This window comes from Microvirga pakistanensis, from assembly GCF_004458765.1.
GTDB lineage: Bacteria > Pseudomonadota > Alphaproteobacteria > Rhizobiales > Beijerinckiaceae > Microvirga > Microvirga pakistanensis.
The window spans coordinates 1-56,037 of sequence record NZ_SPJX01000167.1; the positions used below are offsets into that span (position 1 = coordinate 1).

The 56,037-nt window shown below is 61.1% G+C and carries 57 protein-coding genes and 1 riboswitch (1 of these 58 only partly in view); of the genes, 28 read left to right on the plus strand and 29 right to left on the minus strand.

Annotated elements, in window-relative coordinates:
- On the minus strand, positions 1–185 hold a 185-nt coding region (locus E4K09_RS05960), incomplete at its 3' end, for a hypothetical protein (protein WP_134495843.1).
- Between the two features lie 530 nt (positions 186–715).
- Positions 716–1,105 carry a hypothetical protein gene (locus E4K09_RS05965; protein ID WP_134495844.1) on the minus strand — a complete coding sequence of 130 codons (390 nt, stop codon included), beginning with the start codon at positions 1,103–1,105 and terminating at the stop codon, positions 716–718.
- Positions 1,106–1,457: 352 nt separating this feature from the next.
- Here E4K09_RS05965 and E4K09_RS28890 point away from each other — a divergent pair, with 352 nt between their 5' ends.
- Positions 1,458–1,631 carry a hypothetical protein gene (locus tag E4K09_RS28890; RefSeq protein ID WP_166802183.1) on the plus strand — a complete coding sequence of 58 codons (174 nt, stop codon included), beginning with the start codon at positions 1,458–1,460 and terminating at the stop codon, positions 1,629–1,631.
- A gap of 383 nt (positions 1,632–2,014) precedes the next feature.
- Complete coding sequence (locus E4K09_RS05970; protein ID WP_204985693.1) at positions 2,015–2,662, plus strand: hypothetical protein; 648 nt, start codon at positions 2,015–2,017, stop codon at positions 2,660–2,662.
- A 464-nt stretch (positions 2,663–3,126) separates the two neighbouring features.
- On the opposite strand, the gene E4K09_RS05975 is transcribed toward E4K09_RS05970, so the two are convergent.
- The gene (locus tag E4K09_RS05975; protein ID WP_134495846.1) at positions 3,127–4,098 is read right to left on the minus strand and encodes a Bug family tripartite tricarboxylate transporter substrate binding protein; all 972 of its coding nucleotides are present in this window, start codon (positions 4,096–4,098) and stop codon (positions 3,127–3,129) included.
- Between the two features lie 311 nt (positions 4,099–4,409).
- On the opposite strand from E4K09_RS05975, the gene E4K09_RS05980 reads away from it, so the two are divergent.
- The 3 genes from E4K09_RS05980 to E4K09_RS05990 all read left to right on the plus strand — a co-directional run bounded on the left by E4K09_RS05980 (position 4,410) and on the right by E4K09_RS05990 (position 7,565).
- Positions 4,410–5,087 carry a response regulator transcription factor gene (locus E4K09_RS05980; protein WP_134495847.1) on the plus strand — a complete coding sequence of 226 codons (678 nt, stop codon included), beginning with the start codon at positions 4,410–4,412 and terminating at the stop codon, positions 5,085–5,087.
- Positions 5,074–6,456, plus strand: a complete 1,383-nt coding sequence (locus tag E4K09_RS05985) for a sensor histidine kinase (protein WP_134495848.1) — start codon at positions 5,074–5,076, stop codon at positions 6,454–6,456. The genes E4K09_RS05980 and E4K09_RS05985 overlap by 14 nt, the downstream gene beginning before the upstream one ends.
- A gap of 116 nt (positions 6,457–6,572) precedes the next feature.
- Positions 6,573–7,565 carry an ABC transporter substrate-binding protein gene (locus E4K09_RS05990; RefSeq protein WP_244610385.1) on the plus strand — a complete coding sequence of 331 codons (993 nt, stop codon included), beginning with the start codon at positions 6,573–6,575 and terminating at the stop codon, positions 7,563–7,565.
- A 63-nt stretch (positions 7,566–7,628) separates the two neighbouring features.
- Here E4K09_RS05990 and E4K09_RS05995 read toward each other — a convergent pair whose 3' ends face one another.
- On the minus strand, positions 7,629–8,111 hold the full coding sequence (locus E4K09_RS05995; RefSeq protein ID WP_134495850.1) for a nuclear transport factor 2 family protein: 483 nt from the start codon (positions 8,109–8,111) through the stop codon (positions 7,629–7,631).
- 357 nt (positions 8,112–8,468) lie between these two features.
- Positions 8,469–9,560 carry a 2'-deoxycytidine 5'-triphosphate deaminase gene (locus tag E4K09_RS06005; RefSeq protein WP_134495851.1) on the minus strand — a complete coding sequence of 364 codons (1,092 nt, stop codon included), beginning with the start codon at positions 9,558–9,560 and terminating at the stop codon, positions 8,469–8,471.
- 356 nt (positions 9,561–9,916) lie between these two features.
- Between E4K09_RS06005 and apaG the strand changes: the two genes are divergently transcribed.
- Both apaG and argE read left to right on the plus strand, forming a co-directional pair.
- Positions 9,917–10,309 carry a Co2+/Mg2+ efflux protein ApaG gene (apaG, locus tag E4K09_RS06010; RefSeq protein WP_134495852.1) on the plus strand — a complete coding sequence of 131 codons (393 nt, stop codon included), beginning with the start codon at positions 9,917–9,919 and terminating at the stop codon, positions 10,307–10,309.
- 7 nt (positions 10,310–10,316) lie between these two features.
- Positions 10,317–11,489, plus strand: a complete 1,173-nt coding sequence (gene argE, locus E4K09_RS06015) for an acetylornithine deacetylase (protein WP_134495853.1) — start codon at positions 10,317–10,319, stop codon at positions 11,487–11,489.
- Positions 11,490–11,563: 74 nt separating this feature from the next.
- On the opposite strand, the gene E4K09_RS06020 is transcribed toward argE, so the two are convergent.
- Genes E4K09_RS06020 through E4K09_RS06030 form a run of 3 tightly spaced genes read right to left on the minus strand, consistent with a single transcriptional unit; the run spans position 11,564 to position 14,681 of the window.
- Complete coding sequence (locus E4K09_RS06020; RefSeq protein WP_134495854.1) at positions 11,564–12,553, minus strand: Hsp33 family molecular chaperone; 990 nt, start codon at positions 12,551–12,553, stop codon at positions 11,564–11,566.
- Positions 12,550–13,476, minus strand: a complete 927-nt coding sequence (gene argF, locus E4K09_RS06025) for an ornithine carbamoyltransferase (protein WP_134495855.1) — start codon at positions 13,474–13,476, stop codon at positions 12,550–12,552. Before argF ends, E4K09_RS06020 begins: the two co-directional genes overlap by 4 nt.
- Positions 13,473–14,681, minus strand: a complete 1,209-nt coding sequence (locus tag E4K09_RS06030) for an aspartate aminotransferase family protein (RefSeq protein ID WP_134495856.1) — start codon at positions 14,679–14,681, stop codon at positions 13,473–13,475. Before E4K09_RS06030 ends, argF begins: the two co-directional genes overlap by 4 nt.
- Positions 14,682–15,190: 509 nt before the next feature.
- Between E4K09_RS06030 and E4K09_RS06035 the strand changes: the two genes are divergently transcribed.
- A complete protein-coding gene (locus tag E4K09_RS06035) occupies positions 15,191–15,724 on the plus strand; it encodes a GcrA family cell cycle regulator (protein WP_134495857.1) in 534 nt (177 codons plus the stop codon).
- Positions 15,725–15,799: 75 nt separating this feature from the next.
- Here E4K09_RS06035 and phoB read toward each other — a convergent pair whose 3' ends face one another.
- The 8 genes from phoB to E4K09_RS06075 all read right to left on the minus strand — a co-directional run bounded on the left by phoB (position 15,800) and on the right by E4K09_RS06075 (position 23,621).
- Positions 15,800–16,522, minus strand: a complete 723-nt coding sequence (gene phoB / locus E4K09_RS06040) for a phosphate regulon transcriptional regulator PhoB (RefSeq protein ID WP_134495858.1) — start codon at positions 16,520–16,522, stop codon at positions 15,800–15,802.
- Positions 16,523–16,524: 2 nt separating this feature from the next.
- Complete coding sequence (gene phoU / locus E4K09_RS06045; RefSeq protein WP_134495859.1) at positions 16,525–17,238, minus strand: phosphate signaling complex protein PhoU; 714 nt, start codon at positions 17,236–17,238, stop codon at positions 16,525–16,527.
- 26 nt (positions 17,239–17,264) lie between these two features.
- Positions 17,265–18,083, minus strand: a complete 819-nt coding sequence (gene pstB, locus E4K09_RS06050) for a phosphate ABC transporter ATP-binding protein PstB (RefSeq protein WP_134495860.1) — start codon at positions 18,081–18,083, stop codon at positions 17,265–17,267.
- Positions 18,080–18,973, minus strand: coding sequence for a phosphate ABC transporter permease PstA (gene pstA / locus E4K09_RS06055; protein WP_134495861.1), 894 nt, complete (start codon positions 18,971–18,973; stop codon positions 18,080–18,082). Before pstA ends, pstB begins: the two co-directional genes overlap by 4 nt.
- A 9-nt stretch (positions 18,974–18,982) precedes the next feature.
- Positions 18,983–19,957 (minus strand): phosphate ABC transporter permease subunit PstC, encoded by a 975-nt coding sequence (pstC, locus tag E4K09_RS06060; RefSeq protein WP_134495862.1) that lies wholly within the window; start codon positions 19,955–19,957, stop codon positions 18,983–18,985.
- Between the two features lie 33 nt (positions 19,958–19,990).
- The gene (pstS, locus tag E4K09_RS06065; RefSeq protein WP_134495863.1) at positions 19,991–21,034 is read right to left on the minus strand and encodes a phosphate ABC transporter substrate-binding protein PstS; all 1,044 of its coding nucleotides are present in this window, start codon (positions 21,032–21,034) and stop codon (positions 19,991–19,993) included.
- Positions 21,035–21,194: 160 nt separating this feature from the next.
- Entirely contained in the window at positions 21,195–22,502 is a 1,308-nt protein-coding gene (locus E4K09_RS06070) for an ATP-binding protein (protein WP_134495864.1), read from the minus strand.
- Positions 22,503–22,574: 72 nt separating this feature from the next.
- Positions 22,575–23,621, minus strand: a complete 1,047-nt coding sequence (locus tag E4K09_RS06075) for a lysylphosphatidylglycerol synthase domain-containing protein (RefSeq protein ID WP_134495865.1) — start codon at positions 23,619–23,621, stop codon at positions 22,575–22,577.
- Between the two features lie 251 nt (positions 23,622–23,872).
- Here E4K09_RS06075 and E4K09_RS06080 point away from each other — a divergent pair, with 251 nt between their 5' ends.
- The gene (locus E4K09_RS06080; protein ID WP_166802184.1) at positions 23,873–25,261 is read left to right on the plus strand and encodes a sensor histidine kinase; all 1,389 of its coding nucleotides are present in this window, start codon (positions 23,873–23,875) and stop codon (positions 25,259–25,261) included.
- A gap of 37 nt (positions 25,262–25,298) precedes the next feature.
- Entirely contained in the window at positions 25,299–25,844 is a 546-nt protein-coding gene (cobU, locus tag E4K09_RS06085; protein WP_134495867.1) for a bifunctional adenosylcobinamide kinase/adenosylcobinamide-phosphate guanylyltransferase, read from the plus strand.
- A gap of 4 nt (positions 25,845–25,848) precedes the next feature.
- On the opposite strand, the gene E4K09_RS06090 is transcribed toward cobU, so the two are convergent.
- Positions 25,849–26,667, minus strand: a complete 819-nt coding sequence (locus E4K09_RS06090) for an ABC transporter substrate-binding protein (RefSeq protein ID WP_166802185.1) — start codon at positions 26,665–26,667, stop codon at positions 25,849–25,851.
- Positions 26,668–26,718: 51 nt separating this feature from the next.
- A riboswitch (cobalamin riboswitch) is annotated at positions 26,719–26,938 on the plus strand.
- Between the two features lie 36 nt (positions 26,939–26,974).
- On the opposite strand from E4K09_RS06090, the gene E4K09_RS06095 reads away from it, so the two are divergent.
- Positions 26,975–28,945, plus strand: a complete 1,971-nt coding sequence (locus tag E4K09_RS06095; protein ID WP_134495869.1) for a TonB-dependent receptor plug domain-containing protein — start codon at positions 26,975–26,977, stop codon at positions 28,943–28,945.
- 723 nt (positions 28,946–29,668) lie between these two features.
- Positions 29,669–30,454: a transglycosylase SLT domain-containing protein gene (locus tag E4K09_RS06100; RefSeq protein ID WP_166802186.1), complete on the plus strand. Its 786-nt coding sequence runs from the start codon at positions 29,669–29,671 to the stop codon at positions 30,452–30,454.
- Here E4K09_RS06100 and E4K09_RS06105 read toward each other — a convergent pair.
- Positions 30,409–31,710 (minus strand): MFS transporter, encoded by a 1,302-nt coding sequence (locus E4K09_RS06105; RefSeq protein ID WP_134495871.1) that lies wholly within the window; start codon positions 31,708–31,710, stop codon positions 30,409–30,411. The two genes, E4K09_RS06100 and E4K09_RS06105, sit on opposite strands and share 46 nt — an antisense overlap.
- Before the next feature lie 131 nt (positions 31,711–31,841).
- Complete coding sequence (locus E4K09_RS06110; protein WP_134495872.1) at positions 31,842–32,072, minus strand: hypothetical protein; 231 nt, start codon at positions 32,070–32,072, stop codon at positions 31,842–31,844.
- 187 nt (positions 32,073–32,259) lie between these two features.
- Here E4K09_RS06110 and rfbD point away from each other — a divergent pair, with 187 nt between their 5' ends.
- The 5 genes from rfbD to E4K09_RS06135 all read left to right on the plus strand — a co-directional run bounded on the left by rfbD (position 32,260) and on the right by E4K09_RS06135 (position 37,812).
- Positions 32,260–33,165 carry a dTDP-4-dehydrorhamnose reductase gene (gene rfbD / locus E4K09_RS06115; RefSeq protein WP_134495873.1) on the plus strand — a complete coding sequence of 302 codons (906 nt, stop codon included), beginning with the start codon at positions 32,260–32,262 and terminating at the stop codon, positions 33,163–33,165.
- Positions 33,166–33,233: 68 nt separating this feature from the next.
- Positions 33,234–34,424, plus strand: a complete 1,191-nt coding sequence (locus tag E4K09_RS06120) for an O-succinylhomoserine sulfhydrylase (protein ID WP_134495874.1) — start codon at positions 33,234–33,236, stop codon at positions 34,422–34,424.
- 240 nt (positions 34,425–34,664) lie between these two features.
- Positions 34,665–35,801 carry a TRAP transporter substrate-binding protein gene (locus E4K09_RS06125; RefSeq protein WP_134495875.1) on the plus strand — a complete coding sequence of 379 codons (1,137 nt, stop codon included), beginning with the start codon at positions 34,665–34,667 and terminating at the stop codon, positions 35,799–35,801.
- A gap of 41 nt (positions 35,802–35,842) precedes the next feature.
- Complete coding sequence (locus E4K09_RS06130) at positions 35,843–36,475, plus strand: TRAP transporter small permease subunit (protein WP_342211338.1); 633 nt, start codon at positions 35,843–35,845, stop codon at positions 36,473–36,475.
- Positions 36,475–37,812: a TRAP transporter large permease gene (locus E4K09_RS06135; protein ID WP_134495877.1), complete on the plus strand. Its 1,338-nt coding sequence runs from the start codon at positions 36,475–36,477 to the stop codon at positions 37,810–37,812. The genes E4K09_RS06130 and E4K09_RS06135 overlap by 1 nt, the downstream gene beginning before the upstream one ends.
- A 56-nt stretch (positions 37,813–37,868) precedes the next feature.
- On the opposite strand, the gene E4K09_RS06140 is transcribed toward E4K09_RS06135, so the two are convergent.
- On the minus strand, positions 37,869–38,144 hold the full coding sequence (locus E4K09_RS06140) for a hypothetical protein (protein ID WP_134495878.1): 276 nt from the start codon (positions 38,142–38,144) through the stop codon (positions 37,869–37,871).
- 458 nt (positions 38,145–38,602) lie between these two features.
- Here E4K09_RS06140 and E4K09_RS06145 point away from each other — a divergent pair, with 458 nt between their 5' ends.
- Positions 38,603–39,013 (plus strand): hypothetical protein, encoded by a 411-nt coding sequence (locus tag E4K09_RS06145; RefSeq protein WP_134495879.1) that lies wholly within the window; start codon positions 38,603–38,605, stop codon positions 39,011–39,013.
- 763 nt (positions 39,014–39,776) lie between these two features.
- Here E4K09_RS06145 and E4K09_RS06150 read toward each other — a convergent pair.
- A complete protein-coding gene (locus E4K09_RS06150; RefSeq protein ID WP_166802187.1) occupies positions 39,777–42,038 on the minus strand; it encodes a putative bifunctional diguanylate cyclase/phosphodiesterase in 2,262 nt (753 codons plus the stop codon).
- Positions 42,039–43,212: 1,174 nt separating this feature from the next.
- Positions 43,213–44,190, minus strand: coding sequence for a toll/interleukin-1 receptor domain-containing protein (locus E4K09_RS06155; protein ID WP_134495881.1), 978 nt, complete (start codon positions 44,188–44,190; stop codon positions 43,213–43,215).
- 209 nt (positions 44,191–44,399) lie between these two features.
- Between E4K09_RS06155 and E4K09_RS06160 the strand changes: the two genes are divergently transcribed.
- Positions 44,400–45,107, plus strand: a complete 708-nt coding sequence (locus tag E4K09_RS06160) for a peptidoglycan recognition protein family protein (protein WP_166802188.1) — start codon at positions 44,400–44,402, stop codon at positions 45,105–45,107.
- Positions 45,108–45,257: 150 nt separating this feature from the next.
- On the opposite strand, the gene E4K09_RS06165 is transcribed toward E4K09_RS06160, so the two are convergent.
- Positions 45,258–46,031, minus strand: coding sequence for a class I SAM-dependent methyltransferase (locus E4K09_RS06165; protein ID WP_134495883.1), 774 nt, complete (start codon positions 46,029–46,031; stop codon positions 45,258–45,260).
- Positions 46,032–46,299: 268 nt separating this feature from the next.
- Between E4K09_RS06165 and E4K09_RS06170 the strand changes: the two genes are divergently transcribed.
- From E4K09_RS06170 to E4K09_RS06180, 3 genes are read left to right on the plus strand one after another with little or no spacing between them, the layout of a single operon-like run.
- Positions 46,300–47,379, plus strand: coding sequence for an ABC transporter substrate-binding protein (locus E4K09_RS06170; protein WP_244610398.1), 1,080 nt, complete (start codon positions 46,300–46,302; stop codon positions 47,377–47,379).
- A 4-nt stretch (positions 47,380–47,383) separates the two neighbouring features.
- Entirely contained in the window at positions 47,384–48,448 is a 1,065-nt protein-coding gene (locus tag E4K09_RS06175; RefSeq protein ID WP_134495885.1) for a FecCD family ABC transporter permease, read from the plus strand.
- Positions 48,442–49,221 (plus strand): ABC transporter ATP-binding protein, encoded by a 780-nt coding sequence (locus E4K09_RS06180; RefSeq protein ID WP_134495886.1) that lies wholly within the window; start codon positions 48,442–48,444, stop codon positions 49,219–49,221. The genes E4K09_RS06175 and E4K09_RS06180 overlap by 7 nt, the downstream gene beginning before the upstream one ends.
- An 820-nt stretch (positions 49,222–50,041) precedes the next feature.
- On the opposite strand, the gene E4K09_RS06185 is transcribed toward E4K09_RS06180, so the two are convergent.
- Positions 50,042–50,665, minus strand: coding sequence for a hypothetical protein (locus E4K09_RS06185; RefSeq protein ID WP_134495887.1), 624 nt, complete (start codon positions 50,663–50,665; stop codon positions 50,042–50,044).
- Between the two features lie 43 nt (positions 50,666–50,708).
- Entirely contained in the window at positions 50,709–51,020 is a 312-nt protein-coding gene (locus tag E4K09_RS06190; RefSeq protein ID WP_134495888.1) for a hypothetical protein, read from the minus strand.
- A 242-nt stretch (positions 51,021–51,262) separates the two neighbouring features.
- Here E4K09_RS06190 and E4K09_RS06195 point away from each other — a divergent pair, with 242 nt between their 5' ends.
- The 3 genes from E4K09_RS06195 to E4K09_RS06205 all read left to right on the plus strand — a co-directional run bounded on the left by E4K09_RS06195 (position 51,263) and on the right by E4K09_RS06205 (position 53,398).
- Positions 51,263–51,859: a LexA family transcriptional regulator gene (locus E4K09_RS06195; RefSeq protein ID WP_134495889.1), complete on the plus strand. Its 597-nt coding sequence runs from the start codon at positions 51,263–51,265 to the stop codon at positions 51,857–51,859.
- Between the two features lie 252 nt (positions 51,860–52,111).
- Entirely contained in the window at positions 52,112–52,744 is a 633-nt protein-coding gene (locus E4K09_RS06200; protein ID WP_134495890.1) for a Uma2 family endonuclease, read from the plus strand.
- Positions 52,745–53,050: 306 nt separating this feature from the next.
- Positions 53,051–53,398, plus strand: a complete 348-nt coding sequence (locus tag E4K09_RS06205; protein WP_134495891.1) for a hypothetical protein — start codon at positions 53,051–53,053, stop codon at positions 53,396–53,398.
- Between the two features lie 38 nt (positions 53,399–53,436).
- On the opposite strand, the gene E4K09_RS28895 is transcribed toward E4K09_RS06205, so the two are convergent.
- Positions 53,437–53,607 (minus strand): hypothetical protein, encoded by a 171-nt coding sequence (locus tag E4K09_RS28895; protein WP_166802189.1) that lies wholly within the window; start codon positions 53,605–53,607, stop codon positions 53,437–53,439.
- Here E4K09_RS28895 and E4K09_RS06210 point away from each other — a divergent pair.
- Positions 53,606–53,836: a hypothetical protein gene (locus E4K09_RS06210; protein ID WP_134495892.1), complete on the plus strand. Its 231-nt coding sequence runs from the start codon at positions 53,606–53,608 to the stop codon at positions 53,834–53,836. The two genes, E4K09_RS28895 and E4K09_RS06210, sit on opposite strands and share 2 nt — an antisense overlap.
- A gap of 196 nt (positions 53,837–54,032) precedes the next feature.
- Here the strand turns inward: E4K09_RS06210 and E4K09_RS06215 are convergent, their stop codons facing one another.
- The gene (locus E4K09_RS06215) at positions 54,033–54,251 is read right to left on the minus strand and encodes a hypothetical protein (protein ID WP_134495893.1); all 219 of its coding nucleotides are present in this window, start codon (positions 54,249–54,251) and stop codon (positions 54,033–54,035) included.
- On the opposite strand from E4K09_RS06215, the gene E4K09_RS06220 reads away from it, so the two are divergent.
- A complete protein-coding gene (locus tag E4K09_RS06220) occupies positions 54,250–54,618 on the plus strand; it encodes a hypothetical protein (protein ID WP_134495894.1) in 369 nt (122 codons plus the stop codon). The two genes, E4K09_RS06215 and E4K09_RS06220, sit on opposite strands and share 2 nt — an antisense overlap.
- 198 nt (positions 54,619–54,816) lie before the next feature.
- On the opposite strand, the gene E4K09_RS06225 is transcribed toward E4K09_RS06220, so the two are convergent.
- The gene (locus E4K09_RS06225) at positions 54,817–55,581 is read right to left on the minus strand and encodes a potassium channel family protein (RefSeq protein WP_204985694.1); all 765 of its coding nucleotides are present in this window, start codon (positions 55,579–55,581) and stop codon (positions 54,817–54,819) included.
- A 104-nt stretch (positions 55,582–55,685) separates the two neighbouring features.
- Here E4K09_RS06225 and E4K09_RS28900 point away from each other — a divergent pair, with 104 nt between their 5' ends.
- Positions 55,686–55,841: a hypothetical protein gene (locus E4K09_RS28900; RefSeq protein ID WP_166802190.1), complete on the plus strand. Its 156-nt coding sequence runs from the start codon at positions 55,686–55,688 to the stop codon at positions 55,839–55,841.
- A gap of 16 nt (positions 55,842–55,857) precedes the next feature.
- On the opposite strand, the gene E4K09_RS06230 is transcribed toward E4K09_RS28900, so the two are convergent.
- A protein-coding gene (locus tag E4K09_RS06230; RefSeq protein WP_204985695.1) for a TrkA C-terminal domain-containing protein crosses the window boundary here: on the minus strand, positions 55,858–56,037 show its 3' portion. Its footprint extends 693 nt past the window's final position; the window shows 180 of its 873 coding nt (coding positions 694–873); its start codon lies off the right edge, out of view — the gene reads right to left on this strand; the stop codon is at positions 55,858–55,860.

Sequence of the window (56,037 nt, forward strand, 5' to 3'; positions counted from 1 at the left end):
AAGATCTCGGCGCGGTCGTAGTAATTGGCTTCGTCCCAGGCAGAGCCTTCCAGGCTCCAGTGCTGGGCAGCGTATTTCACGAAATTGGATTCGTAAGTGCTGTACACACCGTCCATCGCCGACACGGTGCCGACGGCAATTTTGGGCGCAAGAAGAGATGCAAGCGAAATCGAAGATGTCGCCATAGGGTATGCTCCACTAGTAAGGGGTTGTTTCTGGTACTTGAAGGGTCTTTTGTTGCAGAATGCTGCGTTGGCTTGCGGGAAATGAGTTTTACGCCTGCTCCGACAATGGTGAGGCTGCCATTCAATCATACGCAGACGAGCGCAATGACTGCCCTGCAAAGACAGAGCAAGACAGGTGTTGTCAGCCCATCTGATGAAGCAACAGTTTCAAGGGAGTTCTCCTGTTTGAGAAATCGAAAGCTACAAGGCGCTCCCATCTCGGGATCGCCTTCGTCAAACTCTCACTACTCAAGCGGGATTAGTTACAATGCGGGACATTCACTTAGCGGATACGGAACCTTGTCAATTGACCGCCCGACGTTTCACAGGAAATGCGTCAAGCTTAAGACGGAATATAGGAATTTGACGTCTTATTTGAGCATTGAGAGCGAGCTGGTTGTGTCGCAAGAGTCCTAGAACGATCTCACCGTCGCCGGGCATGTGCGTGCCCTAAACATTTGATGCTCTTTACACTATCCATCGTCTGCAGCTCAATGACTCCCCGGTGATTGTGTCGGCTGAAGGATGAATCGCTCTGTCAGGAACTTTGTGATCGTGGCAATCTGATCGCTTGGCAGCGTGAAGCCGACTGGCCCGAACTTGAGATGATAGAATGCAAGTAAAGCACCTGCGGGAGGGTGCGCCTCAATATACCACTTCGTGTTAGCCGACGTGCTGATGGTGACGCCCGCTCCCTCAAAATCAGGGATTGGCTGCCCCTCAAACAGCCTGCTCCGCGCATCTCCAAGTGTGCCGATCAGCTTATCGAGTTCGTCGAGGGAAAGCAGAAACCGCTGTGGTGATTGTCCAACAGGTGCAATCTCTAGAGCGACCGCGTTGCGATCTTTATCTACTTGGATTGTCATTTGCACATCAGGCATTGCCGTGGCCCCTCGATCGTGCTGCCGCTGCCAGGAATGTGCCCTGCGAGCAGGTGACCATTATCTGAGCTTCGTCAGCCTAGAGCCAGCCGTCCAGCATCCTGGAGATTTACCGCTTTGGAGGTAGAAACAAACCCTTGCGTCGGAGGCCGCTTCGACCGGCCCTCATAAACTCATTGTACAAGCCGCTCGATGCAGGTTGTCCGTGAGTTCACTTGGGGCAATGATCGAACTGCCATGTCGGATACCGGATCGTCGGTTGTTGCGCTGTGTCCGAGCTGCGGCCGCTGTCGCAGGCGTGACGAGATCGAACTTCCTCGCCGTTCAGCCTCCAAGGAACAGCTGACCGAACATGGTTCTGATCCTTGACACTCCTTTCGATGGCTTCGTGCCCGGCACGGCTGACGACGCCCCGATCTCCCGCGGAGGCGGTAGCCGCACCCTGAGGGGCTTGGGTGGCAATCACGCCATGCACTGGGAGTGCGGCAGCGATCTTCTGCATGGCGGGGTGGCGACCACAGCTTAAACCGCCGATTTGGCCTCGACACTCTTGATGGCGGGCCATGAACCTGTTGTCCAAGCTGTCCGTGTGATCACATGCTTCATTTCATTCTGTCATTACGCTGGATTATCCTTCTCGCAGCCGCTGGCGCTGCCATTGGAGCGCTCCAGATCGCCGGGGCTGGCCGGGCAATCTGGCCACGCGCCGTGGGGCTTGCCCTTCCTCCAGGTGTAACCACGAGCAGATCGAAGCGACCATGGAGCGCCTTCAGGAGTGCCGCTCCCACACACCAGTAACTTCACAAGCATGCCCGCCTGTCCGTTTGACACATATGGGAATGGCAGGCATAGGACTTTTTAGCTCTTACAAGGGAATTAGCATTGTTGGGAAACTGCTACGCGGGCTGTGTGCGTTTTTTGTTGGCTACCGGCGTGGGGATTGTGGGCACCGGCTGTTCCGATGCTGTTGCGGACGTTCTCGGTACACGCGATCGTACCTGGTTCCTTACGGTTGTTGGAGCACAGTGGTCCGAGACACGCCTGCCAACTTTCCCTTACAACCTCGTTACGGGAAGATTGAGGGCGGATGGTACATACTTCGTGTCCGGAGCTGTCAGCCGGGCAATCATCCCCCAGTTTGACATTCCTGTTCCGGCCACAGGTTGGACGCTGCCTGGCAATTCCCTCGAGGCTGAAGTTCAACTCGTAAAGCACTGGGGTTTTCAGGACCATATCGAAGGAACAGCGGCCCTTGTGCTGCGCAGCGGCGAAATCCCTGTGTTTGAAGGCCTTTCTTTCAACGTCGCGTGGGGAAACGGCCTCTCATACGCCTTCTCTAATCCGGCGTATGAGTTTGGACCTGACGGACTTCGTGGCATCGGCTCTCGGCGGCTACAGTACTACATGGGATTCGAAACGGAATGGACCCATACTTCGCTTCCTAAGATCCATCTTGTCACAAAGCTACACCACCGATCAGGCATTTATGGGATTATCAGTCCTCAGAGGACAGGATCGAACTATCTCGGCGCGGGCATCCGAGTTGATATCGACTAAGACCAGCGGATCCAAACTTGAATAGCAGCTTGGCGGACGGGACGGCGAGAATGGGAAAACCGTCGACCGCAGCATCGGCATTCGGGGGATCAAGGCCGCCGAGGAGATCAAAGCGACTATGGAGCGGCTTCAGGAAGCTCGTGCTAACCACGGCTAAGTACGAGGTCTCGCTGACGTAAAGCCAATGGCCTAGACCTGAAGCGGATGATCAACATCCTGGGCTCCTGGACCCAGCTGAGGGCTCTGGCAGCCTGAACCTTCTTACCGCCGCGGATCACGTCCAACAGCCGCCATCGCACGTCGGTCGAAATCGGGTTTTCACACGACCTCGGTCAAACGCTCACATTCCGGCCGCTCATCGGACGTCAGCTCTTGCGCCGAAGCGGACCACACTCTCTGGTTCCGGTTTTGGCAGGAGCACCTGCAATTCGAGCGCTCCTGCCGCTGTGCCATCGGCCGGCCATTTAGCCGAGCCCGAGTTCTTTAAGGATGGAGGAGATACGGCTCTGCTCCTCCTTGATGAACGTCGTGAACTGAGCGGACGGCATATAGAGGTCGACCCATTCCCGTTCTTGAAGGATCTTCTTCCAAGGCGCGCTCTGCACCAGCTTGGCGACTGCATCATCAAGAGCTTGCTTGTCCTCGGCACTGATGCCGGGAGGTGCCATCAATCCGCGCCAGTTGACGAGCGTTGCATCCACACCCTGCTCCCGGAAGGTCGGAATGTCGACGCCGGGCAAGCGTTCCGGCGACGAGATGCCAATCGGCCTGAGCTTGCCGGCCTTGAACTGGCCCGCGACCTCGTTGAGGCCACCCGTTGCAACGGTGATCTTGCCATTCATGACCAGCGGCAGCATCTCGCCACCGGTCCCGACGGGAATGTAGTTCATCTTCTTCACGTCACCGCCGGCAGCCTTCACGACCAAGCCGCACAGGACGTGGTCCGGGGAGCCGTGTGCGAAGCCGCCCCAGGTGACGGATCCCGGATCCTGCTTGAACTTGTTGACCAAGTCCGTAACAGACTTGATGGGCGATTCGGCGGCAACGAACAGCGGCTGGTACTCGCCCTGGAGACGGGCGAGCGGCGTGGTCTGCTCCAGCGTCACCGGTGACTTGTTGATGACCGGCGCACCGACAAGGCCGAAACCGGCCACCATCAGCGACGGGTCTCGATCCTTGGCGTTAATGAACTGGGCCAGTCCGATGGTGCCGCCGGCGCCCGGTACATTCTGGACCTGCACGCTGGCGGCGATCTTTTCGCTCATCAACACATCCTGCACCGCACGGGCGAGCTGATCGTATCCGCCTCCGGGACCGGCGGGAGCGATGATCTTGAGGCTTTTGAAGTGTTGCGCCCAGGCTGGCAGCGCCGGCAGAAGACCGGCTGAGGCGGCTGCAAGGAGAGCTTTGTTGAAGCTGCGACGATCTAAGGGCATTTCCTGTCTCCCACGTACGTTCTCCTCAACACGAGGAGAGTGAATCATTGTATCTCTAGAGTCGTATAATCTGCTGAATGGCTCCAATCGTGTGCCGCATTGAACCGGCAGGATTGGGTCTGACGCTGAGAGGAAGGGGCCGCAACGCCGATCCGAGCACCGGTCGCGTCACATGCAGGAACCTGCAGGAGGAGAGCCCTCATCGTTTCCACCCATTATGAAGTTGGTCTTACGCTCGAAGTGGCCCGAGCTTATCGGGTACGCTAGAGTCAAAACCTGTCATTCACCTGTCATCCGGGGTGGCGGAACGCATGCGCATCTTTCTGGTTGAGGACACCCACGATGTGGGCGAGGCGATCGTCGAGCACTTCGCCCGGATCGGCCATGCCGTGGACTGGGCGACTGACGGGGAAGCGGCGGCCGCCATACTTGATGGAACATCCTACGATCTGATCATTCTCGACGTGATGCTGCCGGGCCGGAGCGGGTTCTCAATCCTGCAACATCTTCGGTCTGCCGGCAGTACGACCCCGGTTCTGATGCTCACTGCCCGGTCCGAGGTCGAGGACCGAGTAAGCGCTCTCGATATCGGTGCCGACGACTACCTGGTGAAGCCGTTCGACTTTCGCGAACTCGAAGCCCGGGCTCGGGCCCTGCTGCGCCGCCGCCATGGCGAGGCCACGAACCTGCTTGAATGCGGCGACATCTGCATCGACAGGTCGGCCCGTGCGGTGCGGGTGGGCCAGCGCGAGGTGCACCTGACCCGCCGAGAGGTGACCCTGCTGGAAATCCTGGCGTCACGCCCTGGCCGGGTCTTCAGCAAGGAGGATTTGCTGGATCAGGTCTTCGGCTTCGACGAGGAAGCTCCCTCCTTCAACGCTGTCGAGCTTTACATCGGCCGCTTGCGCAAGAAGCTCCATGGCGCGCGCGCCGAGATCGTGACGGTCCGAGGCTTCGGTTATCAGATGGTTCCCCATGGCTCATCGTGAACCATCCCTGTTCACCCGCCTGATCGTCCTCATCTCGCTGGTGCTGATGGCAGGGGCTGCCGCCCTGACAACGGCAGCTTGGTATTACGCCCGGGAGGCTGCAAACGATGCCTATGACCGTCTGCTGGTCGGCGCAGCCTACCAGATGGCGGAGGCCCTCAACGTGCAGGGCGGAACACTGACCGTCGAACTGCCGGTATCCGCCTTCGAGCTTCTGGCCAACTCGGAGCGTGACCGGATCTTCTACAAGATCGTCGAGCCGGGTGGACGCACGTTGACCGGTTATGCCGATCTGGTGACGCCTGAGAACGATGCTCCCGCTATGGGAAGCCCGGATGTCCGAGACGGTCGGTTTAAGGGAGTGGACGTTCGCGTGACAAAGGTCGGCCGTTCCTTTTCTGACCCTTCGGTCCAGGGGCGTGTCGATGTGGTCGTGGCCCAGACCACCGAGGCGCGCACGGCTTTGGCCCGGGAGCTGACCTTGCGTGCGGTGGCACTGATCATCGTCATGAGCGCCCTGGCCCTCGGTGGAGCTGTGTTTGCGATCCGGTATGCCCTCAGACCTATTGGACGCGTTGGGGCCGTGCTTCGGGACCGGGATCCCCACGACGTGACGCTGATCACGGTCAGCACCCCTCGCGAACTGCGTCCGTTCGTTTCCGCCGCCAACGCGTTCATCGCCCGCCTGAAGAACCGAATGGATCTGATGCAGCAGTTCATCGCCGATGCCGCTCACCAGATCCGCACACCCCTGACGGCCTTGAAGGCTCAGCTTCAGCTTCTGTCACGGCAGCCCATGGACCCGCAGGCGCTGCAATATCTCACACGGGTACAGGAGCGTGTCGACCAGCTGTCCCACCTCGCAGGCCAGTTGCTCAGCCACGCCATGGTCAATCATCGCGCGGGAGCCGTTCCGCTTGAGCCGGTCGATGTGGCTGAAGTCGTTCGGCGTGCGATTCGCGAGGCGGTGCCGGAAACGCTTGACCGCGATGTCCTGATCTCCCTGGAGCTACCTCCTGTTCCGGTGACAATCGCGGGAGATGCCATCAGTCTCAAGGAAGCGGTCAAGAACGTGATCGACAATGCGGTTCGCCATGGCGCCCCATCGCAGCTCACACTTCGCGTGTGCCAGAAGCTCCATACGGTCGACATCGAAGTGAAGGATGATGGCCCCGGCATTCCGCCTGAGCTGTGGTCTCAGGTGACTGAGCGGTTCAGCGCACATTCGCCGGGTGGATCCGGACTTGGGCTGTCCATTGCCGCGAACGTGCTGGCCGCCTGTAGCGGAAGCCTGAGCTTCCGCCATGAAGATGGCAACGGCTTTGTCGTCATCATGAGCCTACCGAACGAGACTGGACCCAAGGCATGAACGGTCAAGAGATTCGGTTATGTCACCCCATGTTGCTGTGCCTCTGTCTGGTTTGGGCTGCGATCCAGCCTTTGGCCAGCTTTGCCCAGGATAGCCAAATCTCAACGTTCCCTGCCTTGCAGGCTGAGCAGGAGGTTCTGTCGATCCACGCTGCAACAGACCGCCCGGCCATGGAGCCGCTGATCCGCGATTTCCAGACCCTGAACCCCAACACCCGGGTTGAGTTCGTGGAGTACGTGACGAACGATCTCTTCGCTGCGGCATCCAAGGCCTGTCAGGACGGCCGTGCCTTGGGCGATGTGCTTCTGTCCTCGGGCGTCGACCAGCTGGTGAAACTTACCAACGACGGCTGCGCACACAGTGTCAACTTGCCGGAAACCGAGACAGTCCCACGTTGGGCCAATTGGCGGGACGAAGTCTTCGGCTTCACCTTCGAGCCGGTCGTGTTTGTCTACAATCGCGCGAAGGTCCCTGTTGAGGATGTCCCGACAACACATCTTGAGATCGCCGACCTTCTGCGGCTGAAACCTGAGACATACCAAGGCCGCGTCGGCACCTACGACATTCGTCAGTCGGGCATCGGCTACCTGCTGGCGTTCAACGACTCTCAGCAGACGACAACCACGTATGGCCGGCTCCTCGAAAGCCTTGGGCGCGCCCAGGCGGTCGTGCGTTGTTGTACGGGTGAAATCCTTGACGAGATCGAGGCGGGTCGTCTTCTCATCGGCTACAACATGCTGGCATCCTATGCCTACGCTCGCATTCGCGCCGGAGCCAATCTCGGTCTGGTCGTGCCCGCGGATTACACCCTTGTGCTCAGCCGGGGAGCGATGATCCCCGCCGCGGCGAGCAATGCCACCGCAGGTGCCCGCTTCATAAGTTATCTTCTATCGAACCGCGGCCAAACGCTGGCGCAGCGCGAAGCCTTCTTTTTCGGATTCGCCGGAGAGGCACCCGCAGGCCTTGAAGGAGCAGCCTCCATCGTTCGGACCGGCATCGCCCGCCCTATCGCGATCAGTCCTGCCCTGCTTGCGGTTCAGGACGATGAGAGACGCAGACGGTTCATTGCTGATTGGAGCCGCTCCCTCGTCGACATGGCCAAGCGGTAGACAGCAGTACTCCTGCAACAGGTCTGAGTCTCCGCATGAAGACAATGATGCGGAGGGTTGGCGTCAAGCCTGCGTGTGCTGGCCGTCAGCTTTGCGCGTGCCTCCATGGAGTTGGCGATTGCCCCAGCTCCGCAGTGCCCGTTGTGTGATGCTGGTGATCTTCCACGCACCATCAGCCTTGCCGAACCGAAACTCGTAGGCCCCGCACGAGTGATAGAAGTCCTCGCCCTCGCCCTTGAAGTCGCGGTCGAACCTCAGAATCAGGTAGTTGCAGCGCCCCCGCACGCCTTCCTCTTCCTTCGCCAGCATCAGGTTGGAGAAGCTGTGATGCTTGGACAGGGTGTCGACTGCATCCCGTCGCCTTTGAACGAACTCGGCGCCGCTCATGATGCTGGGCTGCTCGCGGCCTGACGCGGCATAGTCGATGAATACCTCATGGGCGAGGCAGTTCTCCATGGCGCTCCAATCGCGCTCATCGAAGGCAAGGAAGAAACGGCAGAGGACATCGTTGATGGCAATGTGATCGAGAGCGTCTAAGGTTTCCATGCCGGTCATTCTCTGTGATACAACGGGAGCGGTTGGCACGTGCATTATCAATGCAGACCATGGCTGCTATTGCCATGGAAACTCATTCCGGAAAAGGAGCAGCCTGAGCCACGGCAGCGTCAACCGAGGTCAGCGCCGTCATGTTCGTGATCCGCCGAACCGTGCTCGTGGGCGTTAGAGCATCGGATTGATCCCAAAAGTGCAAGACACTTTTTCTCGCCCGATGCTCTAGGATGTGAACCGGGGGCTTGGCGCCGAGCACGATTGGGCCAACCTTGAAGCCCTGCCCGGCCATAGCCTTGTGCATGGCGAAGGTGATATTCGCCGCCTGCTGCCGCCCATGCCACTGAATTGAGCTTAGCGGAAATGCTTCGACAGCTTCAGGCCTTGGGCCTGATAGTTGGATCCGGCGTCAGCCCCGTAGAGCACCTGAGGGCGCTCGGCCATGCGCTCATAAACGAGACGCCCGACGATCTGCCCGTCCTCCAGAATGAAAGGCACGTCGCGGGAACGGACCTCGAGAACGGCGCGGGCCCCCTCACCTCCCGCTGCGGCATGCCCGAAACCGGGATCGAAGAACCCGGCGTAATGGACCCGGAATTCGCCTACCAGCGGATCGAATGGCACCATCTCGGCGGCATAGTCCGGCGGCACGTGCACGGCCTCTTTCGAAGCCAGGATATAGAACTGGCCTGGATCGAGAATGAGCGTGCGGGAGGTATCCGCATGGAGCGGCTCCCAGAAATCCGAAATCCGGCAGGAACCGGGCTTGTCCACGTCCACGAGACCGGTATGGCGCTTGGCTCGGTAGCCGACGAGCCTGTCCGAGCCGAAGCCCGCCAGATCGACGCTGACGGCAACGCCATCCTGAATTGACGGTTCGGCGGAGGTTACAACCCGCTCGCGCTGATGGAGGGTATAGAGTTCGGCATCGCTCAGGCGCACCTCGCCCTTGCGAAGCCGCAGCTGCGAGAGGCGGGTGCCGGTCCGTACCAGCACCGGGAAGGTGCGGGGCGAGATCTCCGCGTAAAGGGGCCCCGTATACCCTGCCCCGATCGTGTCAAATTCCTGGCTGCGATCGGTAATGACCCGGGTGAACACGTCGATCCGGCCCGTCGAGCTCTTGGGATTGGCGGCGGCGGACAGGTCTTCCGGCAGAGCCAGCCCCTCCTGCAACTCGGCGATGTAGACACTCCCCGTCTCCAGAATGGCGCCCACGGAGAGATCGATCTCATGAAAGCTCAGCTGCTCCAGGCGGTCCCTGACCGTGTGGTTGCGGCCCGGCAGGAAGCTGGCGCGAACCCGGTAGACCCGGCGGCCCAGCCTCAGGTCGAGGCTCGCGGGCTGCACCTGATCGGAGGCGAAGGGCGTCTCCGGTTTTATCACGCCCGCTTCCGCAAGGCGCATGATGGCATCCGCCGATTGAATTCCGTCCTTCAACGCAACCATGACCGTTTTCCAGGGCCCCAGCCCTTTTTCGAGTGTTATTCGCTTAGCTGTCGAAGCCGTGGGCCGGCCTGTCAATCCCTTTTGCCATTGTTGTTTGGAAAGGCGCTCGAGGCCAGCCCTCTCCGGCCCGCAGAGCGTGTGAAGGTTAATAGGGCCTAGGGGAGGACCAGCAGAAGGCCTCATGATCAGCGAGAAGAAGGCGCCATCGGGTGCTCGGGTCCGCCCCTATCGTCGTGAGAAAGACCGGCCCGTGGCCGCGTCCAGCATGGCTGCTTCTCTTCAGCCTCGATTGACGGGGCTTGAAGGCCGCCTTACCACGGGAGGCGAGCATTCCACCACTGGCCAAGGGACCACTCATGTACAAGGCCGTCACCCGCGGCATCAGCGTGACCGTGATACCCCGCTTTCTGCCGGAAGAATCCTCGCCCGACGAGAACCGCTACTTTTTCGCCTACACCGTCGAGATCATCAACCTGAGCCTGGAGCGCGTGCAGCTGCGTGCCCGCTACTGGCGCATCACCGACGAGCATGGCCGCGTCCAGGAAGTGAGGGGCGCGGGCGTGGTCGGCGAGGAGCCGGTGCTCGGTCCGGGGGAGAGCTACAGCTACACGAGCGGCTGTCCGCTGACGACGCCAAGCGGCACCATGCAGGGCAGCTACGTGATGGAAACTGCCAGCGGCGAGACCTTCGACGCCGAGATCCCTGCCTTTTCACTCGACATGCCGCGCAACAAGCGCGTGCTGCACTGAGGTTTTCATGTCTTCCAACGGTCAGCGGCTGACACCGCTTGAAATGCTGGCTAGGCTGGTTTCGTTCGACACCGAGAGCGCGAAATCGAACCTTGCTCTCGTCGAATTCGTCGAATCCTACCTCCGAAGCTGGAACGTGCCTTTCGTGCGCGTCCCGAACGACGCGGGCGACAAAGCCGCGCTCTTTGCCACCATCGGCCCACAGGACAGGGGCGGCATCGTGCTGTCCGGCCATACGGACGTGGTGCCTGTGGTCGGGCAGCCCTGGACCTCGGACCCTTTCACCCTGCGTGTGGAGAACGGGCGCGCATACGGTCGCGGCGCGGTGGACATGAAGGCCTTCGACGCTCTGGCCCTCGCACTGGTCCCGGAATTTCTGGCCACCGGCCTCAAGACGCCGATCCACATCATGCTCTCCTATGACGAGGAGACCACGTGCCTCGGCGTCGTCGACACCATCCGGCGCCTTGGCCACGACCTGCCGTTGCCCAAAGCGGTGATCGTCGGCGAGCCGACGATGCTGGAGGTGGTCGATGCCCACAAGAGCGTCGTGACCTTCACGACGACCGTGCACGGCTTGGAGGGGCACTCGTCGAAGCCGTACCTCGGGGCTAGCGCCGTGATGACGGCCGCGGACATGATCGCGGAGCTCAACCGCATCGCCGACGAGATGATGGAGCGTGGCGACAGTAGCGGGCGATTCGACCCGCCCTACACCACCGTCCATGTGGGCGTCATCTCGGGCGGCACCGCGCGCAACATCATCTCGAAATCATGCACGTTCCACTGGGAATTCCGCGGCCTGCCCAGCCAGAATCCAAACGAGATTCCGGAAAAGCTCGAACGATTTGCGCAGGAGGTTGCGCTCAAGCGGCTCAACCGCTTCGGCGAGTTCGGCCGGATCGAGACAAAGCTCCATGCCCATGTCCCCGGTCTCGCGCCGCAGCCCGGATCGTTCGCGGAAACGCTGGCGCTGCGCCTTGCGGGCAAGAACCGCACGCAGACGGTACCGTTTGGAACGGAAGCCGGCCATTACCAGGCCGCCGGCATTCCAACCGTCGTCTGCGGCCCCGGATCCATCGACCAGGCGCATCAGGCAGACGAGTACATTACGCTCGATCAGCTGGAAGCCGGCGCGGCCTTCATGCGTCGTCTGGCGGCGATGTGTGCTGCGTCTTGAGTTTCAGACCTCCTCCGTCATGGCCAGGCTCGACCCGGCCATGACGATTCTGACTTGAGGCGAGAGGCCGCGTCTTACGTTTCCGCCTTGGCGATCTCGGCCTCGACTTCGGATGGATCGAGATCGTAGAAGCGCGAGCAGAATTCGCAGGTGATGCCGATGCGCCCGTTGTCGCCGACCATATCGCGGCGATCCTCTGGCGAGAAGCGGCGCATCATGGCCATGATGCGCTCGTGCGAGCAGGTGCATTCCTCATGCACGGGCTGCCCTTCGAACACGCGAACGCCGCGTTCGTGGAAGAGCCGGTAGAGCAGCCGTTCGCTCGACACGGCGGGGTCGATGAGCTCGTGATCCTCAACGGTCGCGAGCAGCGACTTGGCCTCGAACCAGGCATCATCCTCGGATGGTGCGGCAAGATCGTTGGACGGATGCCCCTCCGGGATATCTCCGGGATCGAGATCCGCCTGGCGCAGACGCTCGGGCGAGGAGGGCAGGAACTGAATCATCACCCCACCCGCACGGTAGGTGTGACGTCCGTTCTCGAACTGCTCGGCGACCGCGAGGCGCACCTGCGTCGGAATCTGTTCCGATTGCCGGAAATACTGATGCGCGGCCTCCTCGAAACCCTGGCCGTCGAGCGCGACGACGCCTTGATAGCGGCTGCGTTCCGTGCCCTGATCGATCGTCATCGCCAGATAACCGGAGCCGAGGAGCTCGCCCGTGTTCGGCGCGCCGGCCCCGAGAGCATCCAGCTTCTCCTGATCGAAGCGGGCCGTGGCGCGGAGCTTATCAGGTGCGTTGAAGTCCACCACCACCATGTCGATGATGCCATCGGTTTTGGTCTGAAGCTGAAAGCGGCCTTCGAGCTTCAGGGACGCGCCGAGCATGACGGTGAGGGCTGCGGCCTCGCCGATGACGCGGGCGACCAGGGCAGGATACCCGTGACGGGCCAGGATGGTGTCGATGGAGGGGCCCAGGCGCACGACGCGCCCACGGACGTCGAGAGGCTCCACCGCGAACGGCAGCACAACGTCGTCATGTCCCTCGAACGAAGCTGAACTCATGCGTTTGCTGCTCCAAGGCACCACGCCAGGATGCCTTTCTGTGCGTGAAGCCGGTTCTCGGCTTCATCGAAGACCACGGATTGCGGGCCGTCCATGACGTCATCCGTCACTTCCTCGCCGCGGTGGGCCGGCAGGCAGTGCATGAACACGGCGTTCTTAGCGGCGACACCCATCAGCCTGCTGTTCACCTGATACGGCTTGAGCAGGTTGTGGCGGCGGAACTCGTCGTCATCGCCCATGGAGACCCAGCAATCGGTGATGACGGCGTCAGCCCCTTCGGCCGCCTCGAAGGCGTCGGTCGTCACGCTGATCTGTGCTCCTTCCTGCCTTGCCCAGGACAAAAGCTCCGGGCGTGGAGCAAGTTCCGGAGGGGACGCGATCTTGAGGGTGAATTCCAGCCGCGCGGATGCGTGAACCCAGGAGGCGAGCACATTGTTGGCGTCCCCCACCCAGGCGATCGTCCGTCCCTTGATGGAGCCGTTATGCTCCTCGAAGGTCATGACGTCGGCCATGATCTGGCACGGATGCGTCGTCTTCGTCAGGCCGTTGATCACGGGGATCGAGGCGTACTGAGCGAGCTCCGTCACCATGGCGTGATCGAGAGTGCGGATCATGATGGCGTCCACGTAGCGGGAGAGGACCCGGGCCGTGTCGGCGATGCTCTCGCCACGGCCGAGCTGCATCTCCTTGCCGGTGAGCATCAGGGTCTCGCCGCCAAGCTCGCGCATGCCCACGTCGAAGGACACGCGGGTGCGGGTGGACGGCTTGTCGAACACCATGGCCAGCGTCTTGCCTTCCAGCGGACGCTCCTTCTGACGCTCGCCCCGACGGCGCTTGGCCTTAATCGCGGAGCCGACCGTCAGGATGTGGCGGATCTGATCGCCCGAGAAGTCGCTGAGATCGAGAAAGTGGCGGGGTTTCATTGAGCTGCTCCCGGCCGAGCCTGCGTCTTCAGCTCGGCCTCCATGGCCGCACAGGCGGCATCCAGACGGTTGAAGGCTTCCGCGATATCCGCATCGGAGATGATTAGCGGGGGCAGAAGCCGGGCGACGTTATCGCCCGCGCCGATCAGGATGATCTTCTGATCGCGAGCGACGGCGATGAAGCTGGTGTTGGGAACCACGGTGCGCAGGCCCATCATGAGTCCCAGGCCGCGAACCTCGGCAATAATCGCAGGGTGGCGATCCTTCAGCTCTGCCAATCGCTGCTTCAGCAGGAGCGCTTTGCGCTCAATCTCCTTCAGGAATCCGGGGGCGAGGATCACGTCGAGCACGGCATTCCCGACCGCCATGGCGAGAGGGTTGCCGCCGAAGGTGGTGCCGTGCGTCCCGAGGGTCATGCCCCTTGAGGCCTCGGCGGTGGCAAGGCAGGCGCCCAGCGGGAAACCGCCCCCGATGCCCTTGGCCACCGACATGATGTCGGGCGTCACGCCTGTCCACTCATAGGCGAACAACTTGCCCGTGCGGCCCACGCCGGTCTGGATCTCGTCGAAGATCAGGAGAAGTCCGTGCTGGTCGCAGAGCGCGCGCACCTCCTTGAGGAAAGTGTTGTCGACCAGGCGGATGCCGCCTTCACCCTGGATCGGCTCGATCATCAGGGCCGCGGTCTCCGGGCCGATCATGGCCTTCAGGGCGTCGAGATCGTGGAGGGGCACCTGGTCGAAACCCTCGACCTTGGGGCCGAAGCCTTCCAGGTATTTGGCTTGGCCGCCGGCCGCGATGGTGGCGAGAGTCCGACCGTGGAAGGCTCCCTCGAACGTGATGATCCGGAAGCGCTCGGGATGGCCGCCGGCGTGATGGTATTTGCGGGCCATCTTCACGGCTGCCTCGTTCGCCTCGGCGCCGGAATTGGAGAAGAAGACCACATCCGCGAAGGTATTCTCCACCAGCCGCTGGGCCAGGCGCTCGCCTTCCGGAATCTGGAACAGGTTCGAGGTATGCCAGAGCTTTGAAGCCTGCTGGGTCAGAGCCTCGACAAGGTGCGGATGGGCATGCCCCAGAGCATTCACCGCGATGCCGGCCCCGAAATCGAGATATCGCTGCCCATCTCGGCCGTAGAGCCAGGGGCCCTCCCCCTTCTCGAAGGACAGCTCGGCGCGCGCATAGGTCGGCAGCAATGGCGATGTCACAGGGTATCTCCGCCTCTGATGGAGACCCAAGGTTGCACTTTATATGCCAGTCCTGGGCCTCAAAAAAGAAAGCGCCGCCCAAGCGGGGCGGCACGGCGAGGATTCTAACGAGGAGCGGGACCCTGTCAATTCAAGAGAAATGAAGTGACCCATCACGGGTGAATTTTCTGCCGGAGGCACTGCCCTCAGAACCGGAACACCACTTGTGAGATCAATCCTATCTCCTGTCTGCGGCCGCACCGCCGGAGCCTGGAGGACCAGGCCCTCCTTGGTTTTCCGAAGGACGCGCCGGGAGAGTTCCCTGGGGAAAACGACGGGGGGTGACCCGGGACTCTTGCGCCCGAGTCCACCCATCCTGTAACCTCAAGCCAGTCGAGTACAGCATTCGTGCGGCGGCTTTCACCCTCAGGAGCGACCCTCTCAACGCGGTCGGACATCAATTTTCTGTCCGCGAGGTGTAGGGGATTCCGGGTTCGAACAAGCAGCCACGATGGAGGCAGGTTTTAAAAATGACAGATGCGGGCGCAAGTTGGACGGATGAGCGGGTCGAGCTTCTCAAGAAGCTCTGGACCGATGGCTTGAGCGCGAGCCAGATCGCCGCCGAGCTCGGCAACGTGACCCGCAACGCAGTGATCGGCAAGGTTCACCGCCTCGGCCTCTCGGGCCGCGCCAAGGACGTGAAGGCTGCCCCGGCGGCGCCCCGCGTCCGCAAGATCACCCGCGCTCCCAGCGCTCCGGCGCCGATTGCGCCCCAGAGCCACAGCAACGTGGTTCTCACCCCTATCCCGCTTCAGCCCGTGCGAGAGGAGCCGGAGATGGCAATCGACGAGCAGGATGTCGCTATCCCTATGTCCGAGCGCGTCACCATCATGGATCTGCGCGAGTCCATGTGCCGCTGGCCCATGGGCGATCCGACGAAGCCGGAATTCCGTTTCTGCGGGGCCCGCTCCATCACGGGCCTCCCTTATTGCACCCACCACGCCCGTATCGCCTACCAGCCGGTGGCCGACCGCAAGCGCGAGCGCAAGCTGGCCCGCGCCTGAGAGACGGAACCGGAGTTTCCGCAAAAAAGGCCGCGCCGATCACCTCGGCGCGGCCTTTTTCTTTGTCCTGGACTGTCAGCGCCCGGCGCTCGCCGTCGTCTCGGCGCGGGCGAAGGTTTCGTCGAAGGAATAGCCTGCCCCGCGCACGGTGCGGATCGGGTCAGACAGCTTCGGAAGATTGATGGCCTTGCGCAGGCGGCCCACATGAACGTCCACCGTGCGCTCGTCGATATAGACGTCGTGCCCCCAGACGGCGTCGAGCAGATGTTCGCGGGAGAAAACACGCCCGGGGCTCTGCATGAGGAACTCGAGCAGGCGGAACTCCGTGGGTCCCAGGTGCAGCTCCGTGCCGGCGCGGCGCACGCGATGGGTCTCGCGATCGAGCTCCATGTCGCCGGCCCTGAGCAGGGTCGCCACATGTCCAGGCTTCGCACGGCGCAGAAGCGCCCGCACGCGGGCGAGGAGTTCAGGGACGGAGAAGGGCTTCACGATATAGTCGTCGGCCCCCGTCGACAACCCGCGGATCCGGTCGCCCTCTTCGCCGCGGGCCGTGAGCATGATCACCGGCAGGCGCTCGGTCTCGGGACGAACGCGGATGCGGCGGCAGAGCTCGATCCCGGAGAGGCCCGGCAGCATCCAGTCAAGCAGCACGATATCCGGCACCTGCTCGCGCAAGCGGATCTCGGCTTCATCACCGCGGGACACGCTGTCCACCTCGTAGCCCTCGGCTTCGAGATTGTAGCGCAGGAGCAGCGTCAGCGGCTCCTCGTCCTCCACGATCAGAACGCGTGGCCCCATCGTCAGGCTCCCGCCTCGCCGCTCGTGTCGATGGAGCGGTCATTCTTGGGCCGATCGATCGACAGCGCTTCGCCGGTCACGAGGTAGTGCACCGTTTCGGCGATGTTGGTGGTGTGGTCGCCGATGCGCTCGATGTTCTTGGCGCAGAACAGGAGATGCGTGCAGAACGAGATGTTGCGCGGATCTTCCATCATGTAGGTCAGGAGTTCGCGGAAAAGCGAAGTATAGAGCGCATCGATGGCGCCATCGCGCTTCCAGACGTCGAGCGCGCGGGCCGTATCCTGCTGCGCATAGGCATCGAGCACATCCTTGAGCTGCCCCAGCACGAGGTCGCTCATGTGCTGGAGACCAAGGACGATCTTCTGCGGCTGGAAGTCGCTGCCGATGGCGAGAGCGCGCTTGCCGATGTTCTTGGCCAAATCGCCGATGCGTTCCACGTCTCCGGATACGCGAATGGCCGAGATGGTCTCGCGCAGGTCCACCGCCAACGGCTGACGGCGGGCGATGGTGAGAATGGCGCTTTCTTCGATCTCGCGCTGCAGCAGATCGAGGCGTTTGTCCGAGGCAATGACGGTCTGCGCCAAGGCCGTGTCGTGCCGCACGAGCGCGCTGATCGCATCGACGAGCATTTTCTCGGCGATGCCGCCCATCTCGGAAATGCGTCGCCTAAGAGCCTGCAGGTCGTTGTCGTAGGAGCTGACGATATGCTCCGCCATGGGGAGGCCTCCTTGAAGCGCTTCGATCAGCCGAAGCGGCCCGTGATGTAATCCTGAGTCTGTTTCTTGGACGGGTTCATGAACATCTTGGTCGTCGGCCCGAATTCCACGAGTTCGCCCAGATACATGAAGGCGGTGAACTGCGAGATGCGCGCCGCCTGCTGCATGTTGTGGGTGACGATCACGATGGTGAACTCGGAGCGGAGCTGCTCGATCAGCTCCTCGATCTTGCCCGTGGAGATCGGATCGAGCGCCGAGGTCGGCTCGTCGAGCAGGATCACCTCAGGATGCTGGGCGATGGTGCGGGCGATGCACAGGCGCTGCTGCTGTCCGCCGGAGAGGCCCATGCCGGACTGGCGCAGCTTGTCCTTCACTTCGTCCCAGAGAGCCGCCTTGCGCAGGGCTTCCTCCACGCGACCGTCGAGCTCGCCTTTCGGGAGCTTCTCGTAGAGGCGGATCCCGAAGGCGATATTGTCGTAGATCGACATGGGAAACGGCGTGGGTTTCTGGAACACCATGCCGACTCGCGCCCGCAGCTCGTTGACATCGACGGAAGGGGACAGAACGTTCTGCCCATCGAGCAGGATCTGACCTTCGGCACGCTGCTCTGGATAGAGGCTGTAGATCCGGTTGAAGGTGCGCAGCAAGGTCGACTTCCCGCAGCCGGAGGGGCCGATCAGCGCCGTCACCTGCCGATCAAAGAAATCCATGGAGATGTTCTTCAGGCTGCAAAAATCGCCATAGTAAAAGTTGAGGTCGCGCACAGCGATCCGCACTGGCGCGCCCACGTCGGCGGACGCCGCATTGCCGATGGCATTGCTTGCGGAAACGGCAATCGGGCTCATCGGGCTTTTTCCTTCCTCAGGATCAGGCGCGCCGCAATCGACAGCGCGAGGATCGACATGGTGATGATGAGGGCGCCGGCCCAGGCGAGTTCACGCCAGTTCTCATAAGGGGACAATGCGAACTGGTAGATCATGACCGGCAGGTTGGCGACGCCGCCCATCAGATTCGGGTTGAACCAGAAATTGTTGTTGAGGGCCGTGAACAGCAGTGGCGCGGTCTCGCCAGCGATCCGGGCCGTGGCCAGTAGAATACCGGTGACCATGCCGGCGCGTGCGGCCTTCCAGCTAATCTTGATGATCACCGTCGACATGGGCGCACCAAGGGCAGCGCCCGCCTCGCGCAGCGAACCGGGCACAAGGCGCAGCATATCCTCGGTGGTACGGACGATGACAGGAACGGCGATGATCGCGAGTGCCACGCCTCCGGCCCATCCCGAGTAACCCCCCATCGGCTGCACCATGAGCATGTAAACGAAGAGGCCTATGAGAATGCTCGGCGCGGCGAGCAGGATGTCGTTCACGAAACGAATGGTCTCGGCGAGCTTCGAGCCCTTCCCGTACTCCGCCAGATAGGTTCCCGCGAGGACACCGATGGGTGTGGCGACCACGATGCCGAGCGTGGTGAGGATGAGGCTGCCGACCAGCGCGTTGGCGATGCCGCCGCCCTGACTTCCCGGGCCGGGGGTCGTATGCGTGAACACATCCGCCGACAATCCGCCGATCCCCTCGACGAGAAGCATCAGGAGGATCCAGCCCAGCACCACGGCTCCGAGGATGGTGAAAAGTGCGCAGACGACCTTGAGCGCGCGATCCGCGAGATAGCGGCTGCGGCGCACGCGCCCCCAGGGCGCAGGGCTTGCGGTAACGGTTCCTTGCAGAGCGGTATCCATCGCGACCTCTTATGCGGTCCTGACGCGTGCGATCAGAAGACGGGCGAGAACGAGCACCACGAAGGTGACGAGAAACAGGATGCAGCCGAGCGCCATGAGCGCGTTGAGCTGAAGTCCGATGGCCTCGTTGAATTCGTTGGCGATGCGTGATGCGATGGTGGACCCCGGATCGAAGATCGAGCCGGACAGGCGGTTGGCGTTTCCGATCACGAAGGTGACCGCCATGGTCTCACCCAGGGCGCGGCCCAGCCCCAGCATGATCGCGCCGATGATGCTGACGCCGGCCTGCGGAAGCAGCACGTTGCGCACCACCTCCCATGTCGTGCAGCCGATGCCATAGGCGCTCTCGCGCAGCACGGACGGGATTTGGTCGAGGATATCGCGCGCAATGGACGCGATGAACGGAATGATCATGAAGGACAGGATGATGCCGGCCGTCAGGACGCCGACGCCCGAAGGCGTGCGGGCATAGAGGATGGTTCCGACAATGGGCATGCCTTCCACGACGCTGGAAACCGGGACCTGGACGTACTTCGCAAACAGGGGCGCGAAGACGAACAGGCCCCACATGCCGTAGATGATGCTCGGCACCGCCGCGAGCAGCTCGATGACGGTTGCGACCGGCCGCTTGAGCCACGGGGGACAAAACTGCGTGAGAAAGATGGCGATGCCGAGGGACAGCGGAACGCCGATGGCGAGGGCGATCACGGCCGTCGACAAGGTCCCGACGATGGCGACCCACGCGCCATACTGATCCTCGTTGACGTTCCAGACGCTCGACGTGATGAAACCGAAGCCGAACTCGCGGAAAGCAGGCCAGCCGCCGTAGATCATCGCCCCGATGATGCCCGCGAGAACAAGCAGCACCAAAAGGGCCGAGCCAAGGCTCGCGATGCGGAAAACACGGTCGAAACCGGGTTGGGACGATCGGCGAACGGAACCGTTCTTGCGCGAAGCCAAACGTTCTTGCGAGAGAGCTACCATCCGCCGATCCACTTGCTTTTCAGAGAGGCCTGATCACTGGGTGAAGACAGGCTGGCCCGAAGCGTTCTTGATCTCGCTCTTCCAGGTTGCGCGCACCTGCTCCTTCACCGGATCGGGAAGCGGAACGTAGTCGAGCTCGATGGCCATCTTGTCCCCGTTCTTGAAGGACCAGTCGAAGAACTTGAGAGCCTCGGCGACCTGCTCGGGCTTCTCGGGGCTCTTCGGCACCAGAATGAAGGTCGGAGCCGTGATTGGCCAAGCCTCGTCGCCCGGCTGGTTGGTCAGAGAGATGCCATAGCCGGGAGCGGACTTCCAGTCGGCGTTGGCCGCTGCGGCCTGGAAGGTCTTCGCGTCGGGCGACACGAACTTGCCGCTCTTGTTCTGAAGCTGAGCAAAGGGAATGCTGTTCTGCTTGGCGTAGGCATATTCAACATAGCCGATGGAGTTCGGCACCTGCTTTACGAGTGCCGCGACGCCTTCGTTGCCCTTGCCGCCCTGACCGACGGGCCATTGCACGGAGGAGCCGGCGCCAGGACCGCTCTTCCAGCCTTCGGAAACCTGGGACAGATAGGTTGTGAACACGCTGGTGGTGCCCGATCCGTCGGAACGGTAGACCGGAGTGATCGCCGCCTCCGGAAGCTTCACGCCGGAGTTGAGCTGGGCGATCTTGGCATCGTTCCACTTGGCGATCTTGCCGTTGAAGATGTCGGCGAGAACCTCGCCCGTCAGCTTCAGCTGGCCGGAGGCAACACCCTGCAGGTTATAAACCGCAACCACACCGCCCATTACGGCCGGAAACTGGACGAAGCCATCCTTCTGGAGATCCTCACCCTTGAGAGGAGCATCGGTCGCGCCGAAATCCACCGTCTTGGCGCGGATCTGACGGATGCCGCCGCTGGAGCCGATGGACTGATAGTTCAGGCGGTTTCCGGTTTCCTTGTTATAGGCCTCGGCCCACTTGGCGTAGATCGGGAAGGGGAAAGTCGCGCCTGCGCCGGTGATATCGGCGGCGGACGCCGGGGTCGTAAGACTTGCGACGGCAAAGCCGGCCGCCATGGCGAAGGACATGATCTTCACGGTAAATCTCCCTGTTCATACAAGCGCGGCAGATAGCTCGAAGACCTGTTCCGGGCCGCGCGGTTGGACAGCTAGGCCCGGCGCGTGTCGGCTCTACGACAGTTGGATGACAAATAGATGACACCCCGAAAGGATCCCAGGGCAGAGCCATGGAAACCCCTTAGAGGCCGGATGGGGCCTCGGGAAGCCTGACGGTGAAACGGGCGCCCTGTCCCGGCTCGCTGGCGATGTCGAGCCGGCCGCGGTGGCGGTTGACGATGTGCTTGACGATGGCCAGTCCTAAGCCCGTTCCCCCCTTGTCCCGGCTCTGAGCCACATCGACCCGGTAGAAGCGCTCGGTCAGTCGCGGAAGGTGCTCCGGCGCGATGCCGGGGCCATAATCCTGAACCGACAGGACCGCAAGGCGGTCCTGAGGTCCCCGGTCAGCCTCGACGCTCTCGACGGTCACGTCGACGGCTCCGCCACTCTCACCGTATTTGACGGCATTCTCGATCAGGTTCTCGATCACGCGCAGAAGCTCGTCGCGATCGCCGAGCACGCGGACAGGGCGCGGCGGCAGAGCCGCCCGGATCATCACGCCCTTCTCCTTTGCGGCGGGGGAGAACGTCTCGACCATGGGGGCGACGAGCGAGCCGAGATCGACGACCTGTGTCGGCGGCACATGCGCCCGCATCTCGATGCGCGAGAGGGACAGGAGATCGTCGATCAGGCGTCTCATGCGCTGGGCCTGGACCCGCATGATCTCAAGAAAGCGCTCCCGCGCCCCGGGATCGTCCCTGGCCGGCCCCTGCAGGGTCTCAACGAACCCCAGGAGGGAGGCGAGCGGCGTGCGCAGTTCGTGGCTTGCATTCGCCACGAAATCCGCCCGCATCGCCTCGAGGCGTCGGGCCGAGGTGAGATCGCGGAAGAACAGGACAACCCCGGACTGCACGGCCACGGTCGAGGCTTCGGCCTGCAAAGGTCCGATATGAACCTCGAACGTCCGCTCCGTCGGAACGCGCTCGGAATATTCGACCCGCAACGCCCCCCCTGTTTCGATCACCTCCTCGATACCGTCGAGCACGTCGGGGCTGCGGAGGAAGAACGACAGGGGATGACCGACCTTCAGCCCGGGCAGTAGGATCTGGGCAGCCCTGTTGGCCTCCAGAACGACCGCGCGCCGGTCGACCAGGATCACCGGATCCGGGATCTGCGTGAGCACGGCCTCGGCAACGGCGCTTCGCGCGGATGCCTTGGGACCCGACTGCAGAACCTGGCCGAGCCGCTTGCGTTGCACTCCCCCTGTCCCGGCACTGAGCATCATGGCGCAGACGACGCCGACGACGAACCAGCCGTCGCCGTAGCCGCGCCAGAGGGCAATAGCGCTCAGAAGCAGACTGGTCAGGGCCGCTCCGCGAAAGGCCGCCGCGCGCAGCGGAGCGGCGCCGGAAGGGCCGGCTGCCGGCGTGATCTCGCTGGGATCGGTCATGGTGCTCCAGAGCCTCGGATGAATGTCGCGTCAGGTTTTAGGACGCGGGCTCCGAAGTGTCATCTCCTCAGCCTAGCTTCCCTCCGCGGGCTCCTCGTCGGGCTTGAACGCGCCTCGCGAGGAGCGCAGACGGTTGCGGATCTCGTAGGCACCCAGCATGGCCAAGGCCATGACGAAGGGGAGGAGGTAATAGCACAGGCGGTAGAGCAGGAGCGCGCCGAGCACCGGCTCGCGCGGATAGCTCGAGAGCGCCAGGAGAATCGTGGCCTCGAAGACCCCTAGGCCTCCCGGCGCATGGCTTGCCACGCCCAGCATGACGGCAAAGATGTAAACCGCCAGAAAGGTCTCGAAGCTCAACCCATGCCCGCCAGGCAGCAGAACGAACAGCACGCCTGCCCCGGCACAGACATCGCAGGCGCCGATCAGAATCTGCGCGAGCGACAGGCGCAAGCCCGGGAGTTCCAGCTTCCAGCCCTGGATGCGCACGATTCGGCGCTTAAACGATACCCAGACCAGATAGCCCGCAACGAAAACGGCGGCGGCGAGGCCGATGAGCTGATTAACCCAGATATGGGTGTAGACGAGGCTCGCGAGTTCGTCCGCCTGCCGGATCAGGCTCCAGGCCAGGACCAGGGCCATTCCGAGCCAGAAGGTCACGCCGGCGATCACCGTGAGACTTGCCACCCGGCCCGGGCTCACGCCCTTGGGAGCATAGATCCAGTAGCGGACCGTGCCCGCCGTGAGCAGGGGAAAGCCCAGGGTAAAGCTCACCGCATACGAGGTGAAGGAGGCCATTGCCGTCGTGCGATAGGGGATTTTCAGCTTGAGCTGCCTGAGGGCAATGGCATCATAACAGGTCAGCAGGCTGTAGCTGATCGTCGTGAAGAGAACCGCAAGGCCGATCTGGCGCAGGCTCGCCGCCGTGAAGGCGGCCCTCAGTTCGTTCACGTCAATTTCAGAGACGATATGCCAAAGGACCACCAGGGAGGCGGCGAACAGGATTACGCTCGCGGCCATGCCGATCCAGGCGAAGCGTCGCGAACGGCGCTCCCTCGGGTGCAGGAGGTCGGCAGATGCGATGTCCGGCGGAGCAACCGGATGAGGGCTCATATCGTTCATGAAGGGTTCAACAAGCCTCGGCGTGAAACGCCGCTTCAGGGTTCAAGAGCTGTCCTGCATCTATGTGCTCCGGCGGCGAAGCGCCAGACGCGAGCGGTTTCTTAGTCCTTTCCCCTCCCTGGGGCTACTCTTTCGCCCCCAAAAACACACATTGAGCACGATTTAGGTTGTCAGCATCGAAAAGGCCCTCAAGAATGAAGCTCCCTTTGGCACGAGAACAGGCGGCAAGTCGCGGCACTAGGGAGATCCGAGTGGATTTCAGCGCAACGGAAAATCAATTTGCCGTCCTGGCCGAATCCCTCCCCCAGCTCGTCTGGTCGGCCCGTGCCGACGGGTCTCACGATTATTTCAACCGGCGATGGCACGAATTTACTGGCATGACCGCCGAGCAATCCGAGGGAAATGGCTGGCAGAATGCCGTTCACCCAAGGGATTTGCCCGCGGTCAAGGCCCAATGGCGCCATTCCGTCGAAACCGGCGCGCCTTACGAGACGGAGTACCGGATCCGAAACGCCGCGGGTATCTTTGAATGGGTTCTCAGTCGCGCTGTTCCTATCCAGGATCTTTCAGGCCATACCACGCGCTGGTTTGGGACCAGCACCAACATCGATGCGCAGAAGAACGCCGAGGAAGCTGTCCGCAGCCTTGAGACCCGCTATCGCCTTGCGCTGGAAGCAGCCAATCTCGGCACGTGGCAGATGGATCTGGAGGAAAAGCGGATTCTCTGGGATGAGGGAGCCTGCGCGCTCTACGGGATCCCGCACGACGGATCGTTCAGCCTACCGTTCGACCAAGTCATCGAAATGGTTCACCCTGACGATCGGGAAGCCGTGAAATCGCGCATCGTCGAAGCCTGCGATCCACAATCGGACGGCCATTATGAAAGCGAGTACCGGGCGATCCTGCCCGATGGACGACTCCGCTGGTTCCGTTCGGTGGGGCAGGCTTTCTTCGCAGTCGACGGCGACCATTCCCAAGCCGTGATCATCTCCGGCGTCGTCAGCGACATTACCGAGCGGCATGCTTTCGAGGAGGCGCAGCAGCTTCTCACGCGCGAGTTGAACCATCGTGTGAAGAATCTCTTCGCCATCGCCAACGGCATGGTCTCGATGACGGCGCGCACGGCCAAGGACCCGAAGGAAATGGCCACTGCGCTGCGTGGTCGCCTGAGCGCACTCTCCCGGGCTCACGAACTCGTGCAGCCCGCCGCCATCCGACATGGCTCCGGCCCGGACGTCGGGCTTGTCCAATTGTGCGAGGCCGTGCTCGAGCCCTACCGGCAGACCGGAACGCCCCGGGTCAGCATCGAGGGACCGAGCGTGCGCGTGGGCTCCAACACCACGACGAGCCTTGCCCTCGTGCTTCACGAACTGGCCACCAACGCGGCAAAATATGGATGCCTGTCCAATCCGGAAGGTCACCTGTCGATCCGATGGATGGTTCACGAGGATATCGTCGATCTCGTGTGGACGGAAAGCGGTGGCCCTCCCATCGAAACGCCACCGAATTTCCAGGGCTTCGGCACGCAGCTTTCCCAGAGAAGCATCGCCGGCCAGCTCGGCGGCACATTGGAGCAGGAATGGCTGCGCGTAGGTCTGCGTGTCCATATGACCCTTCCGCTCGATCGCCTGAGCGGATAACGGCCCCGCCGTGCTTCTTCCCTCCTCCGAGACGCCCATGGCCGTTCACCGCCGTGTCCTCGTTCTGGGCGGAGCCCGCTCGGGCAAGAGCCGCATGGCCCAGCAATGGGCCGAGGCCGCATCGTCGACGCGTGTTTTCATCGCAACGGCACAACCCTTCGACGAGGAGATGCGCGAGCGCATCGCACATCACCGGGCGACGCGTGACTCCTCCTGGCTGACGAAGGAAGCGCCCCTCGATCTGGCAGAAGCTGTTCACCTGAGCGTCGGCCCCGACAGGATCGTTCTCGTCGATTGCCTGACCTTGTGGCTATCGAACATCATGCTGGACGGGCGCGATGCAGATCGCGAGATCGGCATGTTGATGGATGTGCTGAGAACTGCCGAAGGACCGGTGCTGCTGGTGTCGAACGAGGTCGGTCAAGGCATTGTGCCTCCGACGGCCCTGGGGCGTCGCTTCCGCGATGAGCAAGGCCGGCTCAATCAGCGAATGGCGGAAGCCTGCGACGCCGTGGTCTTCGTGGCCGCCGGGTGCCCCCTGCTTCTCAAGCCCGCCCCGCCGGTGAACCTGCATCTGGGCTGAGGCGTCAGCGCACCTTCGCGTTGATTTCCGCCGCGAGCGCTTCAATCAATGCGGGCGTTGCAGGCCCGCCGCAGAGCGCGAGCTTGCTCGGCACAACGAGACGCCGCGCGGGCGGGACGGTCCTCATGAGAGCCGGGTGCGAAAAGAGCGCGGTTCCGTTGTCGACCGCCCTTCCCGCGTCCTCGTCCACGAGCAGGTAATCGGGCGGCGAGGTGACGATGGATTCCAGACGAACCACGCCTCCATAGGGCAGCCCCAAGGCTTGGTGATGGAGCCGGAAGCCCATGTGAGCCAGGAGCTCGTTCATGGGCGAACCCGACGGGGATACCCACCCGCCCCGATCGTAGACGAGGACACTGGGCTTGCCCGCAACGATGTCCTTCGTGCGCTGGAGCGCGGCATCGATCCGCCCGATCAAGGACTCGCCCCGCTCGGGATGGCCGAGGGCTCGCGCCATCGTGCGGATCTGTGCCTGCCCTTCCTCGAAGCTCGTCCAGGGTCCCAGCGCCAGAACCTCCAGCCCCTGCGCCTTCAGGATGGCCGTCTGATGATGCTGGCCATAAGTTCCGGACAGCACGAGATCCGGACCGCTGAACAGGATCGTCTCCGCCCTTCCGTCGTTCAGGGGATAACCTCGGGCCCGCTCCACCATGGTCGAGATCGACGGATCGGCGACAAGGTAGCTCAGCGAGGCGATCTGCTCGCGGTCGGCGAAGTCCAGCAGCATCTCGTCCGTGCAGAGATTGAGGGACACGACGCGCCGGGGGCGCTCCTGCGCCTCGGCGGCGCTCCCGAGAGCCAAGGCGATGCAGATTGGCAACATCCTTCTGGAAATCCGACCGAGGCGCAGTTGCGGCATAACAGACAAGCCCGTAAAGGAGAATTCGACGTTGGTGCCTCGGATCATCGAGGTGAAACGGGAACACGGTGCGGACCCTGTCCTATGCCGTGGCTGCCCCCGCAACTGTAAGCGGCGAGCAGCGATCCTTCATGCCACTGAATCTTTGAGCCGGACAAGCTCAAGAGGATTTGGGAAGGCGGATCGCCTGCGACGACCCGCAAGCCAGGAGACCGGCCGGCGTCGAAAATGCAACCCGTATTGCTCGCCGGTGGGGCGGGCAGGAGGCTCCATGATCGTGCCCTTGCGCCGCGTCTTCGCGGCATCCGTGTCCCTGTGCGCACTCTCGATGGGCGCAGCCCACGCCCAGACCGTCACCGAGCCCGTGCCGATTCCCGATATCGTCGTCACGGCCACGCGCTCGCCGCTCGCAATCTCACAGGCCGGTAGCGCGATCTCGGTGATCACCGCCGAGGACATCGAGAAGGAATCCATCAAGAGCCCGGCGGAGGTGCTGCGTCGCGTTCCGGGCGTGACGGTCACGGAAACCGGCGGTCCCGGCGCGACGACGACCGTCAGGCTGCGGGGCGCCGATTCCGGGCACACCCTCGTGCTCATCGACGGCATCCGCGTCAACGATCCCTCGGCGAATTCCGGCGAGTTCGATTTCTCGAATCTCGCGGCTGTCGACATCGAGCGCATCGAGGTTCTGCGCGGCCCGCAATCCGCCATCTACGGCTCGGATGCCATAGGTGGCGTGATCAACATCATTACCCGCAAGGGCAAGGGTGCGCCGCGTGTGAGTGTCGGGGTGGAAGGCGGCAGCTACGGCACCAAGGCAGGACGCGCCTCCGTTTCCGGCAGCAATGGCTCCGTCTCCTACGCCTTCTCGACCACCGGCTTCGACACGGCAGGGTTCTCGCGCTACGGCTATCGTATCGGCCGCATCGAAGAGACCCTCACGTCCCCTCTCGAGGACGACGGCGCCCGACGCCTTGGCGCGGCGGGCCGCGTCTCGATTGCCCTTTCGCCTGACGCGGAGTTCGAGATCGGAGGCTTTGCGAGTTCGAATCGCGCCCAGATCGACAACGATCCGGGCTTCGACGCGCTGCCCGACGGTCCTTCAATAACGCGGCAGCGTCTGCTCGAAGGCCACTCGCGCCTCACCATCAATTCGTTCGACGGCATGCTCAAGAACACCTTCCTCATTTCGGGCAGCCGCACGGACAACAACCTCCGCCTCGTCGGTTCCTACGCCCTGCCCGACCTGTACGGGAATGAATATGGCTATCAGGGCGATCGATTCTCGGCGGAGTACCAGGGTGACTTAAAGCTCGGCACCCTTGGGCTTTTCACCTTCGGGGCCAAGGCCGAGCAAGAGCACATGATTTCGACGACGCGGAGCTTTCTGCCCTTCGAGATGCCGGAGAGCGAGGACGTCGACGCCTCGCAGACGACCCGGTCCGTCTATGCGTTGCATCAGCTCAGCCCCGTCGAGAACCTTCACCTTTCGCTGGGCGGTCGCATCGACGACGTCCAGGGCAGCGATACCTTCGCGACATGGCGTGCAACTGCAGCCTACGAGATCCCGACATCCGGCACGAAGTTGCGCGCCAGCGCCGGCACGGGGGCCAAGGCTCCGACCTTGTATCAGAGGTTCGATCCTTATTCTGGTACCGCCGACCTTGAATCCGAGCGATCCATCGGCTTCGATGTGGGGATCGACCAGAGCCTTGCGGACGATCGTGTTCTCCTCTCGGCAACCTTCTTCGCGAACCGCTTCCGCAATCTGATTGCTTACGGCTCGGTGGATACTTGCCGTCCCGATCAGTATGGATGCTTCCTCAACGTCAAACGGGCACGCACCAGCGGCGTCGAACTTTCGGCTGACGTCGACGTCATTCCCACGTGGCTTCGCGTCAAGGCAACCTATACCTACCTCGAAGCCTTCGACGAGGACACGGATCTGCGCCTTGCCCGTCGCCCCGAGCATCAGGGCCGTCTGGGCCTTGCAATCACGCCGGCTAAGGGCCTGTCGATCGAGCCCTCCATCGTGTTCGTTGGAAGCCGCTTCTCCTCACCGAACGAGGTCTATGAGCTCGCGCCGTATGCGCGCTTCGATGTGTACGCCGATTACAAGCTCAATGATACGTTCAGCATCTATGCCCGCGCCGAGAACCTGACCGACGCGGAGTATCAGGAAGTGTACAATTACGGCACGGCAGGCCGTTCCTTCTACGCAGGCCTGCGCGCGACTTGGTAACATGTGCTTTCGGTACGCTTAGGTGATGTGAAAAGGCTGGATGCTGAACGGCATCCAGCCTTTCTTTTCAGCTCGCAAATTGTGGCGATTACGTGCAACGGCCTGCCTGAGAGCCGGTGGACGTGGCTCGTTTTGCGGTCTCCGAGGCCCTAACTTCCCTTGCGACAAGTTGCCCGGCACGATGTACGGAACTCGCCGCGATGTCGTGAAAACCCCTATGTTTAGAGAGTTTTCCCCTTCATTCGAACGGGCGACCGTTTGCCGCAATTCGGAAAATTTGCCTAGTCAAAGGTTAAGCTGACCTATTCTGGACATATCGACCTAGCACATACTCCCCTCGTCAACGAAGAAGGACTGCGCACCCGCACCGCGGAGAAGCAGTCGATCCTGTGGGGGCTAGTTCGAATGCAGATTGCTCTGACAGCGCTTTACAGCGCGTGCCAGTCGTCGGTGCTTCGTCACAAGAACAACGCGCTTGCCGGGCTTCAAGCGCGCCATGCGCTGCAAAGCCTTACATCCACCTGCAAGCGGCCGGCTCTGCTCAGTCTCGTTGGGAGTGCGGGACTGGGCGTTTGTGTTGCCGCTGGCGTCGGAGTTGTTCCGGCTCTCTCCGCCACATCTCAAAAGCAGGCCGTGCTTCCATTCCAAATGGCCTCTCAACCGGCAATGCGGACAAGCGAGGCCGACCCCCTGGAGGCCATTGATCCCGCAGAGCCCGCAAGAATGCTCACGTATGCGCAGCTGCAGGAACTCTTCATCACCTCCATGCCGCTCACCAATCCACCTGCCGCGGAAGGCGACACGGACGACGATATCGACGCGACTCCGGTCGAATATGTGGACTTCGAGGAGATGCGCGTCCCGCGCTGGATCGTCGATACCATCCTGCGCGCATCGGAGATCACCGGCGCCGACCCCGTCTACATGATGGCGCTCGCAGACAAGGAATCGAGTTTCCTTCCGGGGAATAAAGCCTCGACGTCGTCGGCCGTCGGGCTCTTCCAGTTCATCACGAGCACCTGGCTTGAGGCCGTGCGTTCGTTCGGACCCAAGCACGGCCTGATCATGGAAGCGTCGTCCATCGAGAACCAGGGCGGCAAACTCTCGGTTCCGGACGAGGCCAAGCGCGAACACATTCTCGGCCTGCGCCGCAACCCCTATATCTCGGCGCTCATGGCCGCGGAGATGATGCAGCGCGACAAGGCGAAGATCGAGACAAGGCTCGGCCGCAAGCTCAGCCGGTCCGAGTTCTATCTCTCGCATTTCTTCGGAGTGGACAGCGCGAGCAAATTCATTGCCCTTGTCGACGACACGCCGAAGAAGAGCGCGAAAAGCGTGTTTCCCAGAGCGGCGAAGTCGAACAAGTCGCTGTTCTATGCCAAGGACGGCAAGAAGACCCGCCAACTGAGTGTGTCCGAGGTTTACGGCAAAATCGACACCATGATCGACAAGCGCCTGAACCGTTACGAAGACGTCTCGTCCCGTGTCACCGCCGAGGCGGAATTCTGATCCGGAGCTCCGCGATCCTCACCCTTATCGCTTGCGGCCATCTCCGCGCGGGCGATCACGGTGGGAGCAGCGGAGCTGGTAGAGGCAACCACAAAGCCACCCTTGACCGGCGCTCGTTGGACCTGAACGATGCGCAGGACCGTGAAGATGGCCAGTCCCGACGAGGCCAGCGCCGAATAGATGAACAGACCGCCCGGCCCGAGCAGCTCCATCGCGACGGCGCCGAACAGGGGGCCGATGGTCACGCCCGCCGCCCATGCGAACAGAAGCGTGCCGACCGTCGACACGATGCGCCCGGGATCGACGATGTCGCAGGCATGCGCCACGCACACCGAGTAGATGCAGAGAGCCAACCCGCCCCAGGCGGCGAAGCTCCAGAGGACCATGCCCTGTGCCTCCTGCGCGCTCGCGAACAGGATCAGGATCGACACAAGGCTCGTCCCCGCCGCCAGTCCCGCGATGACATAGCGCCGGTCCGCCCTGTCGGAGAGCCAGCCGAGGGGCCATTGCAGCAGAAGGCTCCCGGCCTGGAGTGCGAAAAGAAGCGCCGCCGCCCGCTCCTGGGTCAATCCGATGCCGACGCCGAAAACCGGCGTGATGGCGATCACCGGCCCGTTGACGAGCCCGACCACGAAGGATCCGACGACCGCCGAAGGCGCAAGTGAGAAAAGGTGTCGAACGTCGATCTTCACGCCCAACGGCGCCGGGGGCTCCTTCGTCGTGGTTGCGGCGATCGGAAGCAAAGACAGCGAAATCACGGCGCTCACGGCCATGAACAATCCATCGGTCCTGAGATCTCCGAAGCTGATGCCGAGAGGCGAGAGCATCAGGGCGATCTTGGTGCAGATCATGTAGAACGAGAGGACACGTCCGCGATGGCTCGAGGTGGCGCGCGCGCTGATCCAGCCATCGGTCACGGTGAAGATGCAGGCCAGCGTCACGCCCGTCAGGCCACGCAGGATCACCCAGGCCAGGGTCGAATGGGCCTGCGTCATTGCGAGCACCAGGACGGCGACCATGGCTGCCAGACTGGCGAAAGCGCGGATATAGCCCACATGACGGATGAAGGTGGGAGCCAGGACGCAGCCGGTCGAGAAGCCGAGTCCGTAGGCCGCCGCCACGATGCCAATGGCAGAGACCGAAAGGCCCTGGGCCTGCATGCGCAGCGGCATCAGAGCCTGGAGCAAGCCGTTGCCGGCCTGCAGCAGGGTGGTGGCCGCCGTAATGGTCCAGATGAGGGCGAGAGAAGAGTTCACAACGCACGCGGGGAAAGGCAACGGCGGACGCCGCTCCTAGCGAATAGAGAGCAGACGTCCTACGAGATCAAGCCTGATCCGTCCTGCGGCGCTCATTCTCCAAGAAGTTCCCCGCGATCGCTCGGCCGGGCTCATTGGCGCGGCAATTCCTTCGAAAAGCTGGCGAACAGATAATAGCCGTTGAACCGGACCCCGGTCTTGGCAGCCTGATTATCGAAACCCAGAAGCGGCTCACCCTGCTGGAGGCGTCCTCCAAACTGCCATTGCGGCCCGGTCACGAAGGCAGGAACCGAACGCTCTTCCGGAACCGCGCAGACGAGTCCGTCCTGCTGCGTGTTGCGGAACAGGTTGTAAGCGTACATGACCTCCTCCATCGTTGCCCCCATGCCGTCATCTCATCATCGCACGAATCATAAAATTCCCTAAAACCATGACGGGAGTATGATATTGCAGTGCAGCGATGCCAAAAAGCAGCTGCCCTCGCGGTAACTTAGTTGCAGTTTCGCCCGGGCCCGGGGCAATCCTGCTCGAGACGGAGAGTAAACGATCATGCGCATCATCGTGATCGGCAGGCACGGACAGGTTGCCCACGCTTTGGCGGAACGCGCCGCCGTGCATGGCGTGGAGACCGTCCTCCTGGGAAGGCCCAAGCTGGATCTCGCCGACCCCTCCGGGATCGAGGATCTTCTTCGGGAGAAGGGAGGCGACCTGATCGTCAATACGGCGGCCTATACGGCCGTCGATCAGGCCGAGACCGAACCCGATCTCGCCGATGCCATCAACGGCATCGGGGCCGGCGCGGTCGCCGGGGCCGCTGCCGCCATGGGCCTGCCCGTCATCCACCTCTCCACGGATTACGTCTTCGACGGGACGCTGGATCGTCCCTATCGGGAGGACGATGCGACGGGGCCGCTGGGAGCTTACGGCGCTTCGAAGCTGCTGGGAGAAACCGCGGTCGCCGCCGAGACCGGGGATTATGTGATCCTGCGTACGGCATGGATCTACAGCCCTTTCGGCAAGAATTTCGTGAAGACAATGCTGAGGCTCGCCTCTGAGCGGGACGAGATCGGCGTCGTCGCCGACCAGGTCGGCTCCCCGACAAGCGCCCTCGACCTCGCCGACGGGATCTATGGCGTCGCCCGCAATCTCCTGGAAAGGCCAAGGCAGCGGAATCTGCGCGGCACCTTCCACATGGCCGGGACGGATTTCGCGAGCTGGGCCGAGTTCGCCGCCGGCATCTTCGCCCTTTCGGCGCGCCTGGGCGGTCCCGCCGCCAGGGTCCGCCCTCTGTCGACCGCGGATTACCCGACCCCGGCAAGGCGGCCCGCCCATTCCCGCCTCGACTGCACGAAGCTCGAGGCAGTCCACGGGATCCGGCTCCCCTCCTGGCGGGAGTCCCTGGAGCCCTGTCTGAGACGGCTTATCGCGGAGCTTCGGACGAGCGGGACTCCATGAGCCAAAGGCACCGGCATTTCTCAAAAAATATCTTTGTTCTTTTTACAGAACAAACTTAGTATCACGTCATGATCGAACACCATGACCCCGACTACCGCCTCGAAACCCGCCTCGTTCATGACGGTCATCTGCGGACGCCGTTCGGCGAAACGTCGGAGGCCCTGTTCGTCACACAAGGCTTCGTCTATGAGAGCGCGGAGAGCGCCGAACGCCGTTTCCTGAACGAGGAGCCGGGCTACAGCTACAGCCGCTACTCCAATCCGACCATCGACATGTTCGAGCAGCGCATGGCGTCCCTGGAGGGCGCCGAGACGGCCCGAGCAACAGCCAGCGGCATGGCCGCGGTGACGGCCGCGATGGTAAGCCAGGTCCAGGCGGGCGATCACGTGGTGGCAGCCCGCGGCCTCTTCGGCTCATGTCGATGGGTGGTCGAGGATCTCCTCCCGCGCTTCGGGGTGTCCTGCACCCTGGTCAACGGTCCCGACGTGGAGGCATGGCGCAGGGCCGTCCGCCCGCAGACGCGGGCCTTTCTTCTGGAGACCCCCTCCAATCCCAGCCTCCAGATCATCGATATCGCCGCCGTCGCCCACATTGCCCACGAGGCCGGGGCAACGCTCACCGTGGACAATGTCTTCGCCACGCCGCTCTACCAGAAGCCTCTCGCGCTCGGTGCGGATTGCGTGGTTTATTCCGCCACCAAGCACATCGACGGCCAGGGCCGTTGTCTGGGTGGCGTCATTCTGGGCTCCACGGAATTCATCGAGAGCAAGGTGCAGCAATTTCTGCGCATGACCGGTCCCTCCATCTCGCCGTTCAATGCGTGGATCCTTCTCAAGGGGCTGGAGACGCTGTCGCTGAGGGTGGAACGCCAGACGGCGAATGCCGGGTTCCTGGCCGATTCCCTACACGACCATCCCAAGCTCAGGAGCCTGGCCTATCCCGGCCGCGCGGATCACCCCCAAGCGGAACTGATCCGCCGGCAGATGAGCGGCGCTTCGACCATGGTCGCGCTGGACCTCAAAGGCGGGAAGGACGCGGCGTTCCGCTTCATGAACGCGCTGCGCCTCATCCGTATCTCGAACAATCTCGGTGACGCCAAAAGCCTGGTCACTCACCCGGCCACCACGACCCATCAGCGTTTTGCGCCGGAGATGCGCGCCGAAATGGGAATCTCGGACGGTCTCGTGCGCCTGTCCGTGGGTCTGGAACATCGCGAGGATCTGCTGGCGGATTTGGTCCACGCTCTTGAAAACGCCTGATGGGCACAGGATGCTCATCACGCAAATTTTATGAACCAGCCTGAGATTCTTTGCCGATTCAAAGACAGCACCCCATCGGGGTCAAGTAGAAAGCAGGACTGGACGATAGATTTCCTATGCTTTCGGGGAGCGCCTCTTGAATTCCCCAACAATGTGACGCACCATCCTCCAGGGATGAACGCGTTCCACAACAAGAAAGCGCGATCCTTCACAAAGACCAGAGGGGTCAGGGAGGAAATCATGAAGAAGAGCATGCCACCGGAAAGTAAAGTTCCGGGACCGGCGAAGCATTCACGCCGCCGCTTTCTGCAGGTCGCCGGCATCGGCGGCGCTGCAGCCGTCGCATCACCGCAAGTCTCGCGGGCGCAAACCGCCACCTGGAAATTCCAGTCCACCTGGCCCAACCGGGATATCTTCCACGAATTCTGCAACGACTTCGCCAAACGCGTGAACGACATGTCGGGCGGCCGCCTGAAGCTCGACGTTCTTGCCTCCGGCGCCGTCGTTCCGGCCTTCCAGCTGCAGGACGCCGTCCATGCCGGCATTCTCGACGGCGGCCACGGCGTCGCCGCCTATTGGTACGGCAAGAACAAGGCCTTCGCGCTGTTCGGCACCGGCCCGTCCTTCGGATGGAACGCCAATTCGTTTCTCGGCTGGATGAACTACGGCGGCGGCTACGATCTCTACAACGAGCTGCAGCAGCAGATCCTCAAGCTCAACATCGTCGGCTTCCTCAGCGGCCCCATGCCGGCCCAGCCCCTCGGCTGGTTCAAGAGCGAGGTGACGTCGGCCGATGCCTTCAAGGGCCTGAAGTATCGCACCGTCGGGCTTGCCGCGGACTTGAACCGGCAGCTCGGCGCCGCGGTCACGATCCTGGCAGGCGGCGAAATCGTTCCCGCCCTGGAGCGCGGCGTCATCGACGGAGCGGAGTTCAACAATCCATCGTCCGATCTGGTGCTCGGCTTCCCCGACGTGTCGAAGAACCTGATGCTGCAGAGCTATCACCAATCCGGCGAGACCTTCGAGCTCATCTTCAACAAGGCGAAATACGATGCGCTTCCGGCGGAGCTGAAAGCCATCGTGAAGTACGCAGCCGAAGCGTCATCCGCCGACATGTCGTGGAAGGCCCTGGATCGCTACTCGAAGGACCTCGAGACGATCAGGTCCCGTGGCGTGACCGTCAAGAAGACGCCGGATTCCGTTCTGCAGGCGCAGCTTGCCGCATGGAACAAGGTGATCGACGAGTTCTCGCAGGATCCCTTCTTCAAGAAGGTCATCGACAGCCAGAAGGCCTGGGTGCGGCGTACCTATGCCTATGAGCGCCTGAACGAGCCTTCGCGCGATATGGCCTACGATCACTTCTTCAAGGCGACCTAGGACGCAGGCCGAATTCACCAAGACCGAGGGCGGCATGATCGGTGCCGCCCTCCTCTGCGTCCCGCACCCTCATCGAGAAGGGCTCCCGCATGCGTTTCGTCTATCTGGTCGACCGCATCAACACGTTCATCGGCAAGACGGTCAGCTGGTCCATCCTGGTGCTCACCTTCGCGGTCTGCTACGAGGTCTTCGCCCGCTACGTGCTGCGCGCGCCGACGGAATGGGCTTTCGACGCAAGCTACATGCTCTACGGCCTGCTGTTCATGGTGGCGGGGCCTTACACGCTGGCCCGCAACAACCATGTGCGTGGGGACTTCCTCTATCGCGCATGGCCGCCGCGCCGGCAGGCGGCCATGGATCTCGTGCTCTACTTGCTTTTCTTCTTCCCGGGCATCCTCGCGCTCGTCTATGCGGGCATCCCCTTCATGCAGATGTCCTGGCTCATGAACGAGCATTCCATGAACTCGCCGAACGGGCCGCCGATCTATCCGTTCAAGGCCCTCATTCCCGTCGTCGGGGTCCTGATGGCGTTCCAGGGCGTCGCCGAAGTCGTCCGCTGCATCGCCTGTCTTCGCAGAGGCGCATGGCCTCCCCGTCTTCACGATGTCGAGGAGACGGAAAAGCTTATCCTCGAACAAGCCGAACAAGAAGGCCTCAAGAAAGGAACCGTCTGATGCTGGCGTCATGGGGGATCGGAAATCCCGAGCTGGGCGTGTTGATGCTCGGCTTGTTCATCGTGTTCATCATGTTCGGGTTTCCGATCGCATTCACGTTGATGGCGCTGGGTTTCGGCTTCGGCTACATGGCCATGGGCGACATCGTGTTCGCGCTCGTGGTGCAGCGCGCCTATTCCGTGATGACGAACGACACCTTGGTCGCCATCCCGCTCTTCGTCTTCATGGGCTACATCATCGAACGAGCCAACATCCTCGACCGGCTCTTCTACTCGATCCAGATCGCCGTCGGGGGCGTTCCAGGATCACTTGCCGTTGCGACACTCCTCACCTGCGCGCTGTTCGCCACCGCGACGGGCATCGTCGGCGCGGTGGTGACGCTGATGGGCCTGCTCGCTTTTCCGGCCATGCTGCGCGCGGGCTACGATACGCGCCTCGCCTCGGGCGTCGTCTGCGCGGGCGGCTGCCTCGGCATTCTCATCCCGCCGAGCGTCATGCTCATTCTCTACGGCGCCACTGCGGGCGTGTCCGTTCCGAAGCTCTATGCGGGCGCGCTCTTCCCCGGATTGATGCTGGCAGGGCTGTACATGCTCTACGTCATCGTCCGCTGCACGCTCAACCCGAGCCTTGCGCCCAAGCTCCCCCCCGAGCAGCGAAAGGTCTCCCTAGCAAAGGTCGTCTGGTCGCTGGCGACATCGTTCTTCCCGCTCGCGCTCCTGATCCTGTCCGTGCTCGGCGCCATCTTCTTCGGCATTGCGACCCCGACGGAAGCAGCGGCGGTGGGCGCCCTCGGCAGCCTCCTCCTTGCGGGAGCCTATCGCTCGCTTTCCTTCACCAAGCTCAGGGAATCCGTGATTCTCACCGCGCGTACCTCCGCCATGGTGTGCTGGCTCTTCGTGGGCTCCTTCATCTTCTCGTCGATCTTCGCTTTTCTCGGCGGCCACCAGCCCATCGAGAACTTCGTCACCCACCTGAACCTTTCGCCGTTCTGGTTCCTGATCCTCACGCAGATCATCATCTTCGTCCTCGGCTGGCCGCTGGAGTGGACCGAGATCGTGGTAATCTTCGTCCCGATCTTCCTGCCGCTCCTCGACAATTTCGGCATCGACCCGATCTTCTTCGGCGTCCTGATCGCCTTGAACATCCAGACGTCGTTCCTGTCACCCCCCGTGGCAATGGCCCCCTTCTACCTGAAGGGAATCGCGCCTCCCCATGTAACCATCAACGAGATCTTCGCCGGCGTGATGCCGTTTCTGTTCCTCGTCCTGATCGCGATGGCGATGTTCTACATCTTTCCGCAGCTTGGCCTTTGGCTGCCCGGCTATCTCTATGGCTGAGGCTGGCTTTCGACGTCCGGAATGAGCGGCACGAGACCGGAACATGCCTTGCCCGATCACGTTGGCCTTGAGCGAACGCCAGCAAGGAGGCTTTCATGAAATGCCAATTCTGCCATCAGGACGTGGACGATCCGTGCCACAACGCCCAACAGATGCAGCAGCGCGCGACGAGTCATGTGGAGCGTTGCGAACACGCCCTGCAAAGCCAGCAGGGTGCAGGCACGGGCGCTCACCGTCGCGACGTTCAGGGCAACGGGTGAACCATGGCCGGGAATGGTGAAGATCGCGCGGAAGGCTTGGCCGAGCGGAGCGTCAACACCAGCATTGTTCATCCCAGCCAGAGCAGTCCGGATCACCAGGAGCAGGGCGACCGGTCCGCCGGGAACCGTACCCTGACGGGGAACCACCAGCGGGAGGGACTGGAGAAGACCGATCCCGGACGCCCGAAGCCGGAGGATCGATACAGGCCTTGAGGAGCCGCCTTAGCGGGGGAAACCCGCATCGGACCATCGTGGAAGAAGCGGGCGCGCTGCGGGAATGGGACATCGGGCTCACCCAAAAGCGGACGACGCAGCACAGCTGAAACACCCTGGCACTCCATCGATTGCGGCCTGCAAGAGCAGGCCGCTTTCTTATGCCGGGATCCTCAGGCTTGGGCGATATCCAGCCGAGATGCCCTTACACATCATCTGCCTTCGGGGCTCTTTGTGATTTTCCACACGGAGGGATCGGTGGAATTGTGATCCAAACAAGTCGCAATCCGCCAGGGAAAATCGTCAGGAGGACAAACATGACCGCATCATCCCTCAGCTTCAGACTCGCCGTTCTTTGCGTCATCGCCGGCATGGCCATGGGCATTGGAATGGCAGCTTCCCAGGACCACTCGATCATGCCGGCTCATGCCCATTTGAACCTGCTCGGCTGGGTGTCCCTGTTCCTGTTCGGCATCTATTATGAGCGCCGTCCTGCCCTGGATATTAGTCGCCTGGCGATGATCCAGGTTGTGCTGTGGTCCATCGGCACGGTCGTTCTCACCATTGCCGTCGCGGCGATCCATCTTGGCTATGCGGCGGCTGAGCCTGTTGCCGCGATCGCGTCGCTCATCGTTCTCGCGGCGATGCTGATCTTTGCCTATTTCGTCTTCCGTCCGGCGCACGTCGTCGAACCCGGCCCCACGGTCCGGATGACTCCTGCTGAATGACGGTTCCCATCGTCAGGTCATAAAAAAGGCCCCGCGCAATGGCGGGGCCGCATATGAAATGTCTGCATTTAGATGAGATGGGCAGGAGCAATCCTTGAAAAATCCCAGGCAGCAAAGCTGAAACGTCGAGCTGTGCGACGGGCGAGAAAGTCGTCGGTACAATGGTCATGAACAAGGGCGGCCGGAGGACATCAGAGCCGCCTCAGCTCAGCGCAAGTCCGTCAGATGACAGGAAAATCGGCGGCCGATCACGAGCTTGTGGCCCTGACCGTCGCGTATCGAAGCCGCATCGACGGGAGCGTGGAAGGCCATCGCACGATAAAAGCACTTGCGTGCTGACAGCCGCTCAGATTGCGGGCCTCAAGAGCCGTGCCGGGAGGCCCGCCGGAAAAGTCGACGGGTCGGATGATCTTCCCGTTCGACCGATCGAAGTTGCCGCTGGAAGCGACATTAGGGTTCAACGACATGAGTATTGCCCCAGTGTCTTCCAAGCCTCTTGTTGAGACTTCCGAGCTACGTTCGTTGGTTTTTGAATAAAAACCGGTTCAATTCGCTGAAATTTTACGCAACTTTATCATAAAAAGGATGAGCTGTTCTGATATACCTTACTTTACTTCAGTCCAGCGACATACCATCCAGATAATCTGGTGAACGCCTTTTCTATACACAATTGGGCGAAATCGTGACGATGGTGAATGATCGCTCGGATCGATGCGCTTCCAATCCCATCCTCGAGATCAGCGCAGAAAGGTCCTTCCCACTTTTACGAGGCATAGCCTCTGCAGGTCTCGGTCAAGGCAAAGATGTCCTGGATCTGCTCTCGAGGGACCGCCTGTGAGAAGAGGAAACCTTGCAACTCGTTGCATCCTGCACTGGAAAGGAAATCTTTTTGGGCCGCCGTCTCCACGCCCTCAGCCGTCACCGTTAGCTTCATCGCATGCGCCAGATCGATGATGGCCCGCACAACCGCAGCACCGTCGCCCTGGCCCAGATCCTGAACGAACGACCGATCGATCTTGATCTTGTCGACATCGAAGCGCTGAAGGTATCCGATACCAGAATGCCCTGTGCCGAAGTCGTCGAGGACGATCTTGAATCCGGCGCTTCTCAATGACCTCACGCCTTCCTGGGTCACATCGTTGTCGTCCAATAGAATGCCTTCCGTAACCTCGAGGTGAATCTGATGAGGGTCGGCCCCGGCTTCCTGGACGATCGCGAGAATCCGGTCGGCAAAGCCGCTATGGTGGAACTGCTTTGGAGAGAGATTGATGGCAACAACAAAATCGGGCCATTGCAGTGCCACCGTACAGGCCTCCCGGAGAACCCATTCACCGAGTTCGGAGATCAACCCGGTCTCCTCCGCTATCGGAACGAACTGATCAGGCAAGATCAGGCCCCTGCTGGGGTGTTGCCAGCGCACGAGGGCCTCAAGGCCGATGATCCTTCCTTCCTTTGCGGTGACCAGGGGCTGGTACAGCACCCTCAATTCGTCGCCTGCCCTAAGAGCAGCGCGCAGCTCCCCTTCGACCCTGCTTCGTATTCTGACGGCTTCATCCATCAAGCAGGTGAACAGGCGAAAGCAGTCGCGGCCATCTGCCTTGGCGCGGTAGAGGGCAATGTCGGCCTTCCTCACGAGATCATGGCAGTCCTGGCTAGCGTCAGGTGCCAACGCGACGCCTATACTGACCCCGACGAATGCCTCCGTACCCAGAACCGGGAACGGTCGACGAACAGCGTCGATGATCCGAGAGCACAAGGCTTCAACCTCTTGCTCATTGCTGATGCCGGAATGAATAAGCGCGAACTCGTCTCCACCGAATCGTGCCAGGGTGGAGCCCGAAGGGATAATGGCGCGCAGACGGCTGCCAAATTCCCGAACGACGCTGTCGCCGGCGTGATGTCCGAGGGTGTCATTGACGTTCTTGAATCGATCGAGATCGAGAAGGAGAACCGCGACTTTTTCTCCGGCCTTGTTGTGCAGAAGGGCCTTGTTGAGACGCTCTTCGAAGCAAGCCCTGTTCGGAAGTCCTGTCAGGCTGTCATGAAACGCGAGATGATGTGCCTGCGCCTCGCTTGCTCGAATTTCAATGATGGCGGTACCCAAAGCCTTCATTGTTCGCCAAAGCCAGGCAACGAGAAACGCCATGGCGGCAACCAGAAGGGCGGAAACCAAAGCCGTGCTGGGGCCAATCACCTGGAGGATTTTTGTGCCAGGCAGTTCTGGACGCCAAAGGAAGTAGCCAATGCGCTCGTGCTCGTCCGAATCGAAGGGAACAGACACCTCACCGTCCTTTGTATCGGGATACAGGGAGAATCGCAGATCCTCGATCAGGTTGCGGTTGGAGATCTGGGTCAGGAAGTCACCATCCAGGAAGCGGATGCTCACGAGAATTGACTCGCTGCCAGGTTGCTGAGTCACGCGATCGGAATCCGGCACGATGAGCATGGCGCTGACCGCAGCAGGCCTGTCGCCGATCCGCAGGAGATGGGCATCGTTCACGGCCTTGCCGGATGTGAGATAAGGGTTGCTCGCCCTCTCCTCCGAATGGCCCCGATGCCGCGACGAAAGCTCACCTCGGAGACCCATGATGATGTCGTGAAGCGCAGGAGCGAAGGGAGAGAATGCTTCGGGACTGACGCGCTGACCGTCAACGGTCGCATCGATCGGTTGATTCTCGGAATTCAGAATAAAGACCTTGTCCTGGCCAAAGGTCTTGTGCAGCCATCCGCCAATATTGGCGTCAAGCCAGATCGTATCCAACTCGGCTTTTCGTACCTCTTCAACCGTATCGTCCCAAACCGCCACCATCTCCTGCTGTTGGGCCAACTCATCGACAGCAGCCCTGATATAAAGCTCTGTCGACTTGAGCTGCCTCTCGACGGAGATGGTATTGCTTTGGGCAACGGACCAATACAGCGCGAAGCCCGACAACAACAACGCGAACGTCGTCACGAGCAGGATAGGAAGAAGCACACGCCTCAAAAATTGAGGGGCCATCTGGTCTGAGGAGGTGATGCTCTGCAAGCTCTCGATCTCAGTAGGATTATATACTATTAACACTTTAGCGCTCGGGGCTTGCTCGAAGCTATCTCTTGTCCTTCTATAATCTTCGTTGTTCAGAGTACATCCATACATCGAGACGTTTTTTCATATTGTTGACAGAACAGCCCACTCAAACTTCATAGATTGCGCTCTCCCGCAAGGACAGAGCTGAAAACCCCACTCCAAATTCCAGTAAGAGGCTGCGTTCGGTTGGTTTACGATACGTAAGGCTATAAGGAACGCGCATCCCCGGGGATCGTTTCTGACCGCGACGGGTCTTATACGCCCTCTCGTCTTCAACGTTGAAGGTCTTGATGGATCATCGACTTCACGATACTTCCATAATACGCCGATCTGTATCATGACCGTCATAGCGTCGAGGATGGGGCTGAGTTCCGCCTGCAGCACCTTGAGATTGCAGGCTACTTTGCTTTTGACCACGCATCCCATCTTGGCCTGTACGTCCCATAGCCGCGTCAGACCGATATTCACCATGGTACAAGGAAGTCAGAAGCTGACGGGACACATCACCCCGCTCCCGATACCGACTGAGGCACGCGAGATGCTTCAGCAAGTCACGAGATCGATCCGGTCTCTCACCTGAGTTCAAGCCTCGACGTCGCTCCCCCTGGAGGCTGCCACATCACCGATCATCGTCGATCGGAGGCAGCCGCTACGGAGCGACCACCGCTGCAGCCAGGATGGTCGCCGCATAGGCCGATAGGGTCACGAACGGGCCAAGCACCATGGCTGCCACAACAAGGCCGAAGGCATTTTTGAGGATACGCATGACAAGGCTCCTTTGCTGAGCCCCAACCGTGCCGCGAGAACACTAACCATCAGTTAACCTTGGCTGTTTGATTGAGTGGCCAACCGGGCGAGCTTGCAGCGGGCTCTCCCACGAGGCGCTGCGCCAATGCGATGGCGGTCAACGCAACGGAGGCTTTCATGTCAAGCATGCGCGACGAGAGTCTTCTCGGCGAAGTAGCTCCGGTCTTGAAGCGAGTGAACGGCCATGCAGCGTCCCCTGCGAATAAATGGGCCGCCGGGTTGGTCAATCGGAGCTTGTGAGGGCCGCCTCCGCCATCGAGACTGTTCACGCGAAGGGGCTGCCCTCGGAGGCTCAGGAAATCGCTTCGTGAGCCCTTTGGGATTCCTACTTTACGTATTTGAGGTCGAATACCAGCCGTTGATCCTGCCACTCCATGGGTTGGCAGACATCCGTATCGACCTGAGGTGCCTTCCCCATCAAGGCGACCGTTCGATCGGCATTGAGCACCTCTCCTTGAACATCATACGCAAATCGACCGCATCGTCCCGCAAATACGTATGCTTTGCCGTGGTACGTGTTCCCCTCTCGCCTCCCCTCGAACAGGAGACTGCCGGGTTCCGCGCCTTGAAGGTTCAGATCCGGACCCGGCTTGACGAGAAAGAACTGCCTGAGCGGACCTGTGGCCTCCAGAAACGCCAGCGACTGCCCCACACTCCAGTAGGACCGCGGGCTCGGTGGCATGTAGGAACCTTGGGAGTCGGAACTTGCAGGTGAGAAGAAATCAAACACCCATAATACAGACGCCAGGATCGCGACGCCCGCAACGGCAAAGGCGGATGAGAAAAACAGGTAACGTCGCCTTATCCGTCTCCACAGGGGAAGCCTGACCAGAGAGGTCGATCCATCGCTGACGATTCTGTCAATGTCGCGAACGAGGCGGTCGATATGGCTGTGATAATCTTCGCCGTCACTGACTCGCGCGGCGTGAAAGTAGGCCACTTTTCTCAGACGGTCAGGCAAGTCCGTTTCACTGGGCATGACCGCGTCATTCACCAACACCGGAATGATCGGGATTTTCCGGTCAAGCGCCGCCTCCAGTTCTTTTCGAACTGGATCTGCCTCGTCCGAGATGCGCGAAGTGCCCCGCCTCGACCCTCTCCATCTCGGGCCGATAACGGCTACGAGAAGATCGGCATCGGTGATGGCGCGTTGGATGTGCGTTCTATAATCATCACCCGAGGGAATACTCTCCACGTCCATGTAGACGCAATCTTCCCCATATTCACGTGCCAAGGAGTCGCGAATTCGACCTGCGGTCGCCTTGGAATCCGAGCGTCGGTACGAGATCACGATCTTCGGCATTTTTGTAAATCAGCTGAATGATCTCAGTCCCGCATATTATCTCGTTGTTAAGGGGAAGTACATTAGATACTTTAAGCTCTTCACCTAAGCATCGCTTCTCTGTTTCGCTGACCTGAAGCAAACAAAAAAGAAGTGAGAAGCTGTATAGGTGCCAGATGAGGCAAGCAGGCTTTACTCGGTGCAAGGTTGGTGCCCGCCGGAGGCAAGCGTTGGCGGCATACCTACTCGTCGGCATCGCCTGCAATCCCATGTCCATCGGGTCGGTGCGTGCTTCCTCTCTCGAGGGGAGCAGTCAGTATTTCGACCAAGGTTCGGCTTTGGCGAAAATCCTGACCCGAGAGATGTGGGGCGCCCAACCTGCCATGGATGGGGTTCAGCCTCAGGAACCGCTGAGTATTATCCTACACCATACCGGCGTGCGGAGCAGTCCAAAACTCTCACTGGAATCGAAGATGAGAGCCCTGCAGTCGTTTTCGCAGCAGCGTGCGCAAGTGTCTGAGACGCGAAGCCGTGCGCCTTGGCCGGACGTCCCATACCATTACTACATTGATCCGTCCGGGCGCATCGCTGAAGGCAGGGATGTGCGATACAAAGGCGACACGAACACTGACTACGACGTGACTGGTCATATTCAGATTGCGCTCGAAGGGAACTTCGAACACGAACTGCCGACGAAGCAACAGCTTGAAGCAGCGCGTGACTTACTCACCTGGCTAACGCTGTCCTGGGGCATCCCGATTCAGGGGATCACTGCGCACAAGGACCATGCCAAGACCGTTTGTCCAGGCAAACATCTGCTCGAGGTGTTGCCGCGGCTCCTGTCTACCGTCGATATTCAACGGACATCCATTATCGCGAGCATGTGCACTCAAGAGAGAAGTCACGAGTTTCCGCGAGTGCGCTGTTCAGAGAGATAAACCACGCGGGAAACGTTCAGGCGCAGAACGACAATGCGTCCTGTGGCATGCGATGCGAGATGCAGGGAAGCGACCAGCCAACGGCGGATCTTCGCGGTACGCAGCGCACTCCGCGTATGCCGCCGCCGGTGCAGGGCTGCCGCAAGACCCTCACCGCTTCCTCGCCGCGATGGCGTAGCGGTGCTGGGTAGCGCGCTCCAGGCCTTTGAGCAGGGACAGGTGCTTTGCCTGCTGCCGGTGGATGCGCTTGAGATCGTGGTCGACCACGATTTCGGCGAAGCCCGCTTGGTGGAGGAGGCGAACGACCTCGGTGGCTCGTGCGCCCTTGGAGAAATAGACCTGCCGCAGGATCCGCTCGTGTGTCTCCCGCATGGCGTCCGGCGTGTGGCCGGCCGCGATCCGGCCGGTCAGACGCTCGAACAGCCGGATCATGCGCTTCACCAGCGTGTCCGAAACGAAATCCCCATCGACGATGAGCACCTTGCCGCCGGGCTTCAGGAGTGAATGCCATTCCTTGAAGGCGGCCATGGGATCAACGAGGGTCCAGACCAGATGCCGCGTCACGATCACGTCGTAGCTCTCGGGCTTCTCCAGCGTGCGCTCGGCATCGCCCATGACGAACCGGATCCGGGCGCCTCGAGCCTGGGCCTTGGCGCGAGCACGGGTGAGCATCGCCTCCGACCAGTCGAGTCCCGTGACCTGGAAGCCCAGCCCGTCGAGCAGGTGCGAGATCACGCCCGTACCGCTCGCGAGATCGAGGGCATGGCGCCCGTCGCCTTGCCCGAGATGGCGCAGGAACAGCTCCCGCCAGGCCTGCCGCTCCGCCTCGGAGAAGATCTCGTGCCCCACCTGCTGGTCGAAGGTTGCGGCGCGCGCTGACCAATAATCGCGAATTTCATCCCGAAGTGTGTAGTTCGACGTCATCGCCAAGCCTGTCCCGACATGTAGCGCGCTGCGATTTACAATCGGAGGCAGCATCCGTCAAATTAAAGAAGTTCTAATCTGTAGAATAGATTTGTTCTAAACTGACAAACGCTCTGAGCTAGATTGTAGTCGTTCTAGAAGATATTGCTTGCTATACTTTCCGGGCAGCCATAGGAGGAGCCGCCTTTTCCCTCTCGATGCGAGGTGCATCATGAAGCTTCCCCAACTGGGCCTTTGGGCCGCCCTGGCGCTCGTTTCCCTCCTGCCGATGCCCTCGCAGGCTGCAGACAAGATCACCGTCACCGACATCACCGGCCGTCAGGTCGAGGTGAAGGCTCCGGTCAACAAGGTGATCCTGGGCGAAGGGCGGCAGATCTACTTCGTCGCAGCCCTAGACACCGAGGCGCCGTTCAAGCGGGTCGTCGGCTGGCGGGACGATTTCGAGAAGGCCGACCTCGATGGCTACAAGGACTACCTCGCCAAGTACCCGGACATCGCGAAACTCCCGACCTTCGGCGGTTCGAAGGAAGGCACCTTCGATATCGAGCAGGCCGTGGCCCTTGCCCCCGACGTGATGATCATGAACGTGGAGGCCAAGACCGCGACCGACGACGCAAAGCTCACCGAGAAGCTCGCCAAGGTCGGCATCCCGGTCGTGTTCGTCGACTTCCGCGACAAGCCCTTCGAGAATACCGAGCCGAGCATGCGCCTGATCGGCAAGCTGTTCGGCAAGGAGGCAAAGGCCGAGGAGTTCATCGCCTTTCGGAAGGAGCAGATCGACCGCGTCACCGAGCGTCTGGCCAAGGCCAATCCTAAAAAACCAGTGGTGATGATGGAACGAGCAGCCGGCTATTCCGACGATTGCTGCATGTCGTTCGGCAATGAGAATTTCGGCAAGTTCGTTGAAATTGCCGGCGGTCAGAACCTCGCCGCCAAGATCATCCCCGGCACGTTCGGTGTCGTGAACCCGGAGCAGATCATCGCTTCCAACCCGGACCATGTCATCGTCACGGGGTCGAATTGGGAATTGTACGTGCCCGGCGGGGCATGGGTCGGCGTCGGCTCCGGCGCCGACAAGGCGAAGGCCCGCAACAAGCTCGCCGCGCTGATGAAGCGGCCGGCCTATACGGGCGTGAAGGCGGTGCAGAACAAGCAGGTCCATGCCATCTGGCACCAATTCTACAACAGCCCCTACCAGTTCGTGGCCATCCAGCAGATGGCCAAGTGGCTGCACCCGGAACTGTTCAAGGACCTCGATCCGGACCAGACCATGAAGATTCTCTACGAGCGCTTCCTGCCCGTGACCTACAAGCCGGGCTACTGGGTCTCCCTGACCGATAAGGAATAGATCCTTGGCTCACTCGGCATCCATTGCAGTACAATCGGGGCGCGGTGTTTACCGCGCTCTCGTCTTTCGCAAGAAGCTTGTGCTCCTCGCGTTCGCGATTGTCCTTGTCCTCTCCGTCATCGCCGATCTCGGCCTGGGACCGGCCCGGTACAGCATGCGGGAGGTTGTGCTCGCCCTCGCCGGATCGCCGGAGATCTCCAATCAGGTCTCTGTCGTGATCTGGGACATCCGCATGCCGGTGGCTCTCATGGCCGTGGTGGTCGGAGCGGCTCTTTCGGCCGCCGGCGCGCAGATGCAGACGATCCTCAACAATCCGCTTGCCAGTCCCTTCACGCTGGGCATCTCGGCCGCCGCGAGCTTCGGTGCGTCGCTGGCCCTCGTGTTCGGGGTCGGCATCCTGCCCTTCGCCATCGAGTACGTGGTGTCGATCAACGCCCTTCTCATGGCCATGGCGGCCGCCCTGTTCATCCATTTGATGAGCCAGAAGCGCGGCGTGACGGTCGAAACCATCGTCCTTCTCGGCATCACCCTGGTGTTCACCTTCAACGCCCTGCTGGCGCTCGTGCAGTTCCTCGCCTCCGAGCAGGCGCTGGCCGCCGTGGTGTTCTGGACCATGGGCAGCCTGACGCGGGCGACCTGGCCGAAACTGGCGATCACCACGCTCATCGTTGTCGTCGCGCTCCCGCTGTTCTTCCGCCGCGCCTGGGCGCTGACCGCGCTGCGCCTCGGCGAGGACAAGGCAGCGAGCTTCGGGGTGAATGTTCGCCGGGTGCGGCTCGAGACGATGCTGGTCGTCAGCGTGCTTGCCGCGGTGCCTGTAGCCTTTGTCGGCACGATCGGCTTCGTCGGCCTCGTCGGTCCCCACATCGCCCGGATGGTGATCGGCGAGGATCAGCGGTTCTTCCTGCCCGCCTCCGCCCTCTCGGGGGCCGCGATGCTGTCGCTGACCTCCGTGATCAGCAAATCCCTCATTCCGGGCAGCATCATTCCCATCGGCATCATCACGGCTCTGGTCGGCGTGCCGTTCCTCTTCAGCCTCATCATGACCAACCGGAGACGGGCATGGTAGCCACACTGCAACTCAATGACGTCGGCGTCCGCTACGGCAAAGTGGAGGTTCTCTCGGGCATCACCACCCCGGCGCTGAAGGGCGGTGAGGTCACGGCCGTGATCGGGCCCAATGCCGCCGGCAAGTCGAGCCTCTTCCGGCGCATTGCGGGGCTTCTCGGCGGACCGGGAGACGTCTCCATCGACGGCATTCCGGGCAGCCCGAAACAGAGCGCGTCGCGGATCTGCTACATGCCCCAGGACACCTCGGTGAACACGGTCCTGACCGTCTACGAGTCGGTCCTGCTGGCCCGCAAACAGGGCGCGGATCCCCGGGTCAGCGATGCGGACCTCGAAGCCGTGGACGAGGCTCTCGGAGCGCTCAGCATCGAGAGCATCGCGTTCAAAGGCCTGTCGGAACTCAGCGGCGGCCAGCGGCAACTGGTCTCGCTGGCACAGACCCTCGTGCGGGATCCGGAGATCCTGCTCCTGGACGAGCCGACGAGCGCGCTCGACCTCCATAGGCAGGTGGAGGTGCTGTCCTTGATCCAGAATCTGGCGCGGGTACGGCAGATATGCGTGGTCCTCGCGATCCATGATCTCAATCAGGTCCTGCGGGTGGCGGATCGCGTCATGGTGATCGACGCAGGAACAATGGTGCGGTGCGGTCCGGCCGAGGCGGTGATCACGCCCGACCTGCTCCGGGAGATCTACAAGGTCGAAGGCAGGATCGAGCGCTGCTCCCGGCTGTGCTGCCAGGTCATCATCGATGGACCTGTTGTCCATCAAGCCTGATTCGCAAGATCAGACACTCAACGTCTATTCAGGATCAAAAGCGTGCGTTCGTGGCGAGCACGATGTCTGCTCGCACCATGAGGTTGCCACGAATCGATGATGGCTCGGAAACAGAGGTGCGATATCGCGCACGCCGAGCTGTATCCGCGCGAGGCCGGTCAGGAGCGCCTGACCCGCCATGGTATGGTTTTGCTTGTTCAAGGGTTCGCCCTCTGAAGGGCCATGGCCAACCGCCTCATAACCTAATGACAAATAAAGGTTATGGCGCTCCCTAGGGGACTCGAACCCCTGTTTTCGCCGTGAGAGGGCGACGTCCAATTATCCCCCTCTTTGAACCTCCCAAACGCTACCAACGATTGCACACATTCCTTCTATGCGAGAGGGCAGGTAGCCATCAGTTACCTCTACGTTGCCCCCTCGCCTACCATACCAAGCGTTAGCGAACGTCTCGCATCGGCTTCCGTTGGAGCAGCCCGGGGTAGGCTTGGATCGCCTCTAAAGACATCAATGCAGGTCGGAACGCTCCTAGGACCGTCCATATATCCACAGGCCCGCCGCAGCGTAGACCTCAGTATCGCAGCGGAGGCGGGCCTGTGGGTATGTGGGCGGCCTTGCACTCGACATGCATGCAGCTAACCCGCTGTCGTTACGGCTAGCTTGACCAGCAGGGCTCCAGAAGGGGGGGTGGGGTTTGGGGAGGGGATAGCAGCATCCTTCACGGCCGATAGCAGTCCCATACCGCAGAAGTGCATCCTTGACGGATGAAAATTAATCTCAGTCCGCGCCTTAAAGCGAAGCCTATGAATTTTCTAACAGTGTCTCAATTATAATTGGACCCTGCATTGTAATCGTCATGATCAGCAAGGTCACGTTCCACTTGGCGGAGCTTAGATTTCATCCATGAGTCAGTATTGATGTATACAGTCGATATGTCTTGATGCCATCTCCTAGCGATATATACGAGGAGCGCGTCGTGTGCACTCCAGGTGTTTTCCTCAAACCAGCTCCATAGACCATGCCATTTTGGATCTTCACCCATCGGTCCCGTTGGTTCCAATTCGGATGAGGGCTGCCGATAGCCGACGAGATCGGCCGCTCTGTCAACTTCACCGTATTCCTTCACACGAACCGAGAGCGCCTCGTGTTCCGGATCACGTTGGCCAAGGCGCAGTAGCTGACCCTGCGTTCTCACCCAACCATTTCCCGGATCAGCATAGTAGACTGGCGAACTGATATAGTCAGGGGCCGTGCCGAGGCGCGGGTGGTTTAGGATGAACTTCGCGAGGATGCATGGATCACCGGTTCCTGGGTATTCGCCAGGGCGCCACAACTCGGCGATTGGCGCTGTAGCGAGTTCATCCTTTCCCGGCTGACCACCTGAGACGTAGAGGTCAAGATCATGATGGAGTGAGAGGAACCGCTGGCGGACTTCATCTTGTTTCATAGCAAGGATCCAAACGGAGTTGAGACCATGGTTCATTCACCGATCACTGGCCGCAGGGCTTTTTTATTCTGACCAAATGTTTGGCTTGATACAGACAACATTTGAGAAGTTTATCGTGGTTACAAGGGTCCCACGGATCGATGCCGAATATATCGCACAAGGTAAAAATGTCCCTTGCTATAATATCTCTTTGTATTATTTCCTCGACATCATCGATTAAATCAGCGCGCGGATACATTTTTACTCCAACGCGGAATGCTGCAATTAGCATCTCTCCTCTGAGGGTGATAACATCCGTCTTTAAACATGATGCTAAATTCTCAAACGTGGCTTCACTTGCATAGTCAGGGGTCACGACCGGCCTCCACCTCAAATTCAATGCGACCTCCTTGACGCGAGGGCGCCTGCTAGAAGGAATGTGAGAGCGATCCTTGGTGAATCGCATGTGTCAACTATTGGTGACACTTATTGACACTGAATGAATGGAGGTCAATCTCTTTGTCGGGCTCCACTGAAACCCCACCCCAGAACTCGCCGGAACCGGCTGCAGACAAGGATTTACCTCGGCGTTTGCGTGTCATCATCGGAGCTGAGAGTATGGCATCGTTTGCTCGGCGGGTGGGCGTTTCACGCCAATGGCTGTATCGCATACTAAATGGAGAACCGGCCTCCGTTGCCGTACTGTCAACAATAGTTGACAGTACGGGTTACAGTCTCGACTGGCTGGCACGAGGAGAAGGCATGCCAATAGGAGCGTCGGCAGGGCGATTTGAGATGATTTCTCGCCTTACTGCGCGGACAGATGTTCATAACGAAGTAACATTTAGCCAAGCCGCCGCGCCGCCCGTAATCGTGCCTTCCGAGATCTTTACAGAACTGAATATTGATGCAGCCAAAGTCGGCGTTCTTGCTGCACCCGACGATGGAATGTCGCCAACCATTTGGGCCATGGATGATCTCCTGATCGATCCATCTGATCGCCAACCGGCGGAAGGTGAAATTTTTCTCGTTTCCAAAGCGGGGCGTCTGACCATTGGTCGAGTGTTCCAAGTTGAAGGAACTTGGATCTTCGCGTCCGAAGGACCCGGAAATAAGCCTTTTGGACTGTTCGGAGGCACGACCTCTGAGAACCTGACCATTGCAGGCCGCGTTCATCTCATCATGAATCGAAGATTAACGAAACGAAATCGCTAGGCGCGGTTGCTGTGATAATCACCTTGGGGTCCATCCCGCAGGTGACGCAACGATCCTGAGGGCGCAGACCCGCCCTGGCCGCATCGGCTTGGGATTATTTCAATATAAGGGCAGTGTTCGGCCGTAATCACATTATCGACCGAGTTCGGAGTTTCGCCACACGCTCAATGGATGGCGTTGCCGAGCACTGGTCCAATTGGCTGCCAGGCATATTCGGGTTCCGATCGATGGGCTGCGCGAGGCTTGGAGAGAATGATCGCTGACGTCGTCGGGACGCCACCATCCGGGCCTATATCACCCGCCGAGTTCCGGGCCTTCCAAGCCTGCCGACCTGATCACGAGCGCTGGGAACTCGTGGCCGGGACGCCTAGGAGGATCATGACGACCATCGTCCACAATCTGATCACCGGCCGCCTGGAGGCCCTGCTGGTCAGGGCCCTAATGGAGTATGACCCGACCCGAATGGCGTGTCAGCGTCCGGGCGTGGAGTTGGGCGTCGGCGGGAATCATTGCCCAGAGCCGGATGTGTCCGTGATCGACGCCGACTATGCCCCCGGACAGCAGTTTACCAGCCGATGCTATCTCCTGGCCGAGATCGTGTCAGACAGCGATGATCAGACTGTTCCTGGGACTGGCGAACGATGGATCGAGGTCAAGCGTCGCTTATATCGCGGGCACGCCCCCTGCGAGGCTGTGTTGGCCCTTCAGGAGGATCGGATCGACGTAATCGTTGACGTGAAAACCAGCATAGGATGGCAATCGGAGAGGCTCACGGCGCCGGATCAACTGATCATCCTGCCGAGGTTCGGCCTGCGGTGCTCCGTGGCAGATCTTTATCGCAACACTCCGCTGATGCCGCGGCGGGGAACCGGGAGCAAGCCTTAAGCTCCGGCGTGGCATCGGTCGATAGCGCTGAGGGCATTGTATGAGGCGCGATACCGGAGTTTCCACCGGGCTGGATGTGCTCTCCAGCAAGCAGGGTTCCGAACGAGTTCCTCCAAACAGGAATCCTCCACCTGCATCTGAAGGGTCCTGTTGCAGTACGCAGACGAATTATTTGGCAAATGAACCGGGGATCCATAGCGCCGCCAAAAACGGGTTATCCACCGCCTGGGCGAATGCCCGAAGCAATGAAGGCCGCAGATATGGTAAATTGTGATGTGAGGTGATCAGCGCAGCTCCAGGGCCGCCATGACTGCTACCAAGTTCCGCAAGCACCCCATTGCCGTGCTGAGGCGTCACTGGACGATCCACGCCCTTGAGCAGTTCTGCGCCCGGTACAACCCCGCCGATTACGAGCCGGATGCCTTAGTCGACCTCGTGGACCGGATCGAAGGCAAATACCGCATCGCCTTCACGAATCCCTATTGGGACAAACACTCTAAGGTGATGATCGTCGCGAAGCTGACGCGGCGGAATCCTGCCGTCTCTCCAAAGGTGAGGATTGTCTATGATCGCCGGACAAAGGTGATTGTGACAGTGCTGCCGTTGAAGCTGGATCCCAACCGACCACGTCGACTCAAGACCCTGACGGTGTGAGGCTGGCTCTGGCCGGCAGATTTGAATTACGCCCTGCCTCACCATGCAGCGGTGATGCTCCGGAAAACTTGAGGTCTGACGCCGGTGATCACCTCGGGGCTCTGCTCCGGCGGTAGAACGAGAATCAGGAGTTCATCCCCTGCCCGAAGGCCTAAGACCGGCTCCAGAGCCGACGTCCAGAGCCCGCCCCGCTCTGTGACAAGCAACATGGGAGCACGCCTCAAAGCGGTCGAGGAGGCGCCGTGCCGCTTCCTGTGCCATCAGATGCCAATAGCGCTCGACATCCTGCTCAATGCGCTTGTCTCGCTCTGCACCGGAGAGGATGGGATACCAGCCAGAGCGCTCAATCGCTTCCTTCAGCAGCGCCCGGGCTTCCCGTTCCACCTGTTCTTGTCCGATGCTCACCATTCAAGTCACGCCCTGGGTGCTGCGTGGTAAAGAAAAGACCGCTGTTCCCAGCGGCCCTAAGTTGAGAGGGGCTAGCCCTCTTTTCCAGAGAACCGTTGCGTCCTTCGTCCAAGACACGCCGATGCGAAAGATAATGACGCCTGGCCGTCTGATTCTGGAATTCTATGTCGTCATTGCACCCGTGCGTGCAATTCAGTGCACGTTCCGCCTGCCAAAGCCCATTGGGTTACGGCAGGCGCTCGTGACGAACCTCAGGCTCCACGACGACCTTGTCGCCGAAGCGGCGTTCGATCTCGGATACCGCATGGAGCGACGCCTCGATGACGACGCGGCTTGGATTGCCTGCTCCCTTCACCTGTACGCCAGGCACCTGGCAGACCCACTCCTCGGCCGTCACTGTGTCCGACTGTGCCTCCCGCCTGACTGCGACGACATAGGTGGCCATGACCACCCCCCTCCTCGTGTTGGGTCTCACCCTACAACAGCCTGTCCGACCAAAGGTCTCCGCCTCCATGAGAAGGGGCAAGTCCGACGTCTCGTTAATGCTGCCCGATCTTCAACGGCCTCACAACCTCGTATGTGACGGGAAATCCTCGGAACCTCGCAGGCCTCTGGTCGACCGACAGAAGGCCGGCCGCTGTCAGGCGAACTACGAGGACGTCACCCTCCGGCGTGGGGCGGCGGGCGACGATCGCGGCACCCTTTGGTACACCAAGCGTCTCGAGCAGCTCTTGGCGGATCCGAAGGTCCGCCTTTCTGGCAACGCCATTCGGGCCTTGGGGATCGGTCATAGCGCGGGTCGCCGTCCTTGACTGAGGTCTATTCTGCCAGAAGTAGACGCTTTGGAACCATCTGGTTCCGCTGACATCTGCCAGCAGCCCGTTGGCAAACATGCTCCTCAGAAGGTTTGCAATCTACTAGAACGAAATACGGGCTGGGTCGCGTCTCGGTTCAACCCTAAAGACCGTAACGCAATGTTTTTCATTACCACTGGCAACGCGAGTGCCGCCTCAACCAATACCTTCCGTTTGGATGTGCAGTGTCCGACCGCAGTGCTTGCAATGAACCGCATCGGCATCGTGAACCAGAAGGCCGCAATCCTGGCACTCAAAGCGAACCTTGTTCGGTCGGAAGATCGCCTGGAGAAGACGCAGGAAAAGGCTCACGCCCGCGACCATAATCACAACCGCGAGCAGCCGCCCGCCCGGCCCTAACAGGGTGATGTCGCCAAAGCCGGTCGTGGTGAGCGTAGTGATGGTAAAATACAGGGCATCAATATAGGTCCTGATCCCAGGGTTGATGTCATTCTGAGTCACGTAGACGGCCGAAGTAACCACGAAAATGAAGACGCCGAGGTTGACCGTCCGCTGGATGATGTCCTCATAGGTCCGGAACCACGTCGAAGTGGACCTGAGGTCCCGCAGCACGTGGTAGGAGCGCAGGACCCTCAGGGCGCGAACAACCCGCAGGAAGGCATAGTTGTCGATAAAGGTCGCCAGCAGCAGGGAAATAATGACCACCAGATCGGTAAGGGTGGCAAAGCTGAGGTGGGCTCGCCGGTCCGGTTCGGCGTATAAGCGTGCTGCGAACTCAAGCGAGAGTGCCAGCGCCAGCAGCAGGTCGAGTGGGATGATCCACCAATGGCCGGGTACGGCCGCCGTCAGGATGAAGGTGGCGAGGGTGAAGATATCGAACACGATGATGCCGTACCGGAAACGCCGGGCCTGCTCGCTCTCGCCAAAATAAAGGGATTGAAGTCTTGTCCGGACGCTCATTGTTGATCCCATGCCAGTACCGTCCTCCTGTCACGGCTTGAGATAACGTGGGTAGTTGTCGGATGGATCGGGCTGGTGCGTAGTTCCGAGAAGGCATGTACGGAATGCCCGGGTCATCGAGGATAGACAACACCGTCAGGAACACCTTGAGTGAGATCGGCACCCGCAGGCCTAGCCCCGGGCCCGTCCTGATCCATCTCGTCTTCGGAGCGGTGCTCGGGTGGATCTACGGGGTGCTGCTCGACAGGCCGGAGCGTTAGGCTTCCGGTACGCGGGCTACCCTGATGGCTCGGTGAGCCCCTCCCGCGCCTCCCCGTCCTCGACGCGCCGCTCGACCTCCACCGCAACCCGGCGCTCGACCTCCCCCTCGCCCCCGGCCCGCCTGCGGCCGAGTCCCGCCAGCTCGGACGAGCGTCCGTACAGCACCAGCGTGTCGCCGACCTGGACCACCGTCCG

Bases quoted from the DNA above. Each gene is read 5' to 3' on its own strand.
- E4K09_RS05965 (WP_134495844.1), bottom strand. From the start codon at position 1,105: ATGCCTGATGTGCAAATGACAATCCAAGTAGATAAAGATCGCAACGCG.
- E4K09_RS28890 (WP_166802183.1), top strand. From the start codon at position 1,458: ATGGTTCTGATCCTTGACACTCCTTTCGATGGCTTCGTGCCCGGCACG.
- E4K09_RS05975 (WP_134495846.1), bottom strand. From the start codon at position 4,098: ATGCCCTTAGATCGTCGCAGCTTCAACAAAGCTCTCCTTGCAGCCGCC.
- E4K09_RS05980 (WP_134495847.1), top strand. From the start codon at position 4,410: ATGCGCATCTTTCTGGTTGAGGACACCCACGATGTGGGCGAGGCGATC.
- E4K09_RS05985 (WP_134495848.1), top strand. From the start codon at position 5,074: ATGGCTCATCGTGAACCATCCCTGTTCACCCGCCTGATCGTCCTCATC.
- E4K09_RS05995 (WP_134495850.1), bottom strand. From the start codon at position 8,111: ATGGAAACCTTAGACGCTCTCGATCACATTGCCATCAACGATGTCCTC.
- E4K09_RS06005 (WP_134495851.1), bottom strand. From the start codon at position 9,560: ATGGTTGCGTTGAAGGACGGAATTCAATCGGCGGATGCCATCATGCGC.
- apaG (WP_134495852.1), top strand. From the start codon at position 9,917: ATGTACAAGGCCGTCACCCGCGGCATCAGCGTGACCGTGATACCCCGC.
- argE (WP_134495853.1), top strand. From the start codon at position 10,317: ATGTCTTCCAACGGTCAGCGGCTGACACCGCTTGAAATGCTGGCTAGG.
- E4K09_RS06020 (WP_134495854.1), bottom strand. From the start codon at position 12,553: ATGAGTTCAGCTTCGTTCGAGGGACATGACGACGTTGTGCTGCCGTTC.
- argF (WP_134495855.1), bottom strand. From the start codon at position 13,476: ATGAAACCCCGCCACTTTCTCGATCTCAGCGACTTCTCGGGCGATCAG.
- E4K09_RS06035 (WP_134495857.1), top strand. From the start codon at position 15,191: ATGACAGATGCGGGCGCAAGTTGGACGGATGAGCGGGTCGAGCTTCTC.
- phoB (WP_134495858.1), bottom strand. From the start codon at position 16,522: ATGGGGCCACGCGTTCTGATCGTGGAGGACGAGGAGCCGCTGACGCTG.
- phoU (WP_134495859.1), bottom strand. From the start codon at position 17,238: ATGGCGGAGCATATCGTCAGCTCCTACGACAACGACCTGCAGGCTCTT.
- pstB (WP_134495860.1), bottom strand. From the start codon at position 18,083: ATGAGCCCGATTGCCGTTTCCGCAAGCAATGCCATCGGCAATGCGGCG.
- pstA (WP_134495861.1), bottom strand. From the start codon at position 18,973: ATGGATACCGCTCTGCAAGGAACCGTTACCGCAAGCCCTGCGCCCTGG.
- pstC (WP_134495862.1), bottom strand. From the start codon at position 19,957: ATGGTAGCTCTCTCGCAAGAACGTTTGGCTTCGCGCAAGAACGGTTCC.
- E4K09_RS06070 (WP_134495864.1), bottom strand. From the start codon at position 22,502: ATGACCGATCCCAGCGAGATCACGCCGGCAGCCGGCCCTTCCGGCGCC.
- E4K09_RS06075 (WP_134495865.1), bottom strand. From the start codon at position 23,621: ATGAACGATATGAGCCCTCATCCGGTTGCTCCGCCGGACATCGCATCT.
- cobU (WP_134495867.1), top strand. From the start codon at position 25,299: ATGGCCGTTCACCGCCGTGTCCTCGTTCTGGGCGGAGCCCGCTCGGGC.
- E4K09_RS06090 (WP_166802185.1), bottom strand. From the start codon at position 26,667: ATGTTGCCAATCTGCATCGCCTTGGCTCTCGGGAGCGCCGCCGAGGCG.
- E4K09_RS06095 (WP_134495869.1), top strand. From the start codon at position 26,975: ATGATCGTGCCCTTGCGCCGCGTCTTCGCGGCATCCGTGTCCCTGTGC.
- E4K09_RS06100 (WP_166802186.1), top strand. From the start codon at position 29,669: ATGCTCACGTATGCGCAGCTGCAGGAACTCTTCATCACCTCCATGCCG.
- E4K09_RS06110 (WP_134495872.1), bottom strand. From the start codon at position 32,072: ATGTACGCTTACAACCTGTTCCGCAACACGCAGCAGGACGGACTCGTC.
- rfbD (WP_134495873.1), top strand. From the start codon at position 32,260: ATGCGCATCATCGTGATCGGCAGGCACGGACAGGTTGCCCACGCTTTG.
- E4K09_RS06120 (WP_134495874.1), top strand. From the start codon at position 33,234: ATGATCGAACACCATGACCCCGACTACCGCCTCGAAACCCGCCTCGTT.
- E4K09_RS06125 (WP_134495875.1), top strand. From the start codon at position 34,665: ATGAAGAAGAGCATGCCACCGGAAAGTAAAGTTCCGGGACCGGCGAAG.
- E4K09_RS06135 (WP_134495877.1), top strand. From the start codon at position 36,475: ATGCTGGCGTCATGGGGGATCGGAAATCCCGAGCTGGGCGTGTTGATG.
- E4K09_RS06140 (WP_134495878.1), bottom strand. From the start codon at position 38,144: ATGAACAATGCTGGTGTTGACGCTCCGCTCGGCCAAGCCTTCCGCGCG.
- E4K09_RS06145 (WP_134495879.1), top strand. From the start codon at position 38,603: ATGACCGCATCATCCCTCAGCTTCAGACTCGCCGTTCTTTGCGTCATC.
- E4K09_RS06155 (WP_134495881.1), bottom strand. From the start codon at position 44,190: ATGCCGAAGATCGTGATCTCGTACCGACGCTCGGATTCCAAGGCGACC.
- E4K09_RS06165 (WP_134495883.1), bottom strand. From the start codon at position 46,031: ATGACGTCGAACTACACACTTCGGGATGAAATTCGCGATTATTGGTCA.
- E4K09_RS06170 (WP_244610398.1), top strand. From the start codon at position 46,300: ATGCCCTCGCAGGCTGCAGACAAGATCACCGTCACCGACATCACCGGC.
- E4K09_RS06180 (WP_134495886.1), top strand. From the start codon at position 48,442: ATGGTAGCCACACTGCAACTCAATGACGTCGGCGTCCGCTACGGCAAA.
- E4K09_RS06185 (WP_134495887.1), bottom strand. From the start codon at position 50,665: ATGAAACAAGATGAAGTCCGCCAGCGGTTCCTCTCACTCCATCATGAT.
- E4K09_RS06195 (WP_134495889.1), top strand. From the start codon at position 51,263: ATGGCATCGTTTGCTCGGCGGGTGGGCGTTTCACGCCAATGGCTGTAT.
- E4K09_RS06200 (WP_134495890.1), top strand. From the start codon at position 52,112: ATGATCGCTGACGTCGTCGGGACGCCACCATCCGGGCCTATATCACCC.
- E4K09_RS06205 (WP_134495891.1), top strand. From the start codon at position 53,051: ATGACTGCTACCAAGTTCCGCAAGCACCCCATTGCCGTGCTGAGGCGT.
- E4K09_RS06210 (WP_134495892.1), top strand. From the start codon at position 53,606: ATGGGAGCACGCCTCAAAGCGGTCGAGGAGGCGCCGTGCCGCTTCCTG.
- E4K09_RS28895 (WP_166802189.1), bottom strand. From the start codon at position 53,607: ATGTTGCTTGTCACAGAGCGGGGCGGGCTCTGGACGTCGGCTCTGGAG.
- E4K09_RS06220 (WP_134495894.1), top strand. From the start codon at position 54,250: ATGACCACCCCCCTCCTCGTGTTGGGTCTCACCCTACAACAGCCTGTC.
- E4K09_RS06215 (WP_134495893.1), bottom strand. From the start codon at position 54,251: ATGGCCACCTATGTCGTCGCAGTCAGGCGGGAGGCACAGTCGGACACA.
- E4K09_RS06225 (WP_204985694.1), bottom strand. From the start codon at position 55,581: ATGAGCGTCCGGACAAGACTTCAATCCCTTTATTTTGGCGAGAGCGAG.
- E4K09_RS28900 (WP_166802190.1), top strand. From the start codon at position 55,686: ATGCCCGGGTCATCGAGGATAGACAACACCGTCAGGAACACCTTGAGT.